Raw genomic sequence first — 57,671 nt, forward strand, 5'->3', positions numbered from 1 at the left:
ACTGCCGGCGTTTTCGTACATGCCATTGAATCGATACGTTAAAGTCTTGCTCTCATTCAGCGGCCCGCCGATGTCTATTTGTGGACGGTAGAGATCGTAATTGCCGAGGATCATTTCGGCTGCATAGTAGGGATCCTTTAACGGCGCCTTGGTGATTTGATGAATCATGCCGCCCGGATCCGATCGGCCATACAAATACGACGGCGGGCTCTTCACCACTTCTATCGATTCGATGTTGATGATGTCCCGCTGTGAGCGCGAGCTGAAGAAACTGTCGTCGCGAAATCCATTCTTAAAGACATTGAATTGCGATGCAAATCCACGAATCATGAAGTTACCACCCTGACCACCCTGACTACTGAATTGCGACACACCGCTCACGTTGAGCAACGCCTCATCAAGGCGAATGATTCGTTGATCTTCGATCACTTGCCTCGTGACGGTCTGGATGGATCGAGGAGTGTCGTGAAGTGGAACGGGGATTCTCAGTGCAGTGGAAGTGTCTTGAGCAGTATACGCAGAGTCCTTTCGCTCTCGTGTCTCTTTCACCATGACTTCAGGGAGCTTGATTGGTTTTTGTGAAACCGTCCCAATCGGCTCCCCTGGGGACTCTGGAAATACCTTCTTCTCTTCCGCCAATATCGGTGGTGCGACAGCCGGCGCAACAGCGCCCGGCACGAGCGTGACCGCTCTGGTCCCCGTCACACGGTAGGTCAGCCCTGTGCCGGCTAACAACGTCTGTAGAGCCTCTTCCGGCGTATGTGACCCGCTGATACCGGAGACACTCATGCCGGAGACAAGCTCCGACGGCACACTAACCTGCCAGCCCGTCACCTCCGCAAAGGAGTTTAACGCTGCCCCAAGTGGCTGGGCTGCGATGTTAAAGGTAGCCGTGGCACGCGGTGGCTCTAAGGTCACGCTGTCCTGGGCAAGGACCGTACTGGCTGCCATCGTGATGCAGGTAAAAATGAAGAGGGTCAAGCTCACAGGCTGCGCGCATGAGTAAGCCCACCGTGCTCTGCGGGCCTTGTCCGGTGCTACATATTTGTTTGTGTGCAGATCTCGTTGTTCCATTGTTCTCTTTCCCGTAGGGCCTCCTGTTTTTCACTTCACGTTCTCTGTAGACGGGAAAGAACACACTCTTCCTCACCTGTTCCTAGGCCAATCGACGATTTCGAGGGTCAAAACACAATGACGAGACGATCAGCCAGGCTGATCGTTGAGAGAGGAACTGTCTGGAGGAGCAACGCAAGCGCACCAACGGGATCATCGACATTATAGGTGCCGGTCACCTTGATATCACCGACCTGTCGATTCAGAAGTAGGATTCTGCCGCCATGATACCGCTGCAGTTCCTCGAGCACCTGGAGAAATGGAACGTTCTGAACCACCAGCCGACCCCGCAACCATGAGGAAGCAGTCGTGACATCGATGGCCTGCGGTCGGCCGAGATGATGTGGCTCCACCTGAATCTGCGATCCGGCAGTCACAGCTACTGGAGAGCCTGTCTTCGCTTTGGATTCAACTTCGACAGTACCTTCGAGGACTATAATGCGATCCCCACCTGGGTCGGTTCGTACGACAAATGCTGTTCCGACTGCTCGAACCGTGGTGCCCGCGCTCTCGACGAGAAACGGACGCTGCGCATCGTGCTGGACATTGAGAAACACTTCGCCCTTGAGCAAACGGATTCGGCGAACCGTTGCATCATACGAGAACGCGATGGCTGTCTGGGCATTCAGTGTGGCAATCGACCGATCGGGCAACTCAACGGTGCGCCGCTCTCCGGGCCCCGTGTGATAGTCGGCCTGCCAGCGGATGGAAATATCAAAATGTTCCGCGAGGAGCACCACGAAGACAAGGCACGCAGCTGTCAGGACGGGCCATCGCAGAGAAAACGCCGGCTTGGATGCAAGCCTGGACGGACTTGCCCCCGCCATGACAGCGGCAGCGGCAGTCAGCTCCGGACTGTCCCATACTCTAGAAACCGTGCGATAGATGAGGGCATGCTTAGGACTCTGCGCCTGCCAGGTCTCAAAGGCTTGACGGTCCTCTTGTGAGAGGCCACTGTTCCGCAAACGAATCACCCAGGCTACAGCCTCTTTCCTGAGCCGGGCTTCCTCTTCAGAGAGCACCATGTCGTCTGAATCATCCGTACGCTGCATAATCCGGTCGTGTCGGCAGGTGCTCGACAGAACCGGGGCCAGTATACAGTGTGACGATTTAACAGACCAAGATCCTCACTGATGGCGGTCGATAGCCTCCAGGGCCTCACAAGTTTGATCCAGCGCTCGCATCAGTAACTTCTCCACCCCGCTCTCCGAAATACCCATCCGTACGGCAATTTCCTGATAGGAGTACCCACACACGCGGCACAGCACGAAGGCTTCACGGCTTCGGGGAGGAAGCTGTTCGATCGCCTGGAGGCACAAACGAAGCCGCTGCTTAGCGAGCAACTCCCGTTCCGGCGACGGCGCCTGACTGGGGACCGCCGTTGCGGCATCCATGTCATCAAAGGCTTGGACGCTATTTTTTTCTCTCCGCAGATGGTCAATCGCCAAATTCGCGGCAATCCGATGGAGCAACGCACGCGGCTGCTCAACCACCTGCGCGTCGCCGAGACGAAGCAACCGCACATAGGTATCCTGTACAAGGTCGGCAGCCGTTTCGTGCGACTTCACCATCCCGACAAGCCGACGCGTCAGTTCCTCACGATACTGTTGAAACAGCGAAGCGATCTGCCCATACGTGAGACGCAGTGCAGACCCAACATTGGAAATGTCTCGGGAAGCCATGAGTTGTGCTTCAGCGAGATGTGTGCTGTGCGTTGTCATTGCCTATCTCCCTTTGCTCCAGCGTGCTCAATAAAAAAGCCCAGAGTGTCCTTCGACACCCTGGGCTCCGGTCTTCACTGACCTCTGGCCTCGTTTAATGGTGACTGTTATTTAAATGAGCTTTGCACCTAAGCCCGAAACTTCTTGATTAAACCGTCTCACCTAGAAGCATTGCGGCATATGGATCTATGATTTCAGATTCATCAGCACCTATTGCTAGTTGATATAGGTTCTCAATATCATTGCCATGGCTCTGCTGTCAACATCTATTTTTAACTACCGCTGCATGAACACGAATAGGAGACTACTGCTGAGGATATTGATTATTCAGATAGCGCTGATACGACGAACTAAAGCACAAACAAGTCCTCGCGGCCCGAGCACAATAAGCCCATTCTGTACGCGTGTTTACATCCACAGTTACGAAATAGGCAGTCCCGCTTTTCCATTGACACTTGTCCATATCCACATGACGACAATCGTCGACAAGAGAATACCGAGCGCCGTCGCCAAACTAATGAATATGGCCACATCATCTCTCGATTGAAGATAACGTTTGCTCATCTTCGCTCCCTCATCAAACGTTCAGTCCCAGTTATACCGGCATGGTTGACCCCGGACCGCAACTGTTCGCTTAGTGACACACCATACTTGGATTCTGTTCTGCGATCCCCAACGACTGCTCCGTAGATGGGCGCGCGACGATCACTGCCAAACGCTGTACGGACTCGGCAAACACAAGAAATTCGTCACGTGTGAGGTGGAGCGTGACTGCACCGCACGTCAGATGCAGTTTCCCACATCCACATAATACCAGCTTCATTGGACCATCCTTACCAAATGCCTTCTTCATGCGAGTCTTCCTTTCCATAGAATGAGAGCGGAGTGATCCTCGGATCTGTTAGCAGCTCGATGTGGACAGGCGCACGACCAGACTTCGGAGTACGACACTCTCCTCGCAATACCAACCGCAGTTGATACACCTCCACCGTTTTTCACGATAATAATCAGAAGCTCCTTCACCAATGATGTACCCGCCACATCGTCGACAGCTAATCTTCATAGTTCCTCCATAGTGGTTGTTGCGCTGACTAGCTTTCTCTCACCCCCTAAGCGACCGGGCTTCCCATTATCGAACCAGGACTTCGACCGAAGACCTGATGCCGCCCTCATGAATACGTTGAACCATGGTTTCTAAATCGGACTCGCAACGCCCACAACAGGAGTCATCCAACCCCATCGCCTGTTTCATCGCCTCCGGGCAAGCTCCGAGTCGTGATGCCAGGCTGGAAAATTCAGACTCCTTAATTCCTCTACACAAACAGATGAACATGCCCATCTCCTTGGCAAGTCAGTGACACCAGGCGCATGGCCTCACAACCATGTCGCAATAAAAAAGCCCAAGGCATCCTTCGATACCCTGGGCTCCGGTCTGCAACGACCTCTGGCCTCATTCCTGCTCGTACATGACAGGAGTGTTGCTTCCAATCACAACTATTTACTTGATACGCTTTCTCAATATCATCCAGAGAAACGGCTGTCAACTTCTTTTTCTGCATTGTGGCTCACTGGTTTCAAGTGTATCTTCCGAGAGAGCCCGAGGAGTGAAGGTCAACGAATCAACAGAGTGTGTCGATTCACAGGCTTGGAGCAAGGATGTGCCTCTGCGCTTGGCCTACGGTTCTGCCGTCGATGCGCCTGCCGCTTGAGCCACCACACGCGCAACGCGGTGACGTACAGCACGAGGGGGATCAATCCAGCGAAGAACACAATCCAGCGGCCGATCATTCCGAACGCCTCGCCGTTATGCAGGGGAAAGAGCCAGGCCACAAAGGTGTGTCCCGCTGTGGACGTCCGCCAATCGCGCACTTTGAGCACGGCCCCGCTGTATTGATCCAGCCAGACCATGCTGTTTCCCGCTGACTCGCGTACATCTCCGGGCCGATACATCATCATCTCGTACGCATCTACTGCCTCATGAGGAATGCCGATGTACGTGATCCGGCCATCCGGAAACAGGTGCTGGGCCAGTTTGACCGCTTGCTCGGCGGAAAGAGGAGGGGTCCCCGAGGCCGGATGGGACTGCACGGCCCCGTCCTCGTCTGATTCGTCGACCGGGGAAAACGCGGACACCAGCGGGATCACATAGCTCGGGAACGCCAAATACACACCCGTGAACGCGAGCACGGTCAGTACGATCGCGCTGTATGCCCCAGTGACTTTGTGCCACTGATATTGTCGACGGATCCGGCTGCCGCCCGTGACGGGGAGAAACGCCTGCCGGACCTTCCCCGAACGAGGCCACCAAAGAAACAGGCCCGTGCCGATCGAGATTAAGAGCAAGATGGCGACACAACCCACAAGAGTCCGACCGAGTTCGTCGATCAATAAGGATTCATGCAACTCATAGATGAACGAGACAAGGTACGTGCCCCATTCGCGATCCCGACCTAAGACGGACCCGGCGTAGGGATCGATCGTGACCAGATACCACCGAAAATGGTCGAGCTTATCGGTCGGTACTTTGTGCCAAGCTCTCACCACCTCACGCTCATGAGCTGGCAACTCAAGGCTGTCCAACCAACCACCGGCAGGAACCGTGGCCTGCGCCGTCGCAACTACTTCGTTCAGGGGCTTGTGAGGGCCGGAGCCGCTCGTTGTGAGCTGGGCTGGATTTAGCCATTCGTCGATGGCTTTGTAGAACACCAGGAAACTGCCCGTGAGACTCATCAGGACGAACAGCGCCCCCCCGAACAGTCCAAGGTACAGATGTGTGCGTAACCAAACCCCTCTGAGAGAGCACCGAAGTATGGTTTGAACTGGAAGCGACACTTTACCCTCGCCCAGTGGAACTATTACCGTTGGAGTGCTCGATGCAGATGGCATGGCGTTATCGCGCTTCCTCATGAACATAAGTCGCATCGCGATGGCAGAACGACAACGCCCACGAATCCAGCAATCACGCAGTCGGCTGTAGGCTAAGTTGGGAGATTGAACAATGCGTAGCTGAACAACTTACTGACGGTCACCAGGATCCAGGCCAGCAGGCGGTATCCCTTGGATGGCTGAGTGATGAATGGCGACGAAGCGTCCGCATCGGGTGCACTTGATAACGAGGTCGTCCCCCTGCCAGCGCGCCACAAGCTTGCCGCACCGACATCGGACATCGACACTGGTCCTTACTGAGGCTCTCCCCCGCATGGCACCTTCCTCGTTCTGACTGCCCTGCCCAGGACTCAACGTCTGATGATAGGTACAAACCCATCGACTGCCCGCCCGGATGAACGCCGCGTCTACTTGAACGTGAGCTTCTTCAGCTCTGATGCTGCGAGTTCCACTTCTCCGAAATCAGATTGCCCCTTAAAGCTGCCTGCAATCGCCAAGACAAAGTCCCCGGTTTTTCCGTCCGCCAGCGTGATAGAGACATTGGGAAGCGAGCCGTTCCCTGATGGCTTGAGATCGATAAGCTTGATACTGTCGAATTTAATTTTAACCGTGGCGGTTCCCCGTTTAACGGGCACTTCTTTGAGTTCATGGGGAACGAATGCCGTCTCACTGATTTTCTCTTCCCAGTAGAAGATGACGTTTTTCAGATCCGTCTCAATACCCTTTGCATCTGTCGCAGAGGCATGAAAGACCTTGTCCGCTCTTCCGTCCGTTTTGTTCTGTGCCCAAGCCGAGCTACTCGGCATCCAGAGTGCTCCGATGACGAGCACGGCTTGAGCCGTATACGTTATTGTTCGTGTGATCGTCCTGCGATTCATCATCGTTCTCCTTAATTCAATCTCCCAGGCTATCCATCCAGTCGATAGCTGATGGGAATGAGGATTGTGATCTGTCGTTGACCGAGGGGGTGTTTAAGCCTCAGAGGTGAGGCCTTTTTCATCACTGCCATAGCCTCCTCATCCAAAACCGCCCGACCAGACGTTTCAGCAATCTGCACCCCCATCACCTCACCATCATCGCGAATGACCGCCGACACCACGACCCTGCCTTCCCAATGATTCACTTTGGCAAGCGTCGGATATCGTTTCAGCTCTTCGATCTTGTTCCACAGCGTTTCTGTGAGCCAGCCGAAATCGGCCCGCGTTTCCCGATGTACCACCTGCCGATGCTCTACCTGCCGATACTCGGTCCGTGAGGCGACTGATTCAATGGGCGTGGGCGCTTCGGTCACGAGTTGCTCTAACGAATCGACCGGTGTCTCTACTACAGATGACGAGGTTACCGGTTCACTCACTGTTGATGCCACGGTGGCATACTCCATGACCGGCTCGGCATTCGTCACCACATCCTTCACCACCTGGGTCGTTTCCAGAGAAGCCGGTATGTCCTGATGCGTCTGCGATATCGGCTGTTCTGTTGCGACTTGCTTGATCTGCCGAAGGGGCGGATTCGGTCTGACAGTGGGGGGAGTTGGTTGCATAATCGGCTCAGCCGGCTGAGCTTCCGTCTGTGCCGGCGATTCCACCATGGCAATGTCCCATTGGAACAATGAGGGGGGAGGCGGTTGCTCGATCGCCCCCATCACAAACAATGACCCCGCGATTCCTAAGCCATGCACAAGCGTAGACACCACCCATCCGCGTGCTCGATCGAATACCGAACCTGTGTTCCTAAGATCGACGGTCGGGGTCGTCATGAGCGGAGCACCTCTAAACTCACCTGGCGAAATCCCAGCCCCCTTACTTCATCGACCACCGCCACAAACCGTTCCAAGACAGTCACACGATCGGCCCGAAGCACCACGGCAGACTCGCGCGGATGCCCATTCAAAGCCGTCGAGAGGCCGTCCTCCCGAATGGCTTGATCATTCACAAACAGTTTCCCATCGGCAGTCAGAGTTATCATCAGTGGAACATCCTTATGATCGGTCACCTCTTTTGCCTTCGCCAATTCAACCGGCACCTGCCCAGTTGAAATGAAGGTCGCCGTGGTTAGAACAATAACTAGGAGGACCAGCATCACATCCACGAGAGGGATGACATTGATCTGGTTCAGCTCACGTTCCATGCTGCACCTTGTACAGGATAAGCAGTTCTGAGACACGGCGTCTGAGGATGTTGTTCAGTACGACACACGGAATCGCCACCAGCAGCCCGATGGCTGTCGCCTTGAGCGCCAGGCTCAACCCGACCATAATCGCACCGACCGCCATCGTTCCCGATGTCCCCATCGTATGAAACGTCAACATGATGCCCAACACGGTGCCAAGTAGCCCAATGTACGGGGCATTGGCAGCAACCGTTCCTATGACGACCAGTCGTTTCGTCAATGCCATTTCCAATAGCTGAATGTTGTCGAACTCATTCGGCGTCACCCGCCGATAGTAGAGCCACCGCTCTACTGCAACGGCGAGCGCCCACAGGCTCAACACCGCTAACAGCCCGATAATCCCGTAGTCCACCAGGTTCTTGAGTGCATCCATCTTGTCATTCCCTATTTATGGATCAGCGAATAATCAGCCGGTCCCCCCCTTTTCAAGGCACATATCGGGAGTCATCAGCACGGTATACATGGGCGCTCTAGCAGACGCCTCCATGCGAGACCGATTGGAGACCAACAGATATGGTTATGTGTGAGACGAATTCGTCTCATTCATCCCTCACCCTTCATCTGGAATCTTTTTACTCTCCCTGAAGGGTCGATTCCGCTAATCCCTGGTAGGCATGCTGAGTGGTTTACGACAATTCGAGATGATAACGGTCCAAGGTCGTAGCTTTCTGCCGCTCTAGGTTGGAGATCGATTTATTGTAATCCACAACGGCCCGTAGCTCGTTCCCCTGCGCCGTCGCGAGATCCCGTTGAAAATCGAGCACAAACCTGGTGGTGCTCAACCCTACGCGTAGCCGTTCCTGCTCGGTTTGCAGTTGTTTCTCAGCCAAAATCCGCGCTGAGCGAGTCGTTTCGATGCGCTTGAAGTCGGTTTGCACCCGCCGCACCGCCTCACGCACCACTAAAATGATTTGATGGCGGACACGTTCCAGGGAGGCTTCGGCATTCTTGGCCTCCAATTGGCGCTTATTGTACGTACTGATGGCGGAGCGGTTGCCGAGCGGATAGCTGAACACCAGCCCTGCCCCGTAGTTATAGAAATCGCCGCTGAAGTTTCTGGCGAACGAATTGCCGAAGTCACTCCCTAATCCGGAAAGTCCAACAGTTCCCTGAACAGAAAGTGTGGGCAGCAATTGGTTGCGGGCGAATTTCCTATTCAACTCGCTGGACTCAATATTTTTTTTAGCCTGTGCAATTTCTGGCCGCTGTTCGATTGCGGTCTCGATGGCTTCTTCGAGACTGAGCGTCTCCATAAAGGTGATAGGCGCGTCCAGTGGCATGAGGCGGACTGTTTGCCGCAGCTCAGCTTCACCGGGATTGAGTAGTGTCCGCAACTGGTCTTCCTCATCCCGGATAGCTTTTTCAGCTACCAATACCTGCTCCACTCGTGATGCAACAGCTGCCTCGGCTTGGAGCACATCAACGACCGACATCACTCCGGCTTTGGCCTTGATGCGGTTTGTGGCCAATAGCTCCTCAGCGGCCTTCAACGCAGCTTGGGCGACTTTCACATTTTCTCTCGCATACACCAGCTCCCAATAGTTCTGCTCGACCGAGGCGATCACGGTCAGGACTTGATCTCGGAAAACGTGCTGCTCGACGACCGCGTTGTTTTGGGCGACCTTGATAAAGGTCTGATTGATCCCGATCCCGGCATTCTTCAGTAACGGCTGAGTGAGACTAAACGAGAGGCCACCGGTCCAGGCGGGATTAAATAGAAAGCCCTCAGCGAGATCTTGGTTCACGCTGTTGCGAGCGGGATTATAGTTCACACCAACATTGCCGCCTGTCACGAGGTTTGTCGAAGCATCCACGATCACAGCATGATTGCGCTGGTCAAACCTCGTGATCTGGTTCAGGAGATTTCCGGTCGCTCCGAAGACAGGTCGCTCAAGAGGATCGACCGTCCGGAGATACCGGCCATTCACGCTCATCGTGGGATCAAACCTCGCTTGTTCGATCACAATGTCGGCCAACCGGCTTTCTTTCGTGTGACGGCTGATACTGATATCAAGATTGTGCTGCAAAGCGCGAACGGCTGCTTCTGCTAGAGAGATCTGTTCATGACGTTCCGAAAGCGTCGGTTTGGTAATATCTAGACTCCAACTCGAGGTTGGAACCAGCAGGACCCACAGACTGGCGATGATGATCGCCCCATACGGACGATGAACGGTCCATTCACGCCCCATCACATTCCCCTCATAGACGAGTGTGAATCACCAGCAAATCAACTTGCCAAACAAGACGACAGAAATGCTTGCTGCCGCGTACTCATCATTCAGCCTTACCCAATTAAGACGGAATAGCCTGGCTTTGTCCCCACACCAGCGAGGAGTGCTATGTCTGTTGAGCATCGCAAATCGAGGGAATGATGGGAGGGACCTCGCAACCACAGGTAAACATGTACTATACGTGCCCATGCCGAAAAGCCTAGGCTCCTGCTCGGGAGACATCAGAATTCTTGCCTCGGCCCGTTAGGATCGCATAGCCTGCCGGCACCAGGAAGAGCGTCACGAGAGTGGATACTACTAACCCGCCGATAATCACGACCCCGATCTGACGACGACCCACTGCTCCCGCGCCAGTAGCCATGGCTAACGGCAAGGCTCCGAGGATCGTTGCACAAGTCGTCATCAGGATCGGGCGAAGGCGTACCACAGCGGCTTCAGTGACCGCCTGACACACGTCGGCTCCCCGTTCACGAAGCTGATTGGCGAATTCCACGATAAGAATCGCGTTCTTTGTGACCAGCCCGATCAGAATCACCAGTCCGATTTGACTATAAATGGTGAGGGTCCCGTCGATCGCGACCAAGGAGAGCACCGCCCCCGATACAGCCGGTGGTACGGCCAACAGAATGATCCATGGATGCCGAAAGCTTTCAAACTGCGCTGCGAGCACCAGGAAGATGACCGCCAACGCCAATGCGAAAGTCAGAGACAAGTTTCGATTGCTTTCCGTGAAAGTCTTGGATTCTCCGGCATAGGCGGTCCGCATCCCGGGCTTGATGATCGCCTTCGATGTTTCATCCAGATAGTTCAAGGCCTGTCCAAGCGTGAACCCATCGGCCAATCCCGCACTAATCGTGACGGCGCGCATGCGATCGACATGGTTCAACGCTTCCGGGGCCGGTATTTCCTTGATCGTCACAATATTGTTGAGCTGGACCAATGCCCCGTCATTCCCCCGCACATAGAGCTGAGCAATGTCCGACGGTTTCTCGCGATGTCGATCGTCGACTTTCACGATCACCTTGTATTGCCGACCATTCTGCAAGAACGTATTCACCGGTCTTCCGCTGAGCAAGGTCTCCAATGTCCGACCGATGGAGGCAACGGACACGCCAAGATCAGCGCTCTTGTCGCGATGCGTTTCCACGGTCAGATGCGGCGTACTTAACGCCACATCCATTCCAGGTGCCACGAACCCTGGGTGTTTCGCCAATCGTGCCACAAGTTCGTCGGCAACCTGCTGCAGTTCTCGATAGTCCAATCCCCCCAGGACGAACTGCACCGGGGACTTCTCCACCCAATCTCCTATGGAGGAAGGATTGAGGAGGTAGGCTCTGACCCCGGTCAGCGTACCGAGTTTGTGGTTCAGATCTGCGACGATCTCCTGCTGACTTTTCGTACGGTCCTTCCAATCATTCAACGTCACCCAACTCTCGGCACGGTTGACCCTTGTCGGACGATCGCCGAGAGCCACCATCGTATACGTGTGGGCAATCTCCGGAACAGCCTGAAGCAGCGTTTCTAACTCTTTCGCGTAGGTGTCGGTATAACGAAGCGTGGCACCCTGCGGCGCGGTGAGAAAGCTAGAAAACCATCCCACGTCTTCCAGCGGCGCCAGTTCGGACTGAAGTCGGGTGAAGAGGACGAGACTCGCCATACTGGCTGTGACAGCTACGATCACGACTACCGTTTTCGCATTGATGGCCCATTCAATCCCCCGCCGGTAGTGTTGGGTCACCGCATCCGCAAGCCCTGCAGCGAATTGGTGGTGAGTGGACCGTCCACTGTCTTGGCAAAGGAGGCGCCCACACATCATCGGCGTGAGGGTCAGGGCCACGAAACCAGACAAGAGCACCGCAGAGGCGATCGCGATGGCCAATTCTGCAAAGAGCTTCCCGATGAGGTCGCTCAGAAAGGCGATGGGGATGAAGACGGTCACCAGTGAAATTGTCGTTGCGATGACGGCGAAGGCGATTTCGTTGGTTCCCTCGACGGCGGCTCGTAAGGGTGGCATGCCGGCGACGATCCGTCGATGAATATTTTCAAGGACAATGACGGCATCATCCACCACCAGACCGACGGCAAGCACAAGTCCCAACAGGGTCAACACGTTCAGCGAACACCTGCTCACCGCCATGATCGTACACGTCCCGATAATTGAGGTTGGGATTGCGACCACCGGTATGCACGTCGCCCGAAAGCTTCCCAGAAAACAAAAGATCACCAATACGACAAGGAACAGCGACAGACCCAGCGCCTCGTACACTTCCTTTAACGACCGTTCGATCGGTGTCGAACTGTCCCACGCCAGCGTCAGATCCATCCCCTTCGGTAACCCTGCCGCAATGGACGGAAGATGCTCTCTGACCGCACGCACGACGGCCAACGTGTCCGCCTTAGACTGACGAGACACGGAAATCCCCAGCGATGACTTGCCGTTGAATCGCACCAACTTGCGAGTATCCTCCGCACCCAGTTCCACATGCGCGATATCTTCCAGGCGAACAGGGTATCCGTCACGGTAGGCCACGATCAGCGATTCGAATTGCTTGGGAGTCTGTAAGGTCCCGTTGAGAGAGACGCTGAACTCCATCTGGTGGCTTTCTATCCTGCCAGCTGGGAGCGATACATTCTGATTGCGGATCGCATCTTCCACATTTTCAACGGTCAGGCGGCGAGCCGCCAGACGATCGGGATCCAGCCAAATCCTCATGGCATAGCGCCGCTCCCCGTCGAGATAGGTCGATGACACGCCAGGAATCATGGCCAACTGCGTTTTGATGAATCGATCGGCGATATCAGAGAGCTCTAGTTCCGAATGGTGGCTGCTGGACACTGCGAGCCATAAGACTTCGGTATTCTCCGCGGCCGCCTTTTCAACATGAGGCTCAAGAATTCCCAACGGCAATACCGGACGAACTTGCGAAACTCGATCACGGACATCGTTGGTTGCACCGTCCAGATCTCTCCCTAGCTCAAATTCCATCGTGATCGAGGAGACTTCTGCCCGGCTGGCAGAGCTGATCGTCCGAAGCCCTTGAATCCCGCTGAGTGCATCCTCAAGCGGTGTGGTCACGTCTGCTTCCAGCACGGAGACACTGGCCCCCGGATAGACGGTTCGGACTGAGACGATCGGCGGCTTGATGTCGGGATACTCACGAACGGGTAATCGTAGGAAATTCAAGATCCCGAACAACACCAGGAGCAGCGTCATCACAATCGCGAATACCGGTCGCTGAATACAGGTCTCGGACAGACGCATGTTTACTCGTGACGAAACAAGGACGGCACACTCACGCCGGAGCAATCGCCCGGCTGTTACTCCGGTGACTTAATTGAGACGAGATCCCCATCATGAAGCTTGTGCGGGCCAGTTCGAACCACGACATCTCCATCATTTAACCCAGCACGCACGTGGACCATCCCACGTTCACGCGCACCCAGTGTCACTTCTTTCAGTCTGACTAGTTGCCCCTCGACCTGAAACACCATGGTCTTCTCCTGCCGGACAAATCCCGCCTCTTCCGGGATCAGCAGCACACGGATATCTTCGCCGAGGCTCAAACGAACCGTGACGAAGAGGCCAGGTCGGAGAGTGCCCTCTGGATTAGGTATCACTGCGCGCACTGCCACGGTTCGATTGACGGCATCGACCCTCGGATCGATTGCCGTCACCCGTCCCTCAAACGTCCTATCTGAGAAAGCGTCGGTCGTCACGATCAATGTCTGATCGACATGCAGCCGGCTCAACCAGACTTCCGCCACCTTGAAATCCACATGTAGGGTGCGCAAGTCTTCCAAATTGACGATGTCCTGCCCCGGCTGGAGGTAATCACCGACCGAGACCCGCCGGAGCCCCAGCGTTCCGCTGAACGGGGCACGGATCATAGTCTTCTTCAGACGAGCCGCGTAGAGGCGACTGTTCGCTGCCGCCGCGTGCCATGCCATCCGGGCTTCATCCATCTGTTGAGCCGGCACAATGGCAGACTGTTCGTCGGTAATCCGCTTCAGCCGCTCATAGGTGACCACCGCCATCTTTTCCTCTGCCGCTGCTTGCGTGACCTGCGACTGGAGTTCTTCCTGGTCGAGTTCCACTAATGGAGCAGCCCGTTCCACTATCTGTCCGTCTTGAAAATGAATCCGTCGAATGACCCCCGCAATCTCCGGTCTCACTGTGATGGAAGCAACGGCTTCCAGCGTACCGACGGCCTGGATGGATTCTGTGATGGACCCGACTGTGACGGGAGCTACGTCGACCAAAATAGCTTTGTCGGACATAGCCGTCGATGACTCACTGGGTGATTGGCTTCCTAACCGAAACGTAATCAGAATCACCACTACACCGATCCCAATCATCACAATCACACTTTTGACATTCATACTCACGATTCGTTGTCGCCTCAGCCTTCGCCCCATCAGAGAAGAGTATGGACATTACACCCCGTCGTATAGAAGACGAGTAATCAAGTGGAAACCTCACCTACCGCACAATGAATCATGAAGAAATCAAATGGATACCAGCAGTCCAGGTGTTTAGAGGCAAAGTTGTGCCCGTTTGAACAGCGTACCCAATCAGAAGAAGGGGTACTGGAATGCATGGCCAGCGATGGATTCTGCTGCGGACTTGACTTGTGAACCAGTTTACCTACCGTGCCAAAAACTAAGGCGGGAACTGAAGAGAATTTATCAGGTGTGGTTTACCGAACAATATCAGTATGACGGTTATTAAAGGCTACCAGGAAACAATGTATACTTCTCAAGCAAGCCGGCCTAGCCTTCAAGCACGATGCTATGTGTGAGAGAATGGCTTTGTAACGATGGAATTGATGACTGCCACGAGCGATTTTCTGACGACCTAACACTTTCTAAATCTGTGTCACCGCATCATCCCCCCTCTCCCCCTAGAAGTGAATAAATCGACTTAAGCAATCGAGCGACAGCGCATCATGGCCTCTTCAGCATGTTGCCTAGTTTTCAGGCGTCCGCTGTGTCAGAAACAGACCTCCACCTATCGGAGGGACACGGGATCTTCCGAATGTATCAACATGCGTCATCTGCTCACAAGAATATCCGTCTGGAAGAGCAACAGGACCCTCGCTGTCGCCTCATAGTGGCCAGCCCTGATCAGCAAAACTATAGACGCGATCATCACCGAGAATGAGATGGTCGAGCAGCCTGATGCCCAGCAAATCACCAGCCTCCCGCAGTCGTGTGGTGAGCGTCCGATCCTCAGGGCTCGGCGTGGGATCGCCGGAGGGGTGATTGTGCACTGCAATAATCGCACACGCGTTGAGAAGGATGGCCGGTTTGTAGACTTCACGAGGGTGCACAAGGCTGAGGGTGAGCGTGCCGATTGAGACGATGTTCACACCGATGCTGACGTTCTTCGCATCAAGACAACAGACGAGGAACTGCTCGCGATCAAGACCATCAAAGCACGGACGGAGTGCGGCTGCCGCAGCAGCGGAATCACGAAGAGCGCCGTATGGAGCAGTATGACCGCCCTCAGAGACGAGCGTGACCCGATAGCGTGGAATGAACTGTGGAACGGTAAGTCGGACGGATTGTTTGGCCATGGTGGCACCTCCTGCATGTTGAACGAACTGGCGCTTTCGCAGAGACCGAAGCGCCAGGGCAGGACAACGGAGGTGACAGGTCGGGGACTGCCGAAACAGCACGGGCGGATGAGCACTCAGCGGCGACCGTGACAGATCTCTGCTGGCGCGGACGCTGCGTCAGACGATCAGTGCGCGGCAGACTACTGGCCTTCCATGGCTAAACAAGTCCAATCGACCGATCGATAACACATGAACGCGCCGTACAGGATCAACTTCGTTGCGGTCTAACTACCCCACTCGATCACACTGTCTTTAGCCGTCCTCTCCAAACATACGTAGTTCCAACAGGCTTGCATCAAAAACTGAACCTCACTACATGTCACCCCCGTTTGGCGATGAGTGCGGGCAGAAGTGTCCGCAAACTTGCCACAGAGGCCACTTCACAGAAAGGAAGGGAAGATGGAAGAGGTGATGATGGGACGGAATGTGACGAAGAAGCGTGGGTCAGGGATAGGGACCTGCAGAGGGGGCAGCCGAGGGAATGGGCGTCTGATTGCTGCCGCTTCCTGGCTACTCGGAGTGGCGGTCCTACTGGAATCGGACCCGGCCTGGGCCCAGATCACCAAGGTGAACACGGTGATGCAGAACGTGCAAACCGTCCTGACGAGTGTGGCGGTGACGCTGTTTACCGTCGCCATCATGTGGGCAGGATTCAAGATGGCCTTCAGCCATGCCCAATGGTCTGACGTGAGTAACGTCGTGATTGGCGGCATCTTGGTGGGCGGCGCCGCAGGGATCGCGGCCTGGTTGATCAACTAACATGGACGGCTTCCGAGATCCCATCTTCACCGGCTGTACGAGGCCCGCGATGTTAGGCGGCGTGCCGATCATGCCGCTGATTCTGATCGGCGGTCTGACGCTGTTGGTATCAGTCTGGCTGTACTACCTCGTGAGCGGCTACGTCTCGCTGGGGATTGTCCTAATCGCGATTCCCATCCTGCTCTGGATGCGCCAGACGACGAAGACGGACGATCAGCGCTTACGTCAAGTGATGATGCGGGCGCGGATGCGACTTCGCCACAGCCCGAGTCGCGCAACGTGGGGCGCTATTTCCTATGGCCCCCTGTGCTGGAAGACCAGACGAACACAGTGGAAAAGTTGAGCGTCAAGAGACCTATGTCGATGAGAACCAGAGCCGCCCTCACGAAAGCCGCGGCCGCCCAGATTCCTGCGAGCGACTATATCCCGCTGGGCACGGCGATCACGCCCACCGTCATCACCTTGACCGGCGGCGAGTACCTTGCCTGTTGGAAACTGGAGGGGATTACATTCGAAACAGCGGATCGTTCAGAAGTCCTACTGCGCAAAGAAGCGCTGCACCAATTTCTCCGATCCTTGGGCGGCGGGTCCTTCGCCCTCTGGTCGCATAAGATTCGACGGGTCGTCACCGAGCGGTTGCACGGCACCTCCCCCAATCCCTTCTGCCAACACCTGAGCGACCGTTACTATCAGTCTTTCACCCAACATCGACAAATGGCGACGGAGTTGTACCTTTCCCTGCTATACCGACCGTTTCCTTCCAAGGTGGCGAGCTTCTTCACTCGCATGGGCACGCGCACCCTGGCCCAACGACGAGAGCACGAAACCGGACAACTGACCATCCTGGACGACATGGGTAAACAGCTCGAAGCAAGTCTGAGTCGCTATGGGCCCAGTCGGTTGGGCACCTATACGAAACGAGACATCGTGTACTCCGACCAGCTGGCCTTTCTGAGCTACCTCATCAATGGCGTCTGGGAGGAAATCCCGCTGCGCCGAGCGCCGCTCGGCTCGTACCTCCCCTCTTCTCGCCTGCACTTCGGCGACCGGACGGGCATGCTGGAAATCTGGCACCCGCGCGAGAAGAAATTCGCCGGGTTCCTCGACATGCAGGAGTATCCGCCGTTCTCCGAGCCAGGCATGAACAACGGCCTGCTCTACAGCGACGCCGAGTACATCGAGACCCAGAGCTTCTCATGCCTCAACAAACGCGCGGCCCTCAAATCGCTCGCCACTCAGAAAGGGCACTTGATTGCGTCGGAAGACGCGGCGACGCGTGAGATCGAACAGATGGACCAGGCTGCGGACGATCTGCAGAGCGGCCTCATCGATCTGGGCCAGTACCATTACAGTCTGGCAATTTTTGGAACATCGATGGAATCGGTGAGCACCGCGCTCGCCGACGCCCGGGCCGTCTTTCAAGATGGGCCGGGGTTCAAGATGGCGCGGGTCGATGTGATCCCCGAATGTGCCTGGTTCGCACAGATCCCGGGCAACTGGAGTCTGCGTCCCCGCGAAGCCGTCATTACCAGCCGGAACTTTGTCTGCCTCAGTCCTTTTCACAACTTCGCCCGTGGCAAACGAGCCGGCAATCCCTGGGGCGAAGCCCTGGCCCTGTTCAAGACCCCAAGTGGGCAACCCTACTATTTCAATTTTCACGTCTCACCCGAGGACCGGGATTCACGCGATGAGAAGTACCCCGGCAACACCTTTATCTGCGGCAGCACCGGCGTGGGCAAGACCGCGTTGGAACTGAGCCTGTTGGCCTTCGCCACCAAGTACCAGGGACTCCGCTGCGTGGTCTTCGATAAAGATCGTGGCGCGGAGATCGGCATCCGGGCAATGGGCGGGACCTATCAATCCCTGAAACGTGGAACGCCGACTGGCTTCAATCCCTTACAGCTCGAACCGAATCCCCAGAATTGGCAATTCTGCGAACAGCTTGTGGCCCAACTCGTGAAGCAGCCTGGTGACGAGATTCCCCTACTCTCTTCAAAGGAACAAACGGAGATCAGCCGTGCCGTGCGGACGGTGATGAGTGAGGCGGTCTCCCCGGACCTCCGCTGCCTCTCCCTCCTCCGCCAGAACCTGCCGGCCACCGGCGACCAGAGTGTGAGGGCACGGTTGAAGCGATGGACCCGCGGTCACGCTCTGGGTTGGGCGTTCGACAATCCACACGATACCCATGAGATCAGCGGCACACGATTATTCGGGTACGACTATACAGACTTTCTGGACGATCCCGAGGTCCGAACCCCGATCATGGCCTATCTGCTCCATCTCACCGAACGGCTGATCACGGGCGAGCCCTTCATCTATGTCATGGAGGAATTCTGGAAGCCGCTTCAAGACCCGCTGTTCGCGGACTTCGCCTTCAACAAGCAAAAGACCATCCGCAAACAATCCGGCCTCGGCGTCTTCGTGACGCAATCGCCCTCGGATGTGCTGCGACACCCGATCGGGAAAACGATGGTGGAACAGAGTGTGACCCAGATCTTCTTGCCCAATCCGCGTGCCGATCATGACGACTATGTCCAGGGGTTCAAAGTCACGGAGGCGGAATTTCACATCATCAAGAATCTCGGCGAAGCGAGCCGCTTATTTCTCGTAAAGCAGGGTCACAGCTCGGCGATTGTGCAATTCGACCTAGGTGGCATGACAGATCTCTTGAATGTCCTCTCCGGCACGACGGACAACGTGACGTTGTTGGACCAGATCAGAGTCGAAGTGGGAGACGATCCCACAGACTGGCTGCCCCTATTCCATGAGCGCATCGCAGCGCGGAAACGTCTCCGGCACGAGAACGGAAAAGGAGTTGTGTAGAGGTACTCCATGGGCATGGCAACCTACATCGAGCAGTCGGTGAACAACGCGTTGGACCACTATGTCGTGACCAGCAGCGATGCCGTTATTTCAGTCCTCACGCCGGTCGCCGTGATGGCGGTGACGCTCTATGTGATGTGGACCGGCTTTCAAGTGATGCGCGGCGACGTGCAGGAACCGGTCACCGGGCTCGTCTGGCGCTGGTTCCGTGTGGCACTCATCACCGGACTGACGTTGAACGGGCCGCAGTATCGAAGCCTCGTGAAAGAAGGATTGGACGGGCTTCAAGAGGCCTTCGCCTCCGCCTTCGGTGGTGTCCTCTCGATGGGAGGGACCATCGACCAGATGGCCGACCCCTTCACGACGCTCATGGAAACCCTCTTCACCGAAGCGAGTTCGGGATTGGTCCCGCAATTCTCCCTCTTCATCGCTGGAGCGATCTGCGCCACGGCGTCGATCGTGATGGCCTTTGTCGCGATGGGGCTCTTTCTCGTCGCGAAAGTGAGCCTCGCCCTGCTGCTCGCAGTCGGGCCCGCTTTCATCTTCTGCGCGATGTTTCCTGTCACGCAGCGCTATGCGGAAAATTGGCTCTCCAGTTCGTTGGTCGCCGTCTTCACGAATGTCCTCATCATGGCGGTGATCACGTTTCTAGCAAGCCTGCTGCGGAATGCCTGTCTGCATGTCCTACAAGCCTATTCAACCACTTCGCTTCTGGCGGATGTCGTCGGCCTGCTGTTTCTCTCCATCACCGCCGCCTACGTCTTGCTCCATGTCGCGTCGCTGGGGGCAAGTTTGGCCGGAGGCCTCTCGTTGGGGAACCCAGGTGGCGATGCTACCAGGAGTGGAATGCTGCTTTTTGACAGCATCACATCCGGCCTGAGTCGGTTGGTCCCGTTGGCTGTGGCTTCCAGCGGCGGATCCTTGAGCGGGCCGCGAACCAGAGCGGCCCACCTGCTGAGCACGCTCTCGGCCGGGAAGCCCCAGCCAGGGAGTGACCTCTATCAACGGGCCTCAATGGAGCGGTTACGCAACAGCGTCTCACGAAAGGAGTAAGACATGTCCCGCATGAAGTGCACAGTGATCGCGATCGGCTTGGCCCTGATGGTCGTGGTTGGTCCGGAGCCGAAATCCCAAGCCGGAGGGATTCCCGTCATCGACACGGCCAATCTGGTGCAATCCATCGTGCAGGCTCTCGCCTGGATCCAACAGTTCCAACAGATGCAGCAACAGATCCTCCAAGCCGACCAGCAAATTCACGCGATCATGGGCTCACGCAACATGGGCAGTCTCATGAACAACCTCACCTTGGCCGGTGTCGTCCCCTCCGACGTGAGCGCCGTGTACCACTCCATCCGGTCCGGTGGGGTCCAGGGGTTGACTGCAGCGGCCCAGATCATCCGCCACAACCGCATGATCTACAACTGCGAGGGCAAAACCGGCGATGCGCTGCGCATCTGTCAGAACATGCTGAACCAGACACCGCAAAGCCAGGCCTACTACGCGAACACCTATCAGATGTTGCTCGGACGGATGCAGCAGATCCGAGCCTTGACCACTCGCATTAACGACACACAGGACGAAAAAGGGATTCTGGAACTCAACGGCCGGATTGCCGCCGAGCAAGCCCAGGTGAGCAACGACACAAACCGGATCCTGACGATGAAATCGATGATCGAGGCGGAAGAAAAAGCGGCGCAACAGGAACAACAGGAACGGGTCCTCAAGATGTTGGCCCCCGGCACATCGCGAACCTTTGACCACATGACACCCTGGACGCCCTAGTCCTGCTGATCAGATCGAGGACAGGAACATGGAAAAGATAACGAAAAAGCAGACGGAGCCTTCACTCGTGAGCGCGGCAGACGAACCGCAATTCTACGATCTAGGCCGCGACTGGGATACCGACTGGCGGTTGCGATTGGAGGCGTCGGAACGAAAGGCCTGGTGGGTCGCTGGCACCGCCTGTGCCCTGGCGCTGATCTTAGGGATCGGCATCGCCTGTCTGGCTCCGTTCAAGACCACCGTGCCCTATGTCTTCGCGATCGATCGCGCCACCGGCAACGTGGAGCTGGTGAGCGCGGCGGATGATCGGACCGTGCTTGGCTATCAGGAATTGCTCGATAAACATTGGACGCAGAAATACGTGATCGCGCGGGAATCCTACTCCTACCGGCTGCTCCAAGCCGACTACGACCAGATCTTGGCCATGAGCACGGATGAGATCGGGCGCGACTACGCGAGCCTCTTTGACGGCGTGCATGCCCGCGACAAGCAGTTGGGGACCGGCATCGAATGGCGCGTGAACGTGTTGAGTGTCACCGTCCACGGCGATGCGATCGGACCGAAGGCCACGGTGCGGTTCGAGAAGCAGGTGAAGCGGACCGACGCGCACAGCCTTGAGCCGCCCCAGTATTTTATCGCGACGGTCTCCTACGAGTACCGCCACACGATGAAGGGGCAGGAAAAGGATCTGATCCAGAACCCGCTGGGCTACAAAGTGACGGGCTATCGGGTGGATGCGGAAATCGGGACGATCACGCAACCGACGTCGGTCCTGTCGATGGTCGAGAAGAAATAGAAAGGACGCATGGTCATGCACGTCATGAAGCAACACAGAGGATCAATCACGGCATGGCTCACCGTCGCCCTCCTCTGTGCAGGAGCCTCATTGCACGCGGCGGAGGTCCCGGCGCCGGGCGACGGAGACCAACGGGTCCGGTACGTGACCTATCAGAAGGACGAAGTGACCAAAGTGACGGTGCGCCGTGGTGTCGTGACTCGCATTGTGCTGGGAGACGACGAACGCATCGTGATCGCCGGCAGCGGCTTTCTCGCGGACTGTGCAAAGCAAGAAGCGGAATGGTGCATCAGGGCCGATGTCGGCACCAATCAGGTGTGGGTGAAGCCCAAGGACCAGGCAACGCACAACAATCTGGAGATCCGCACGGACAAACGCGACTACAGCCTGGAGTTCACCGTCGTGGGAAACGATCGAGTCGGACGCAGGCAGAACACCTGGCAGGGACAACGCGGAAAGGATGAGCCGATGTATCGTGTGATCTTCCGCCATCCGTTGATCCCCCCGACTCAAGCCACCATGACGGCGATGCAAACCTCGGCCCATCGCACCAAGCACGCTCGCGACAAGGCCGACCTTCTCACCGAGCGGCTAGACTCCTTTACGCCCGAACCGCGTAATTGGTCCTATTCGATGGAGGTGCTTCAGGGGGGAGACGATATCGCGCCTTCGCTCGTGTTCGATGACGGCCGCTTCACCTACTTTCAATTCCCTCCCAATCGCGAGATCCCCGCGATCTTCTACTTCTCGCCGTTGGGTGAAGAAACCCGCATCAATTTCAACATGGAGAAAGACCTCGCCGTCGTGCAGCGGATGGGGCGGCGGTTTGTCTTGCGCTTGGGCGAGGCCGTGGTCGGCATCTGGAATGATTCCTACGACAAGACCGGAGTGCCGACCGTCGAGGGGACGACCGTTTCGGGCATCACCAGGACGCTACGCTGAGAAATGACAATGGAACAACCACAAGAGTCGAGCAAACAAACTGAACCGAGACCTCCCATCGTCGATGGGATTGTGTCGGTCAATCACCAGGCCAGTGGCAGGAACGAAACAGCGGCACGCGTGGCGTTTCTGGTCGTCATGGCCATCGTGCTCGTGGTGGGACTCGTCTTCGCGGCGAACACCTATAGTGCGAAGCGAAAGGCGGAGGCCACACAGGAAGAACGGGCTGCGAAGGTAGAGAATAAACCAGCCCAGGTCGGACTAAAGCGAGTCTTCGAGACCGATCCCCCTCCACCCCAGAACACCACCGCACTCGTGCGGTCAACCAGCCAGTCGCCTGTCGCGTCTACTGACCATGCGATGCGATCGTCTCTCGACAGAGAAATCGACGACGGAAGCCGACCCATGGCACTGGCTCCTGACCAGACACGAGGCAACCGATCACTCGGCAGACCAACTTCCAGTCGGTTCGGTGGGGAGGTCCTTGTGACGAACTCCCCTGCTTCGGACAGTCCCCGGACGCAACAAGCGGGAACCGGACCAGACGCAGCCATCTCCTTGGTGCGCGAGCTGCTCAACAGCACCAGACAGCCGGACATGGGGTCTGGAAGCCTATTGGGCGGATCAGCTATGCCGGTCAGCACGGGAGACACAGGAAACTCAATGCCATCATCGGTTGGGTATATGGGCGGACCCAGCGGCCCTTCAATTGGCGTGACGAGCGTCGGGCTCGCGGCGCCTCCTGGTCCTGCTGCCAGCGGAGCCGGTCCCATCGGAGGGCTCCTGACGCCGTCGGACACACCCAAAGTCCAAGCCGGTCTCTTGGGTGATCGTAATCTGATCTTGCCAAAAGGCAGAACGATCGACTGTGCCTTGACCGTGCGAGTGATCAATGAAGTGGCGGGCATGGCCACCTGCATCCTGAACAGCGATGTCTATAGTGACAACGGACGTGTTGTGTTGTTGGAACGAGGATCGGAAGCGGTCGGTGAATATGCGGCGACGATGGCGCAGGGCCAGCGCCGCCTCTTTCTCCTCTGGACCAGGGTCAAGACGCCGATGGGCGTCGTGATCAATCTGAATTCCCCGGCCGCTGATGCCCTCGGCACGTCTGGGTTGGTCGGCTACGTGGATAACCATTGGTGGGATCGGTTGGGTGCGGCCTTTCTCCTCTCCCTCGTGCAGGACGGGATCGGTCTGGCCACCGCGACACAGGCCGGTGGCGGGGGCGCACAGAGTTTGGGCATCTATCAACATTCCGCCACGACGGGGAACCGCATGGCGGAACTCATCCTTCAATCGACGATCAACATCAAACCCACGCTCTACAAGAATCAGGGCGACCGCGGGACGATCTTCGTCGCGCGGGATCTCGACTTCAGCACTGTCTATGAACTGCACCCCCACTGACCTGCTCGCGCACGATACGATGGTGCGCGAGTTGTTACGCCCGTTACTGCAGTACCTCGCACTCCCCGGTGCAACCGAGATCGTCGTCAATCGGCCACAGGAAGTCTACATCGAGGTCGGCGCTGCCTGGCAGCAGCACCGCTCACCGGACCTGACCCTGGATCGACTCACCGCGCTCGCCACGGCCATCGCGACGGCGACCGAGCAAGAGATCGGCCCGCACCATCCGATTCTCTCCGCCATGTTGCCCGATGGAGAACGGGTGCAAATCGTGCTGCCACCGGCAGTGGAACTGGGAACCATCTCCATCTCGATCCGACGGCCCAGCGCCTGGATCAAGACCCTTGCTGAGTATGACTCGGAAGGCGCCTTCAGCCGCTATGTCTGGGCCAAGGCGGCGACGCTGGACGATCGCACCACCGAGCTCGATTCCATCGAACGACAGCTCGTACAGTATCTGACCGATCGTCAGTTGGGTCGGTTCATTCGAGCAGCGGTGCTGGCGAAAAAGAATATTGCCGTCGTGGGGGACACAGGCTCGGGCAAAACCACGCTCATGAAATCGATCTGTCAGACTATCCCGGAGCAGGAACGGCTCATCACGATCGAAGATGTACGTGAGTTGTTGCTCCCCCAGCACGGTAACCGGGTACATCTCTTGTACGCCAAGGGAGGACAGACAGCTGCTACGGTTACGCCGTCTGACTTGATTGCCTCCACGCTCCGCATGAAGCCGGACCGGGTGCTCCTCGCCGAGTTGCGCGGCGGAGAAGCCTTCGACTTTCTCAAACTCCTCACCACCGGCCACAGCGGCTCGATTACCTCTTACCACGCGGAGTCCTGTGCCCTCGCCGCCGAACGCTATGTCTTCATGTGCAAAGAGCATGAACAGGCGGCGACCTACGATGTGCCGACCTTGAAGCGCCTGGTGGCCTTGACCATCGACGTGATCCTCCATGTGGTCGCGCAGAATCAGTGCGACGAGGACGGACAGCCCATCAGAAAAGACCGCTACGTGGCAGAAGTCCATTATGACCCGATCGCGAAACTCGTGGCGCGATTCGGAGAAGCCACCCTGGTGAGAGCGTAGAGAAACCAATGTCACGCAAGCACCTACGGATCGCAGTCGCCCTGTTGCTGTATCTCCCGCTGGGGCTCTGTGGAGCAGATGCCCTCGCCGGTGCCATCTTCACCCTCGCCAACAAACAGATGCCTGAGGACCTCTCGCTGAGCAACTGGCCCAACTCCTGGCAAGCCTATAGGGCTGATCCGGTGCAACGGAAGCGACTGCAGTTCTCCGCCACCGTCGGCGGATTCGTGGGTTTCGGTCTCCCGGCGCTCCTCCTAATGTCCGTAACCAACCAGAAGAAACCGCTCCATGGCGAGGCACGGTTTGCGTCTCAGGATGAGATTCAACAGGCCGGGCTCTATGGAGAGAAAGGCGTGATTGTTGGAAAAGTCGGACGGCAGTACTTGGTCTATGGGGGTCAGGAATTTGTGTTGCTGGCCGCGCCGACCAGATCGGGCAAGGGCGTGAGCATCGTGCTCCCAAACCTGCTCCACTATGACGAGTCGGTGGTCGTACTGGACATCAAGATGGAGAACTTCGCCTACACCTCGAAGTTCCGACAGACGCATGGCCATCTCGTCTTCCTGTTCAATCCCTTCAGCACAGACGGCCAGACCCATCGTTGGAATCCATTGGATGCGGTCGATCGAGACCCAAATCGGCGCGTGGGCGAAATTCAAGCTATCGGGCAGGTGCTCTATCCAACGGAACAGATCAAAGATGCGTTTTGGAACGAATCCGCCCGCAACCTCTTTCTCGGCTTGACCCTCTTTATCATGGAGACTCCGCCCCTACCCTGCAGTCTCGGGGAAGTGCTCCGCCAGGCCTCCGGTAAGGGTCAGCCCATCAGGGACTATCTGCATGACCTCATCAGCACCAGGGCTAAGAGTGACACCCCATTGAGCGACGACTGTACGGCAGCCCTGCACCGGTTCTGCGGCACCAGCGAGAATACGATGGCAAGCATTCTCGCCACCCTGACCGCCCCACTCGCCATCTTCAGTAATCCCATCGTCGATGCGGCGACGAGTGCGACGGACTTCGACCTCAAACAGGTGCGCGCCCAGCGGATGACGATCTATGTCGGCATTCCGGCCAATCGGCTTAGCGATGCCGCGCTGCTCGTTAACCTGTTCTTCTCCCAACTGATTCATTACAACACCGTCGACTTGCCCGCGACGAATCCCCGCTTGAAGCACCAGTGCCTCGTGATTCTGGATGAATTCCCCGCCCTTGGGCGGGTCAACATTCTGGCGAAGGCCGTCGGCTTCATGGCCGGCTACAATCTTCGTCTGCTCCCGATCATCCAGAGCCTCTCACAGCTCGAATCGGTCTATGGTGAAAGGGACGCCCGCACCTTCGTCACGAACCATGCCTGCCAGATCCTGTTTGCCCCTCGCGAACAACGAGACGCTCAGCACTATTCCCAGATGCTCGGCACCTATACGGCCGAGGCGATCTCGACCGGCACGAGCCGACCACTTGGCTGGAGCAACGGCAAACAGGCATCGTCGAGTTCCACTCGCTCGGAACAGGCGCGGCCTCTGTTGCTGCCACAGGAAGTGAAGGAACTGGGAGACCAACGGGCCATCATCAATCTGATGCATACAAAGCCGATCCTCTGTGACAAGGCCCGGTTCTATGCCGATCCGATCTTCACCGATCGGTTGAAGCGCATCAGTCCGTCCCTCGCGTCGGTCGGAAAACGGATGCCGACCCAAGCTGAACTCGAAGACGCGGCGTTCGTGCGCCGAGAGTTGTCCGTGGAGATTCCCCAACTCGACCTGGAACTCCATCGCGCCAAAGTTGAAGGACGGGTGCGTCCAGTTCAACCCGATGAGCCGATGGACCTCTCGAGACTGGCCATGGACCTCACCACCCTGCCACCGGTCCTGCGGCGCGACACACCGACGCCCGAAGAAGTGAACACTTTAGTCGATGCCTTTGTGGCTCAGCTTCAATGGACCGACAAGGTCGATGACGACGTCTCCGGGAAGATGAGTCCTGTGAGCGAAGAAGGAGGAACACAGAGAACAGAGAGGAACGTTGATCGGTCCTTGGTGGATCGAGACAGAGAAGAGAGGGACATATGACGACATCTTTGAAACGACAGGCAGGACTTCAGGCGCTTGTGATCCTCATCGCCTTTGCCGCGACGCTGGCTTGTGCGCAGAAGCCAGTCGTGCCGTCCGGTGCGGCTCGCGTGCCGATCAATAGCGATGAGATGATCCAGCAGTATCGTGAACGGGTGAAGAACGACCAGCGCGAGAAGCAGGAGCGGAGTTTCCTCACCCGACAAATAGAATCGCTGACGCAACAGGTCCAGGAGATGAGTGCCACACTGACACTCATGCAACTCAACCAGCAAGAACTGGCCAAAGGTAAATCTCGGTCCGGTCCGGCTATCACGAAGGCGGCACTCACGATCAACCCTCTGTCACCAGAATCCAAAGGCCCACCAACGAACGCGAGTGTATCACATGACGGCAATACGTCTCCGGCTGGGTCTGATCAGAGCCTATCACGAACGGAGACAATACAGAGTGAAGAGGAGCAATCGACTTCGGTGGGCCCTGCCTGCAGCATCGGACCATCAGCAGCGCCATCCCCCTCCCCACCTTCTCCAATAGAGAAAGGGCAGATCCATTCATGGAGACCAAGGGTTATCGAGTTGAGTGAACGGGAACAGGTCGAACTGCACCGGCACAGTATCATCTTCCGTGTGTCGGAACGGACAGGACGGTCTGAGTTTCGTCCCAGCAAGCCTCTGCAATCCCACCTGAAACAGATCATGAGCCGTGGTCCTTGTCTGCACGTGCGTGGGTACACGGACGGCGACAAGGATCTCTGGATCGAACGTGAGACAGCCAAGCAGCGGGCGTACAAGACCCGCGCCTATCTCATCGCGCAGGGCTATGACCCGAGCCACATCGAAATCACCATCGTCCCTGTCGGGCAACATGTGGCCGACAATGCGACGAAGAAAGGGCGGGCGAAGAACCGACGGGTGGAGATTGAAGTGAAGGAGCAGAATCCGTCGTCCGTCTGGCCACAGTGGTACGGATAGCAAAGAGGAAGGGACACCATGAATGAGATAGGTTTGGACGAAGCGCGAGAGGCGAAGCAGAACGACGAGCCTAGGCCTGCGGAAGGAACTCAGGACGACAAGGCTGAACAACCACGACTCAATCAGCGTCATGATGCCGCCGAATCGTTGCGGAAGCGGTTCATCGAAGCCGGTGAGCAATTCTATTACCGCACAGCACCCGGTGAGCCGACGAAGATCGCGTTTACTGATCACGGGAAGCGCCTGGTCACGGAACATGACGACCCGAGCGTCATTCAGGGAATGGTCCTCCGGGCAAAGGCCAAGGGCTGGACCATCGTGCGGGTGAACGGCACCGCTGAGTTCAAAACGGAAGCCTGGGTGCAAGCGACGATCGCCGGACTCGACGTGGAGGGCTATACCCCGCGTGGGATCGACTTGGCGCGAGCGGAAGACCGCAGGGATCAGCGACCGGTTCATGGCAAGACGGTACAACACCCTGTCGATCGGGAAGTATCACATGATCGGGCGACGGATGAGCATGGCAGAAAACCGGATCAGACCATGAGCTCCGGCCAACAGATCGCAGTGGCCACACTTGAAGCCATTCTGAAGGCGCGGGGGGATTCTCCCACGATGATCGCCGCGGCGGTTGAGGAAGCAAAGGCGCGGCTGCAGGGCGAACGAGTCGTGGTGGGCACCATCGTGGACTACGGCATCGACCATTACAACCACGATATCCAGAACACCAAGAGCTATTTCGTGAAGGTGGCGACAGACCGTGGTGAACGAGAGATCTGGGGCATCGACCTGAGCCGCGCATTTGAACAGGGGAAGGTACAGCGGGGTGATGCAGTTGCGCTGGTGCAACAGGCACAGAAGCGCGTGACGGTGACGGTTCCGCTGCGAGATGAGTCCGGCGCTTCGATCGGCACGGTATCACAACAGGCGACTCGCAACCGCTGGGAGGTGATCAAGCTAGATTCCATCGGAGTCCGTGAACAGCATCACCTGAAGGAGGCGACGCGCGCCAGCACCCAGGAACCGGTGGTACCTCGGTTCGATCACACAGCCGTGCGAACCGATCGCACGCCGAATGTCACCAGGAGCCCGGTCTTGGAGCGGACCAGAGGTGGCCGATAACTCCTGTCGTCGAGAACATGTCACCGAATCGTACGGAGGTGAGCCCATGAATTGGTGGAAGAGACGCAACTGGATCACGGTCCTTGTGGGAGTGAGCCTCCTCATCATGGCCCAGGATGCATCGGCACAAACGGCGTCGAAACCGTCCTTCTTGGAGGGCGACACCAGGCTGGCCTGTGAGTGTCTGCTATGCTTAGCAGCGGGCCCACAGGCACCGAAAGAATGCCAAGCCGCACTCACAAAGTACTACATGATCCAGGCAGGGAGCCCATTCAAAACCATTGTCATGCGAAGAAACTTCCTCCAGCTCTGCCCAAAACAGTAGTCCATTCAACAGGGACCCATAGACAGCACACCGCGCCTCTGGCCACGATGCCGCGGAGTAGCCCTGGCCATCGCCGAGCTTCCTTCCAAGGTGCCCACTTTTGTACGCCAACAGTACTGATGCAGTAAAACCTAATTTACAATATGGCCTTATTTATTCCTCATTAGTACTACACATACAATCTTTCCCCTCTTGCGAATAATTTCTCCTACCTCAAGGGAATAGTCTCAAAAACTGACCTTCTTCATAACAACCACGGCGCCACGCGCCTCCTGCGTCTCCTGTCTGGGTAACCACAAGGCGAAGAGGGGCGCTCGTGTGGCGCGAGGACTTACGAGTTATCCGGTATCGCAGGAAAGAAAGGACGCACCACTATGCGGAAAGATCGATTAGCGACGCTCACGATGGACATTGTTGTCAACCATCCAACTAAGCGCACGGCCCTCGACGCGGCCTATAGTCGGCTCAGTCCCTGGGCACAGTCCGAGTGGGACAGCGCTAGTGATGGCGTGTCCATCACCGAACGAGCAGCGCGCCTTGATCAGTCGATCCGGGAACAGCGTCGCTGCGACGAGAGTCTGATCGAACACATCTTTGCTGCCATCAATGGACGAACGTTCGTAGTCCTAGACGCCACCTATTGCTTCATGACGCAGCGGATGCTGGATCGGAAGACCGGACGCCGCATCCCTCCTGACGCGGTGCGACGCTTTGCCTCTCAGCCCATCGCGAGTCTGCTGCTCAACGCCCGCGCGCACCAGGATCTGAAACACCGTGGAGTTCACACGATCGGCGACCTCCTCCCCCATGCCTATGAATGGTTATCGCCGAAGCGCCTCGCACCAGGCAAACCCGTGATGAACGTCCGGCTTTCGGTCCGACGGTGTCTACGGATTCTCGGTGTCGAGATCGTCTTTCCCGAGATCAGACAGCGGACGATCTATTGCCCCTGTTGTGCCCACACCGAGACGGACGTCATGAAGATCGTCGCCTTGGCTGGAGTATGAGCGAGGGTCTGAAAGACACGCCCATGTTAATGTTTTAGGGGTTCACGGAGAGACGAGATGAGCAGGCCTGCGACCTAGTCGAGAACCGCAGTGAGGGAATGCACGCTCGAAAGATGCACGCCCGATCGCGTGTACCAGTCGAATTTGCCTGCACACCCTTCCGCTGCGTAGGCCCTAACCGCCAGGTGCCACTTATGAACTGGCAGAAACTGTCCAAACAAGCTGAGCCGCCTCAGTTGTCTCTGACCGGTCACGGTGACGAGCGCCTCAAGGTCATTCAGGCCGAACGAGGTGCCCTTGCGCCATTCTCTCGCCTCATCCTGAACGGTCGAGGGAAGGTCGTGGCGAAGAACCACCCCTTCTCGCTGGTGTTCTCCCAGATCGTTGCCTTGATCTTCATACATCGAAGCTGGTTCGCTGGTTTCTTGCTGTTTGTAGCCATCTCGTTACCTCCTTGGCTTGAAATGAAGTTGGCTCTCGCACAGGCAGAGGAGAGCCAAGGGACGTTTCGGGGAAGAAACACGAGACAGAGGCCGTGGCCGGCGTCCCGGAGAGGACCAAGCAGCGGGAGTGACAGTCTTACTGGCGCGATCGATGCACCTCGCAGATGATAGCCGGTCGGCCTAAGTCGGATGAGACCAGAACCATGCGAACACAGTTTGATGCCGGAAAGGTACAGATCGCACCAAAAGCCTCCCGGTACATTTTCACCTTCCCGCAGCAGCAGCCAACCTTACAGCACTTTCTTCATGATTGAAGAGTTCCCGCCTTGTTCAGCGCCGATGCCAAAGGGAAGCTCAGATCCAGCTGTTGACTCCAAATTCAGGGTCGGCAAATTTTCAAAAACCTCATCACATGGCCATTAGACAATCGCAATATATTGATATTATTATAAGGTAGAATTATTGTGACTTAACTAATTGCGTTCAGTGCTATATTGACAAAGTCAATAAGACGTTATATATTGTCACGTGACCTAGGGACGACATGAAAATCCAGTTTCAGGATACCCGGCTAGCCTTGATCCGGACAGACCGGGCTTTCGTGACCAAACTTCCGTTCGCCGTTATCAAGTCATGTCGCGACAAACTTGTAGTTCTGGAAGCCGCACCCGATGAACGAACGCTGAGAAACTGGAGAAGTTTGCGATATGAAAAGCTTAAAGGCGATAGACAGGGCCAGCGGTCAATCCGAATCAATGACCAGTATAGGATGATTTTCACGCTCGACGAATCTCAAGTGCCGCCTATTCTGAATATTTTGGAAGTGTGTGACTATCATGACTAAGACGGAGGGAAATCAGATGATCGACAATATTACTGATGTACCGCCGCCTGGTTACTTCATCCGGGAGGAGTTACTAGCACGCGACTGGAGCCAGCGTGACCTCGCCTATGTTCTTGGGGTGCCTGAGCAGGCAGTCAATTTGATCATTTCCGGGAAGCGTGGCATTACCGCCGACATGGCAAAGGCTCTTGCTGGGGCGTTCGACGTGCCACCTGAGTTTTTTGCAAATCTTCAGAAAGCCTACGATCTGTCTCAAGCTCGGGATCCCGACCCTAATGTCGTGCGGAAGGCGCGTTTGCAGTCGCAATATCCTATTCGCGAGATGATCAAGCGTGGATGGTTAACGGATGCGAATGTGACCCTCCTTGAAGCTCAGGTTGTGAAGTTCTTTGACGCGCCAAGCCTGGATGACGTTCCTCATCTGGCTCATGCTGCGAAAAAGTCCGCATACGATGACGTAACTCCCGCGCAACTTGCATGGCTCTACCGTGCTCGCCAGATTGCGAAGGAAATGCCCCTTAAACATCAGTACTCTGAAAAGGCACTACGCGAGGCGCTGAATAAGTTGCGTGGCCTCATGTTTGATCCAGAAGAGGCACGGCATGTTCCAAGGATTCTGGCTGAGGTCGGCATTCGCTATATAATCGTTGAGACTTTACCAACTGCCAAAATCGACGGTGCCTGCTTTTGGCTAGGGAAAGCGCCGGTGATTGGCATGTCACTTCGTTATGATCGCATTGACAACTATTGGTTCGTGCTTCGGCATGAAATCGAGCATGTCCTGCAATCGCATGGACGAACCAAAGAAATCATTGATACCGAGCTGGAAGGAGAAAAAGCCAGTCCCGATGGGAACATTCCCGTGGAAGAACGGATCGCAAATGCCGCGGCAAGCGAGTTCTGCGTCCCCACGCATGAAATGGATTCTTTTATCAAGCGGAAGAACCCCTTCTTTTCTGATCGCGATGTCTTGGGACTAGCCAAACGGCTTCAAGTTCATCCTGGAATCGTGGCTGGGCAACTTCGAAGGCGCCTAGACAAGTGGTCGATCTTTTCAAAAATGTTAGTTAGGGTTCGGAGCCATGCCCTTTCTGGAGCTGTCGTTGACGGATGGGGGCAAATTGCCCCTGTTACCCTGTAAGGAGGTTGCAATGTCTAAATACCATGAAGATCTGCAACATATCTGGCATCGGTATCAAGCTGAGAACGGTGACATACCAACCTCTTCTCGCGACGCTGTAGCCTGGGGAGTGGCGAGAGGATTATTGGTCATTCCTCAAATCGATCCACTTGATCGACTGGCCGAGGATATGTCTACAGCTCTACGAGAAGAGTATCGCAAGGATAAGTTTGGACGCCGTTACCGAGTGAATCATGCCGTACGAGTGAGCAAACATGGCGTTCAGTACACCTTCTGGGGAGTCATGGATCATTCCGACCGGCCCTTCATGGAGAAGGCTTTTGCACAGAGGAGAAAACAGATCGTCGGTGACTGTCTACAGCTCAAGACCGATGTGGACGTCTATAACGATAAACATGTTGAGCAGGAACCCATTCAGGTTATCCTAGACTTCACCACTGATGTTGAAGAGGTAGAAGGCCTTGGAGGGAAAGCAGCGTAGTTCAGCTATTAGCTCCCCCGCCGCGAGATCAGCCAAGTCGCCCATAGTCCAGTGTAAGCTCCCCGCGATCATAGACAGCCAACAGGAGAACGTTGGTTAGCAAATCGCCGTGATAAATCTTGAACCCGCTGTCCTTCACCCCGTGCAGCAGCATGCTCACGCGCGAACGCCGGCATCAGTCACTTCATTTACTGAGCCGACCATCAAATAGTGCGTGTTCGGTCTCTTGAAAGGCCCATGAATAGAGCCTTTTCTCAGGTTGTACTATGTATTTGTTCATGACCGGATCAGTAACGCCGGCAGTTGTTTCACGATCTTCATGGTTTCCATGCTGACCCGCACGACGCGCGCGACCAAATCGATGATGTACCGCGGCTGCTTGTGTTCTTTACACCACTCGTTGGGGTCATTCTGAATCCCGCTGTCTTTATCGCGCGTGAACTGGTATCGCTCCATCACCCACTCGATCGCCGGCTTGCCGTTCACGACGTACTCGTACGCCTCAAGCGGAATCTTTGAAATCATCACGTGGCTATTATAGATAATGTTTGTCTTGTCCCATTTTGCCCCGGCCGCCTTCTGCTCCGTCGACGGCCGGGCGAAGGTCATCTTCGAAACTTTATAGGTCTCCTCGAACCCCAGATCTAGCTTGTCGTGAATCTCCTCAACCGGCCACGGCGTAACGGTCTCATAATTCAAGTGCCATTGGGCCAACTCCCGGCCGGCCTTACTGAAGGCCAAGAAATCCTTGGTCTCCTTCATCAACGGGATGCGCGGCAACATCTTCTTCAAGTCCGCGGCGAAGCGGGTGCAGTACTCGGGGCTATGCAACACGCCGTAGACGTAATAGAAAATGTCCTCCTTTGTCACGTCCTCCCCAAATGCCCCGCAGAAGGTTTTCAGGATTGCATCCGTAATCGCGTCCCGTCGGCGATAGCCGTCGACGACCTCCGACTTATCGAACTGTAATTCGCCGGTTTCGTCGGCCTTTTCATATAGGTGGAGTGGGAAGCATTGACTCGCACCGCTCTTGTCGGACATGTGAAGGTCGGGCAAGACGTTTGTGATGGTGAGCGAGAACACATCGCGATTGCCCGCAGACGTCGTGCAGATCGCTAAATTCGTATGTTTTGACGTCGGGAACAGCGCATGCTGCTTGTAAACCATGTCGTTGTATGCGCGATCAAAGTACGCCCACTGCTTTGTAAACGGTCTATACACCGCCTGCCGAATCGCTGCCTTATCGAACGGTCTAGCCTTCCCTTTGGCCAGATCGGCAACTAACCCGCGTGACCAACTGATCTTCTTGGCATCCGTGTCGATGAATTCGGACGCAAGTTCCAGCATGTCCTTCTTCTCAGCCGATTCACGCGTGCCTTGGAATGCCTTGAGCTGTTGCCCGTAGAAGTTGGCCATCCTCGACATGTTCGATTCCAATGCCGTCTCGGAGAAGTTGTAGCACCACGAATCGCGACTGGTTGCTAGTCCGCGGGAGTAGAGCGAAAAGATCGCCCCGGACTCGTCTTCTTTATCCCCTATCGGAATAAAATTCTCGAACGCGGGATCGCGTTGGTTGATCCAGTCGTGGTCTTGGTTCGGTGTGAGCACTGTCCACTTTTTAGCCCGTTCGATGCCTGAGACGCTCTCAAAGCCTTTGATGATCTGTAGCTTTTCTTCGCGGCTGAGGTAGTCCCCGATGTCGTGGTAGCTAAGGGCGCAGCCGTTCTTCTTCGCAGGGTTCTTCACCAGCAACGTGATAGCAACGGGCGTGCGTGCACCAGAGCCAAAGATCTTGCCGCCTTCCTGCCTCGACACTTCGCCGCTCGTCCGCTGGTTGCCCCGTAGGTTGAAGACGAAGACGGACTGGAACTCGTGGCACAGACAGGCCCGCAGGCCGTCCATCGCGTTGCCGTCGATGAAATAGCCGTTGGTGACAAAGCCCACGACGCCGCGGTCCTTGATCCGATCGCTAGCCCAGCGGATTGCGCGGATGTAGCTGTCATAGATGCTGTTCTTATTCGTCGCCGTTGATCGCGCGGCGTAGGTGTCGCCGATGCGGGCGTCGAGCGCGGCGTATTTGAGGTTTTGATTGTTGTTGTTCGCATCGCCCTGGTTGGCCGAATAGGGTGGATTGGCGATGACGACGCGGATCGGGCTTTCCTTTTGCCGTTTTACACGTTTGTTGTTTTCGGGGAAGGTGCCTTCAATCTCCATCTGGCCGGATTCGTAGAGCTGGAAGGTGTCGGTCAGACAGATGCCGTCAAAGGGGATGTATTCTTTCTTGCCATTTCCTTCACGAAGGCCGTGAAAGGTCTCTTCGATGTTTATGGCGGCGATGTAGTATGCCAGCAGGACGATCTCATTGGCGTGTAGCTCGTGCTGGTACTTGTGTAGCAATTTGTCGGGAGGGATGAGGCCAGACTGGAGCAGGCGCACTAAAAATGTGCCAGTGCCGGTGAAGGGGTCGATGATGTGAACGTCTTTTTCGGCCAGGCCGCTGGCGAACTCATCCCGCAGCACGTCTTGTACACTGTGGATGATGAAGTCGACGACCTCGGTGGGTGTGTAGACGATGCCGAGCCGCTCGGCCATTCTAGGAAAAGCAGTGCGAAAGAACTCATCGTAGAGCTCGATGACGACCTTCTGGCGGGCTTCGGCGTTGTCTAACCCCTTGGCTCGGTCACGGACAGAGGCGTAGAATCTTTCGAGGTTGGTTGTCTCCTTTTCCAGTGCGTGCTCGTGCAGGATGTCGAGCATCCTCTGCATCGACTGGCTGACAGGGTTCTGGTCTGTAAAAACGTAGTTGGCGAAGAGTGCGTCGAACACCGGCTTGGTGATGAGGTGCTGCGCGAGCATCTCGATCGCGTCTTCCTTTGTGACGGCAGGATTGAGGTTTACTTGCAAACCATTGAGGAACTTATAGAACGCCTTCGACGGCTTAGAAGCGGGGTCAGTGAGGATGGCTTTGATCCGTGTGATATGCGTCTCGGCAATCTTGGCGATGTCGCGCGCCCAGGTTTCCCAGTAAGCGCGCTCGCCGACCTTCATCACCATCTTGGCATAGATGGCATCTTTCCATTCGTCGAGATCGGGGAAAGATAGAACGCCTTGAATCTCGCGCACCCTGGGCTCGGAATCGCCGTCGGTCCTTGCACCATCGTTGTCGCCTGGCTCCCCGCCCACGCCGATGACCTGAATGTTGTCGGGGCGCTTCTTGTTCAGTTCCAGTTGGTTGATAGTGGCGTTGAAGCGGTCATCGTGGGCACGCAGGGCCTGCAGCACCTGCCAGACAACTCTATATTTTTCGTTGTCCTTCAGGGCTTCTTCGGGCGTTTTGTCGGCGGGAATGCCGATAGGCAGGATGATGTAGCCGTAGCGCTTGCCCTCGGCCCGGCGCATCACGCGGCCCACGGATTGCACCACGTCGATAACGCTGTTGCGCGGATTGAGGAACAGCACGGAATCCAACGCGGGCACGTCGACACCCTCCGACAGACATCGCGCGTTGGAGAGAATGCGGCAGGTGTTGGCAGGCGATTCGGCTTTGAGCCACTCCAATAGAGCGCTGCGACGCAATGCATCAAATGTGCCATCGACGTGATCGGCTTCGATCTCCAGAAGCTGGGTGTCCGGATGATCCGCTTTGTATGCAGCGACGATCTGTCCAAACTGCTCGACGAATTTTTTGGAATCCTTGATCGATCGCGAGAATGCGACCGCCCGGCGCATCGGGTTTACGTCGCCCTGAAGATCGACGTTGGACTTGGCCGCTTCAAAGCGCTTCTCTAACCCATTCCAGCAGCCGGTGATTTTTGTGGCGTCCTCCAAATTCAACTCTGTGTCTTTGCTGGCGATCTGCTTTTGGAAGGTTTTGCTGACATACTTCTCGTCCACCGCGAGAACAAGCACCTTGTAATCGGAGAGTAGCGACTTGCCCACGGCTTCGCCAAAGCCGAGGCGATGAAGTTCGTGACCGAACTGGGCGACGTTATCCATCGACGCGATTTCAGCGGAGACTTCCTTTGCCTTGCTCTTGGCGTCGTCGCCGTAAATGCGTGGCGTAGCGGTCATGTAGAGCCGCTTCTTCCCTTTGAGGAACTTCGTATCGTGGACCTTGACGAATGACGATTCGTCTTCGCCTGAAAGCGTGACGCCGGTGGTGCGATGGGCTTCGTCGCAGATTATCAAATCGAATTCGGGCAGCCCCATCTTCTGCGCCTTGCTGACCGCCTCAATAGATTGATAGGTTGAGAACACGACGACGAGGCGACCCTCACCAGTGGACTTCTTCGCGGTATTCGCCAGGGCGCTGTATTGGGCGAGCAATTGCTTGTCACTTGTGGTAGCAGGGTAAGGAAGGTCGTAGATCGTGATCGCAGCGGTGTCATCGCCGTTCTTTTCTCGGCGCTTCCCGATGCTCACATCCGAGCAGACGGCCAAGCTCTGAAGGGGGAGCGCTGCCTGCGCCGTCCACTCGCGAAGCGTTTGCGACATCAACGAGAGCGACGGTACAAGGAATAGGACATGCCCCGGCTTACTTTTGCCAGCGAGTTGGGGCGCCAGCGTCTCTGCGATCTTGAGGGCGGTGAACGTCTTGCCGGTGCCGCAGGCCATGATGAGCTTGCCGCGATCGGCGCTTTTCAGACCCTCCAGCACGTCCTTGAGCGCGGCGCTCTGGTGCGGGCGGATGTCGTTCTTTTTCGTCCGCTTCAAATGGCCGGGCTTGCGGGTGTCGAACTTACTCCAGTCGACCGGACTTTGTTCAAGGTCGTGAAGACTCACCCGAGCTATGTGTTTGGTCTGATTCAGCGCGTCCAGGGCATTCTTGCCCCAGTTGTCGGTGGTGCTGACGATGATGCCCTTCGAGAACTGCGGCTTGCCCAGCGCGGTGAAGAACGAATCGATGTCGCCCTTACTGAGTATGTGCTCTGGCAGGTAGAACTTGCACTGGATGGCGAAGTATTCGCCGGTGGCGCGCTGCTGCGCCACGAGGTCAATTCCAACGTCGCCAACCTGTCCCTTGAGCGGCCATTCGTTCCACATCCACACTTCGGAAAACAGCCCGGCATAGACAGGGTCGATGCGGAAGAACTGCTGCATCATCCGCTCAAAACGGTCGCCGAGGTCGCGATTGTTTAGAGCGTCATCGCGGAACCGTTTAAGGATGTCGCTCAGCGTTGTATCCGTCTTGGAATCCATTTTTAATCCAATTGTTTGTCAGTTGCCGGGAGCGTTTTGTAGTCAACGATCTACTCGACCGTCCGGCCAGGCTTAACACCAAAGCTACTCAGCTCAATCTGACCACCGGTAGGCCGTTGATGATGGCGGTGACGTCGTACTGCCTCCTGTGTGGAGGATCCCGTATCCTTCATCAAAAACTATCGAGGACTGATTCTCTGATGATTTTCGTTTCTTGGGCTTTTGAATCGGCGTGATGAATTCGGCAGGACGACGAGTTTTGAATATTTTCTGGGTCGGCTGCCCCTGCTCATCAGGTTCCCAGTGGCGAGAAGGATATGCATATGGCGAATTAAGAATGGGTTTAAAGAAGAAGTCAGCACTCATTTAAAATCCGCGTTGTCCTATAGGGCGCAGAGAGGGCGCTTGGTGCCGGCGGAAGCTTACCCGTTTCTTTCTGAAAAATCATCGAGGCGACCGATATTTCTATCTTTCTAGAAGACCACACCCTCGCATCTCGGTCCACAATATTCACATTGCATACCTGGCCCAAAATGATTCCATTCGGTAAATGGCGCCTAAGGCTAACCTCACTATCCTTGCGCCTGGCACAACACAACAGCTCAGCCTGCAGACTCCCAAGATCTCAGGTCTGTGACACACCAGATGCAACAATCAATTAAGGATCAAGAAACGGATGGTTCAGTACCTTAAGAAGAACGGTCTCGCTCCGGCGAACGAGTTTTCGGGACCTCCCGCGACCGCTCGCTCAAGTAATGGACCAGGTCTTCGGCCAATTGCCGATCCTCACCACGATTTGACCCGGCTAACGCCCGCATCACCTGCTCATAATTCCGCATAACTTCCTGGGCTCGCCCTTGTCGGCGCGTTGTGCGCTTCAGCCGCTCCAGCGTCTCCCCTTTTTTGCTCGGTTCATGTAGATGCCGTACCGTCGAACGTTCCTGGTTGGTACGGTGGAGGCGACTGGTCGCCGTAGCTTCAATCCCATGCTCTCGTAAGGCCTCCGCAAATCCCTCCCTCCAACGTTGCAAATCAGCCTTTCTCGGATTCAAACGGATGCCATCGAGACCGGCGGCCTTCACCGTGAGATGCACATGTGGATGCGGAGAGGGGTGTGGGTCCGGATCGGTCTCATACGTGTGCAGCACCATGGCGTACTGAAAACCCGAGAACTCCCGCTCGGCGAAGTCCCGAGCCGCTCGTTGGACCGAGAGCGGATCGGTCCTGGTCGGCATGGAGAGGACGAGATGAAAAGCATCGCGCATCGTGGAATCCGCCGCAATCGGCATGCCGCCATCCCGCCATTCGGTCTGCAGATCCGCCACCGCCTCTTTCCCTTTGATCACCTGGCCATCTTGATCCTCGATTTCCAGAAGCCCATCACGAGAAATGTACGTGAGGTTGTTCGAGATGCCCTTCATCCCCTTCGGCGCCCTGACGAGTTTGACGATGACTTGCGGCGCACGGCGAACCATCGCCTGCAGTGTCTGCCGCACATAGGTGGTCCGAGCCTGTGGTGAACTGAGCCGTCCGCTGAAACTTACAGGCTTGGGGGATCCAAGCGGCGTGCGCTTGCTGCGACGCGGCCTTGGGGAGGTGTCTCGTGAGACGTTGAATAGCCGACTCCCCCACTCGTCCAATCGCGCATCCATGCTGACGCGGGGTGAGATCATTGGAGGTGCCAGCGCTCCACCGTGCTGCGCAAGACATCCGAGACCTTGTCAGTATGGGCGCGGATTATACGAGAGAGTTCGGTGATGACCTCCACCCGGAATGCGGTCCGGTTCTCAGGGGACGTATTCAAGACTTTCGCAATCTGGTTGAGGTTCCTTCCCAGAGCGAGGAGTTGTTGGTTCGAGCGGGTCAGTCGTTCCAACTCCGGCTGTCCGACATGCGGTTGCCCGGTTAATTTGGTGCGGATCATGGCCACGACCCATTGCGTCGGTCGATAGCCTTCCTGGGCAGCCAGGGCGTTGAGCCCGGTCAGCTCCGAGGCCGTCAGGTGGAGCTTCATCCGCTGGGCCGCTTTCTCCCTCCGATTCTTGAGCACCCTGCGAGGCGTGACTGACTGGGCAGAGGGGCCGCCGATTGCACGCCCCAGAATCTGGCGCAGGGCCACGCTCGGCGTAACCTGATGGGCCTGACACCAGGCAAGCCAGGGGGCTTTCAGGTCGCCCAGATCGGCACTGATGGTCGTGGTGCGTGATCTCGCCATGAGTCTGCGCGAAGTCAGGACCAGGAAAAAGACCAGACTTCTACGCGCGGGCAGTGTAAACCAACTGTGTATGTAATACAATAAGGGCGTAGAGCCATATCCTGCAACCTCTTAAAATTGGTCTTACATTAACCTCTGCCGACAAACCACAGGTCAACCGTTCGGGCTGGCTCAGGACGCCAGAAATGGGCCGCAGATCGGCCGATCAGTGGCGCCTTCGGCAACCGGAACAGGCTGGCATGAGGAGTCGGCTGGTCCGGTTTTCAGCCATTCGGGAGGCCCGATTTGAGGGGGGATCTCTTCCTGTTATCCTGTGACAGGGAACCTCTCATGCGTTGTTGCGGGGATAACCATGCACATGACCGGGACACACATTCTTCGGTGCCTGCTGGCCCTCGGCCTGATGAGTGGGCTCGTGGCCTGTGGCAGTTTGGCCAATTGCTTTAATAGTGGCTTCGCTCCCGCCGTCTGTGGTGGCGGGTATGGCGAGAGCGACGTGTCTTCTCTGCCCCAACCCACGGCCACCTCGGCTGAAGGTCGCTGGACGGACTCGACTTCTACCGGCCGCGCCATCGCTGGCCTGGTCCTGGAGGACGGCTCCTATTGGCTGTTCTATACGGCAAGAGAGAATCCCACCGTACTGGCTGGACTGATTCAGGGAACTGGCACGTCGCACTCCGGCTCCTTCGGTTCCTCGAACACCAGAGATTTCAATCTGGAAGGCACGGGCTTTCGCGCAGCGACGATGCGTGGCAGCTATGTGCCGAGTAAGAGCTTTGACGGGACTATCGCGTACATCACTGGCGACACAGAGAGCTTCACGAGTAGATACGACGGGAACTCTGTGTCGGCACCAAACCTGACTCTGGTGACCGGGACCTATGTGGGGCTGCGTACCGACAACCACCAGGTCACGGTGACCGTGGAGTCAGCCGGGACGCTGTCCATTCATTTGTCAGATGGATGCACCGTTGCTGGGACCTTGTCTCCTTGGGGAAAGGGAAACGTCTTTCATACCTCGGTGACATTCGGAGGTGACACTTGTCGTCAGGGAACCGAGACGCTCACTGGGGTCGCCTTCTCCGATGTCGCGACACAACGGCTGTACATTGCCGCCCTCAACCATACCCGGACCACCAGCTTTCTCTTTCTCGGCGTGAAGCAGTAAGCCTCAACCGTTCCATGTTCTGTCAGCATTTTCTTTTTGACGGGGGCATGATGTGATCACATCATGCCCCCTGAACGGATCGACGAGATTACGGAGACAGGATCTCTCGCACTGCGGTCGAGGCAAAGAAGCCCTGCTCTCGGAGCGTGACGAACCAGGCCCGGGCAAACTCCTTCAAGTCCTGCTTCAGTGAGGACACGACGTGGGTACGCCTGCCCGTCTCGTCATACAGATACACTTCTTGCGAAAGCCCCAGGTAGTCGTTCCTGAAGGATACCGGTTCGGCTGCTGCGCCATCGGGTACATTGTGAAACAGAAATACGATGTCGGGATCTCGCATGAGGTCGCCGTTCTGTTCGCCGTAATGACATAAGGACACCAGCCGGTATCCGCCTCCAGTGGTTCCAATATCCTCGACAGACAGCGGCAAATAGCCAGGCACAGTGATCCGTACCGCGCGTGCACCGTTGAGCAAGTGATTCAAGTCCGTGGCAAAGGCTTGATACAGTTTCATGATCCAATTCCTTTCTTGACGTGAAGGAAGCCCCCGACCCGAAGGCCGGAGGCTTCCCGTGACGGTCAGTGTTCCGACCGCTCAGTGATCCAGCGTGTCGCCTGTTGGGCGACGACGATCAGCGCATCAAGGTCTGTGACTCCGAAGGAGTCGGAATTCTTCCAGACTCCATCCTGGCCCTTGTACGAGCGGGCCACAGTCACGTTGTAGAACGGACCGTTCATGCCCTCGTTCTTCCAGATGCTCGCCTTGATGCGGCTGCATCGCAGCGTGGTGACCGGCTGGGGTTTCTTGTCTTGAGGTGCCATAGTGTTGTCTCCTTTGGTTAGAGTTGATGTGTTGGCCTCTCACGAGGCAGTGGAGGCCACACAGCGACGACAAAGGAGACAGAGAGGCCGCCGCCACCTGGTGGGCCGGTGGGCGCGAAGCGGAGGAATGCCCGCGGAAAAGGGCGCCCTCAGAGGCGGCGCGCGGGCGTGATCGACGCAGCCCACTGGTGGAAAGCCAGGACGGCGACCGGATGCGCACAGGCACCGAACCGGAAACCATAAGCAGGTCCCCGCTCATCAACAGCACGGCATGACAGAGCAGATTCAACGGACGAGGCGAGAAGGTCCTGTTCAGATAGGCCGAAGCAACCAAGCCCATTCGCCACGGTGGAAGAGAGTCAACGAATCGGCTTCGAGATGATCTTGAGCTTGTGGCGGTTATCAGCCAGCAGGCGACTATGCATATGTCACAGGAGTCGCTGAACGTGGTGGAAGACGGAACGGCCTGCGAGGCCACTGGTGAACATCCTGTGAATGGCGGCGAGAGATGGTGAGATAGGCTGTCCATGTAGCAACTGGGGTGAGATCATCATCACCCGACAGCCCAAGCCAGAGTCGATGACGACTGCCAATGCATCACGGACGAGTGTTTGACAATTATACCTGTTCAGGTATAATTACTCCATGGCGCGTCAGGAACGGCCACTCGAATGGATTGGCAGTAGCTATAAAGATTTGATGGCGTTACCAGTTGCCGTTCGGCGATTCTTCGGGTACGCGTTGTCGCTGGCTCAGGCTGGCGATCAACATGATGATGCGAAGGTGCTCACGGGTTTCGGCAGCGCCGGTGTACTTGAAGTGGTCGAAGACGACAGGAGCGGCACCTATCGAGCGGTGTATACCGTGAAGTTCAAGGAGGCGGTCTTCGTCCTGCATTGTTTTCAAAAAAAGAGTAAGCATGGCATCGCCACGCCGAAAGAGGATCTCGCCATCATACGTGCCAGGCTGAAAGTGGCTGAGGCGCTGGCCAAGGAGCGACGACATGAAAAAACGAGTCATTGAAGGGATCGAAGTCTCTCGTGGGTCTGGCAATGTCTTCGCAGATTTGGATCTGCCAGATGCCGAGACGCTTCAGATCAAGACCGGACTGGTAATCGAGATCCGGAGAGCCATTCGCCAACAAGGGCTGACCCAGCAAGCCGCGGCCACACGAATGGGGCTCACACAACCGAAGGTCTCCAGCATGATGCGCGGGGATTTCTCCAATGTATCCGAACGCAAACTGATGGAGTGCCTGAATCGGCTCGGCTACGATATTGAAATCAAAGTTCGACCAGCCTCTGCTCGCATTGGACACTTGATGCTGGCGCTGCCGTGATTATGAGGCGTTGTCTTGCGAAAGTGATCTCACTCCTGTGAAAGAACCGAACGTTCCCTCTCATTCCTAAGACCAAAAGCGCTCCCCTCCTCTCGTTGCTTCACAAGACTAACAATTCAGCGCATCACAATCCCAGGGGGCAGGACGTCCTGCTAATAGTATCCAGGCTGGCTCCGGCTATAAGGATCACGTTGAGAAGCCGGCGGAGGTTCGTCGTAACGATGCTGTTGGCCCGGCTGCGACGATCCCATATTCACGTTGTCATAGCCAGGCGCGGGTCGTTGCCGAGCCGACAAAGAATCATCGGCACAGCCAGCGATCATGCCACACGCCAGAAGGGCAAAGGGTAGCGCGCAAAGAATACGAATCATACGAACCCTCCTTCGTCATTCGGAATGATTTCTATTCATTTCTCATCCAACCAGTCTGCCTACATACAGGATACCGCTCCCTGACAAGCCCTCTTCACCCTGCGAAGAGTCATGTGATCATGTGAACTCAGCCCACCGGGGAAGTACACTGGTATGCGCCTATTTGTTGCCACGCATCATCTTTTCAATCTTGGCACGTATCCCCTCCACTGCGCAAAGGTAGATGGGCGAACTCATTTTCGAAAAAGATCAAAGGGACGAAAATTGGTCATTCATCACTTCTCACAAGGACGTCGCCGTCAGTATACAACACCGCCATCTTTCTTACGTGGCACGGAGTTGTAACCGACACGTCGCTCGCCGTTCTTCGTCCCTGTAATGGAGTCCCTCACTCCGGTCCTCGATCCCCTCAAAGAGCCGAGCCGACCATGAAGGGACTCAAACGTCGGATAGGCGCACCAACTCCTTTTCAACATATTGTCGCGCCCCTCACCTACATCGGGGCGCAACAGAATCTCCCAGTTTGTGGCAACGCACGGCTGCAAGCGTGACATCGTCCGCGGTGGCACGGTTGCCACAGGCGTGCTACACCCCTTTGATGGGCGACGGCTGTTCTCTCTTGGCACGGTCGGGTCGCATTGAGCGACACGACGGTGCCCGACTTCACCTGGCACGGCGTCTCCCGACGCGGTGCCTAAGATATGTGGCTGCCGAATCCCCTCGCCAGACGACGCCTGCAATGCAATTCCTATAGCTTGGATGGTCAAGCATGCAAAGCAAACTCTTTGCTGGACATTCGGAACTCGAAGAGGAAGGGGGTGGTGAGTGACTACCCATGGGGCACACGAGCTGACCAGGCAGGCGAAAGAGCCCCTGGGCCAGGGAACGGCGAACTGAGCGCTTCCGCCGATCGTAAAGGAAACGTCGAGGATCTAAATAGAAACCCTACGTGTTATTAGAGTGTTAATGCCACAGCAAAATTAGCCTAAATTGCCCTCAATTGGACTGAGCCAAACTGAACCAGAACAATAGCCAAACTCCGCTCCTGGAGCACTATTCCACATTTTCCACAAGGAGATAGGGGGAGGGCTCTGAACCGCTTAGAAGGCTGATGCTCTATCCGACTGAGCTACGGGCGCACTTTATTTTTCAACGAGTTGCAGCTTGGCATGTTCCGGAACCCTCGGCTAGTGTTCCCGGCGTGTTCTCTTGGAGGTATTTGTGAACCTTTTTGGCTGCTTGAGTCAAGTCTCGCTCGGCAATTGAATTGTACCGCTTCCACATCTTCTCTGATTTATGGCCGACGATCTTTATCGCGGTGGCAGTATCCACCCTGGCAGTCGAAGGTTCTTTGCCGCGCAGTGGCCCAAATCATGAAGTCGAAAATCCCTGATTCCGGCATCCTTCATCGTTGAGCAACATGAATCTTTTTGGATACAGGGCGAGTGAATCCATTTCGATTCACCTCGATCTTGTTCTCTCATCCCTGACACCGTAATGGTCTCCGACTCACAGAACTGTAACTACCCATGGAATCTACGTATTTCATTCATTACGTGTAGACAATCACGCCGGTCCTAGACGGTGGCCTGCACTTTGCTAGAGCCATTTGGTCATAGGAGCGGATGAGCGAGGAACGAAAGGTACGATGGATCGATTGCTGAAATGCACCATGCTCGACACAGCCCGCAAGGATAATTCAAAAAACCTCCTCAGCGACGGAGACGCACAGCATCAAAGGCTCTCTCAATCTTATGAACAAGAACGGATAGTGAAAATATTATGCCTTGACTTGAACCGAATGAATCTATACTACAGGGTCAATATAACCATTTAGATCTAAGCATGATTTAGCGTCGCGCGATGCGACAGGAGGAATGCGATAGCAGTATTCAATCAGGTGATGAAGGAGAGAATCACCACTTACAAACGAAATCAGAAATTCTGCAGAGGTTGTTCAAGTATGAAGATGAATATACCTGGAATCCTTGGACTATGCATTGCTTTGTGTCTTGCATTTACTTTTGCATGTGTACGAGTTGAGGTCTCTGTAACATCCCCGAATACCTCCACCCAAAAGCCATCCCCAGATAGCTCCTGGATTTCCTTAGCTGACCTCAAAGAGATCCATAAGAAGCGTCTCTCAGGCAATAAATGTCCACCCAGTCGTTATCGATTGACGGATAGAGAAAAACAAGAAACAGAGGCCTGGTGCTGGGCTGCTTCAACCAGGCTGGTAATGGCCTTTCATAACAAGGAGCAGAGCAAGGAAACAGACCTCCAATGCAACATCGTTACAAAAACTCTTGCCCTATTACAAGACAAATCCAAATGCTGCGCTGGTAACATCCCCGACCAGTGCGTTCAAGGCGGCTGGCCCCACTGGGTCTTCCGCTCCTATCATTTTGATTACAAGACGGTTGGTGGCACGCTGGACGACTGGGATGCGGTAGTCGGGGAAATTTGTTCCACCGGCCCATTTATTTCTGTTATCGATTGGATTGGAGGAGGCTCACACACTCTTGTTGTCACAGGCTATGGCGAAGACGAGAAGGATGCCACGAAGGTTGTCACAACCTATGACCCATTCACAGATGATTTTCAGGATCTCTCCCTTGAGGAGTTTGGGGGTGATTCAGCATATGAATCGGATGGCTTCTACGGATTTTCTCACAACCGACATTATGTGCAGATCACGCCAAAACCTGAGGATCGTCCATGAAAACGCACCACTTTCTTTGCTTCATAGTTTGCATTTCGGTGATGCATCCATCCCAAGCTCTTCCAATAGTCAATAAAACTCCGGAGACGGCAGCACAAGAAAACCCTCAGCACGATCAGTCCGTGTATCCGTTAGCACCAGAGGATGCTGCAGCTAACGGCCTAAAGAGCCTTTTGAAACGCCTAGAACCAAAGACGATCCCAGACTTTGATCAAGAACGAGAGAAGCACGCACAAGAACTCGGATTCACAACAGGAACAGCAGGTGCCAAACTGCGCCAAGACGCATTCCCAATTTATGAGGTGCGCCTGGAAGACATACAGAACTTTACTCCGAACAAAGACGCCAAAAAATTATTAGTCAGAACTCCCCAACTACTTTTTCCAATCGAAGTCCAAAATGAGGTGAGATCCTCAATTACCGTGCGATCTACCATCAATCAACCGAGAGGGATTGAGCAGACGGCAGACCAGGAAACACGTTGGCGCCCTACCCGGTGGGGACTTCCTAAACTTATAGCTCGACTCACAACCGAACGAAAGCGGCTAGACGACAAAATCTCCAGACTGAAAGGCTTTCGGCTTGTCTCGATTCCAGCACTCAATCGTAACTTTCTAGGCTATGAAGACAATGCCGACCTGAAATTAGTTCCGCTAGTTTCTGACCACCTGTTCACGGCAGGAAAACCGTTGTCTACCAGAGAAGTTTTTTTGAGTCTTATCCCTGAGGCTAAAAGTGTGGACGGTAGTCCACGCTAAGACCTTGTTGCAGTAGGAGCAACTTGTTGGCACACATACCAAGGAGACGGGACATGAAAAGAGAGCGTAGATGGTTTCAGATCGGTTCTGGATTGGCACTATCGTTGGTGTGTCTCATGATCCTACCTGCATGTAAACCCTTAATAGAGGTGAAAGTCGATGCTACGTGCGGGCCGGAGAGAGAAACCAATTCTCCACCCACGGGCCCCTCTCGGTCGCAGAGCTGTGACAAGAACCCGGACGGCAGCTGCATGAGTCGTCCCAAGAACTGCGTATGTAACTAATGGTCGCCAAGGATCTGAATTGTCCGATGGGTTACATTACTCTTCAGACTGCTACTAGGACAAGAAATCTTGTCGTGATACTCATCTTAGGATTTCTAGGACCACTCGCCGAAGCACCATTCACTCTCGCTCAAATAACCACGGCCATAACACCGACCACGGGTGAAGGAAATCTCGGCACCGTGGCCACTCCACAGAATACCCATACAATTCAAATCACTGGAGGAACAAGATCTGATCAAGGTGGCGGGACAAATCTCTTCCATAGCTTTAAACAATTTAGCGTGGGGCATGGCGATACGGCGCTGTTTCTGAACACGACGCCAGCACTTCCCACCAACAACATTCTGAGTCAGGTCACTGGTGGAAGTCCTTCAAATATCTTTGGCACCATCGATACTATGAGTTATCCGAAAGCAACTCTCTTTTTGATGAATCCAGCCGGAATTGTCTTTGGGCCTAATGCTGTTTTAAATGTAGGGGGCTCCGTAGCCTTTACAACTGCGAACTACATGCGACTCGCAGAAGCCGATGGGTCGAATGCTGGAATCTTCCATGCAAACTCAACAACCTCACATATTTTGACGAGTGCCCCAGTCGTGGCCTTCGGATTTCTAACTGCCAATCCAGCAGCCATCGCAGTTCAAGGAAGTACGTTGACCGTTCAGGCTGGCCAAGCAATTTCCCTTATTGGGGGAGATATGACCATTGAGTCCGGCAAGCTTCCAAACAATCCTGCTCTAGATCCTCTCCTTCCCTCAGCACCGGGGAAGCAAGTGTATATAGCTAGCGTGGCTTCTCCTGGTGAGATTTTGGCCAGAACACTTACCCCTGCTGTAAATATCGCCAAGCAGTCTTTTGAGGCACTAGGAACAGTGACAATCTTGAAACAGTCAATAATCGATACCAGCGGCCGTGACGGCACAATTCACATTCGAGGAGGTCGTCTGGTCATTGATGATTCGATGCTCTTCACACATACCGGCAATATCTCACTTGATGCCACTTCCCTACAGATCACGAACAACGGTCAAGTCTTAACGGAAACGTTAACAAGGGATCACGCCGGTCATATTACTATAAATGCACAAGGAGATATCAATATAGACTCTAGTGAAAACGTAGGTTCCTTCTCATCACACTCATCCGGGCGTGCTGGCAACGTTACAATTAGTAGCAATCAAGGAAATATAACTCTTACCAAATCCACTGTATTCCAGGATGTTAATGGTAGTGGGGATACGGGCAACATCACATTTCATGCACCGCATGGAGATATTAGTCTTACTAACTCCAGCATAGCGAGTCGAGCGAGTGGTACTGGCACACTTGGAGATATTCAGATCCAAGCATATAATCTGCACCTTCGAGAGGGATCTAAAATTGGGGGTGATAATACCGGAACAAGCACACAGGCCCCTGGGAATATTTCAATCGCCTTGGATGGTCAACTCAGCCTTGCTAGTGGTTCTTTCATCAACACAGAAGCATTTACATCTGCCACCGCAGCAGACTTAATCATCAAATCTCCAGCCGTTTTTATTGCTGGTAAAGACAGTTCCAGCAAAGTCCACAGCGGTCTCTACACTGATACCATCAGTACCGGCAATGGAGGTCACTTGCGTGTCTTTACAGACAATCTACAACTTATGGACGGCGGAATACTTTCGAGCAAGAGCTTTGTCGGTTCCAAGAGAGAAATTCCATCAGGCCATGGTGGAGTTGTCAATGTCGAGGGTTACCGAAATCCAGGTACTTTGATAACTATCAATGGATCGGGAAGCGGCATCTTTACCAGTACTGAAGGGACCGGCACCGCAGGTGATATTGTCATGAAAGGTGCCTCAGTCACCCTCCAGAATGAGGGCAAAATATCGGCAGAAACAACCGGCATCAGTTCGAAAGCATCTGGCGGCTCCATCACCGTAACCGCGACAGATCATGTGACACTGACTAACAACGCCTTAATCACAGCCAGCACCAGTGGTCCAGGCAATGCCGGCAACATATTAGTGAAGACGAATGACATCAGCATCAGTGGAGGTTCAACTATTACAGCCTCTTCAACTGGTTCAGGCAACGCAGGAACCGTCACGGTTCAAGGCTTGCAGGGTCCCGCAAGTTCATTCTTGATCGATGGCAGTAACAGCGGCGTTTTTACAAAAACCACCAATGCGGGTACCGGCGGCAACCTGTCAGTCTCTTCTAACTCAATAGTAATACAAAACAAGGGCAGCATCTCAGGAGAGACCTCCGGTACTGGATCCGGTGGCAACATTGCACTCACTGCTGGTCAATCCGTCACCATTCAGAACGGCGCTTCAATCACCGCTCGTAGCACGGGACCAGCCGACGCAGGCAGTATCTCAATCAATGCAGGCCAGCAACTCGATGTCATAGGGACAGGCACAAGTAGGAGCTCAATCACAACAGAATCCAACCAGGCCCAAGGTGGGGACATAAATATTCAAGCCATAGACCGCGTGCGAGTCGTGGACAGCGAGATCAGCACCTCCGTGCTCGGAGGCGCGGGCAGTGGAGGCAACATCACCATCGACCCGAAGGTTGTCCTGCTTCAGAATAGCGACATTCTCGCACAGGCGAATCGCGGCACGGGCGGAGACATCTCAATCACCACACCAGTCTTCATCGCGGATCAATCAAGCCGCGTCGATGCATCGACACCATTCGGGCTCAATGGACGGGTAACGATTCAATCCCCCACATCGAATCTGAGCGGGACCGTCGGTCAGCTCGTGTCGAAGACGAGTCCACCTCAAGTCCTGTTGCAAAATCGCTGTGTGGCCTTAGCCGGGGGAGAACAGAGCACATTTCTTCTTGCCGGACGAGATGCGCTTCCAGGCGAACCCATCGGATGGCTCAGCAGCCCGGTTTCTATGGAGCATTGGACCGGAGAGGACACAGCGCATGCCTCCCGACTCATGGCACGGAATCAGAATATTGATTCTTCACTAGTCATAGCCGCACACTCGAACAAGTCTCGAGTACTCTCACTACGACGGCTGACCCCGCCTGGATTCCTAGTTCGAACATTTGCGACCGGGGCCACGGGCTGTCCCTCATGAGGATCAGCGCAGTCGGTTCGGTGCGCCACAACCGACGTCGTCATCACATCTCCGTCTTACTGTCAGGGATTCTCTTGACGATGGTCCTGACAACATCGACACCCCTATTGGCTCAAGTACTCCCTCCGGTCTTCGATCCGACACTCCGATCGGGAGAGCCTTCCGGCCCACTCAAGAAGAAATTCATCCCGCCCTCAATTCCTCCGCCGAGCCCGGTCCTTCCATCAGTGCCGACTACTCCGCCGGACGGCGAGACACAGACTCAACTCGGCCAGATCCAAGTTTTGGTCAAATCCATCCAGGTAACAGGCAATACCGTCTTTTCAGATGCGGAGATTGAAACCGTCACGAAACCCTACTACAACCAGGTCCTCAGCACTGAGGACCTGGAACGACTGCGACTGGCACTCACGCTCCTCTATGTGAACAAAGGCTATATCACCTCCGGCGCCGTCATTCCCGATCAAGACGTCGTCGATGGCGTGATTCAGATCCAGATCATTGAGGGTGCCCTGTCCCGGATCGACATCGAAGGAAATAACTGGTTCAGACCGAGAACACTCAGCGATCGCCTGGCACTCGGAGCCGGTCCGCCGCTCCAGATGGAACCGCTTCAAACACGACTGCAATTACTCCAGCAAGACCCCCGAATCGAACGGATCAATGCAGAACTCCGTCCGGGCGACCGACGCGGCGAAAGCATTCTCCACGTCAACGTGAAGGAACAAAGTCCCTGGAAGATGTGGGCGGAATTCAGCAACTATCAGACACCCGCAGTCGGAGCCGAGCGCGGCTTGCTGACGGTCGCCCATCAAAATGTGACCGGACATGGTGATCCGTTAAGCATCACCTACGGCGGTTCACGAGGAGTCCACCCGGTTATCGATGTATCGTACACGATTCCGATCAATCGCTACGATACAACCTTCACGGCGTCCTACCGTCGGAACGACTTTGTGGTCGTTGAGAGCCAGTTCCGCACACTGAACCTCAACTCCACATCGGAAATTATCGGATTCACGCTCCGCCATCCAATTTATCGCACCCTCACCGATGAACTGGCCGTCGCCATTACCGGCGAACGGCTCTATAACAAAGTGACGTCGATCTTCGATGAACCTGGCTTGCCCTCGTCGTTCATCAATGGCTCATCGGACACCGGAGTCAGCGCCGTGAGTGCCCTCCGCTTTGTGCAGGAATATGTGCATCGTACCTCGACGTCGGTGATCGCCGCTCGCTCCCGCTTCTCAGTGGGCCTGGACGTGTTGAATGCCACTACCAATTCCGGTGTCTCAGACCGTGGGCTTCCCCTACCCGACGGACGCTTCTTTTCCTGGCTGGGACAACTCCAGGGGATCAGGCGATTCGACGACTGGTGGGGCATGCAGCTCCTGGGACAGCTCAACCTGCAACTGGCTAATGATCGGCTCTTTCCATTGGAACAAATTCCTCTCGGCGGACGATTCAGCGTCCGCGGCTATCGTGAAAATACGCTGATTCGCGACAATGGCTTTCACTTTTCAATTGAATCTCGATTTCCGTTGCTCCGGTATGCCAGTGGTGAGCCTCTCTTGCAGTTCGCGCAATTCGTCGATGTCGGTCGGACCTGGCAGGCCAAGGGAAAAACCGAGGATCCGCAAACTTTGGCCAGTGTGGGGTTGGGGCTCCGCTGGACGGTGTTACCGAAAGACCGGGCACGGTTTGAACTCTATTGGGGTGTGCCGCTCAATCATGTCCCGCATCCCGCCGGCAACCTTCAGGATCATGGCATCCACCTTCAGGCGGTCGTCCAAGTCTTTTGACAAGAGGCTCCATGTTGACACCCATGCAATCGTTTCTTCCTTCCATTCGACATGCCATGTGTTGCTTGTTCTTGATGGCGATTCCATTGCTCACTGCGACGCAATCAGAATCCCATGAGGTGTCCTCCCCTGCTGGCTCATCGATGAAAGAAGGCGCCCGGGAATTTGAACGAGGCGCTTTTGGTACCGCCTTGTCTCATTGGAAACGGGCAGCAGAACTCTACAAAAGTTCCGGCAATACCCCGGCACAGGTCGAGGCCCTGATTCTCTCATCCCAGGCTTCCTTGGGATTAGGACAATCCAAACAGGCTCTTCAGTCTCTGGAACTTGCATTGGGGCTGGCACAGAAGAGCGGTGACCCCCTTGTGGAAGCCCCCATCCTCGGACACTTGGGACGGACCTACTTAACGATGCGGCAATTACCTCAGGCATCCGAATTTCTCCTGCAAGCGGCAGCCCTCGGGCGCAAGCAGAATTCTTCGCCGCTCCTTGCGGCCACATTGAACGATCTCGGCATCCTCCTGGTCCTCCAGCAGCAGGATCAGAACGCTCTCGATACCTTTCAGGAGAGCGTGACCCATGCACAGAGCGTCGGGCTTCCTCTCCTCGCGGCAACCGCCCGCACGAACGCCGCGCGGGCATGGTTGCGACTGAAGCAGGCGACCAATAGCCGCCTAACCCTCGACGCCGCACTAGAACAATTACAAGAGGTAACGCCGCCATCCAGACAAACCGCCCTCGGCCTGATCGGAGTCGCGGTGACCTACCAGAGATTGCTGCCTCATCTCCCCAAAGAACATGATGCGCTCTTGTTGCGCACGGCTGGCGCACTCCAGGAATCCTCCACCATCGCAGAGCGCCTGGGCGACAAACGGACGCTCTCCTATGCCCTGGGGTACCTTGGGCAGCTGTATGAAACCTCATTTCGTCTGGATGAAGCGCTACAACTCACCAGGCGAGCGGTATTCGCCGCGCAATCGGTGGATGCGCCGGAGTCACTCTATCGCTGGCAATGGCAACTTGGCCGTCAGCTGGCGACGATCGGACAACTTGACCAGGCGATCGCCTCATACCGGCAGGCGACACTGACGCTCCAACCGATTCGCGCGGAGCTGACACAGGCTTCTTCCGATGGTGTCGTTGGTGAGCAGGATACCGTGAAACCTCTGTTTTTTGAGCTGGCCGACTTATTGTTGCAACGTGCCTCGTTGACCGACGACATCACCGCTGTTGATGTCGACCTACGCGCCGCTCGGGACGCAATTGAAGCCTACAAGACCGCGGAGCTGCGGGACTATTTCAAGGATGAGTGTGTCGATGCCGTTCGTTCGCGATTGACGACCTTCGATCGCATATCAGCGGATACGGCCGTCGTCTATCCGATCATGTTCAATTCCCGCCTGGAATTGCTCATGAGCCTACCCTCGGGCTTGAAACGCATCTCGGTCCCGGTATCTGCAGACCAATTGACTCAAGAAATTCGTGCCTTTCGTCGACTGGTGGAAAAGCGTACCACGCGTGAATATCTGCCGCATGCTCAACAGCTCTATGACTGGCTGATCCGGCCCCTCGAGACCGACCTATCGCAACTGAACATCTCGACGCTGGTCATCGTCCCGGACAGCGCCCTGCGGACGATTCCGTTAGCGGCACTGCACGATGGAACCTCATTCCTGGTCAGCAAATTTGCACTCGCGATGACACCTGGTCTGACATTAACCGATCCACGCCCACTCAATCGAGACAAACTCCGCTTTCTCACCGCCGGCCTTACCACTGCGGTACAAGGCTTCCCTGCTCTACCCTATGTGGCGAACGAAGTTGAGTCCATTCAACAGCTTTACAAGAGCGACCAACTCCTGAACAACGCCTTTCAAACATCCAGACTGGAACGGGAATTGCGTGAAGGAAAGTATGGAGGTCTCCATATTGCGACCCACGGCAAGTTCTCGACCGACGTGAACGATTCATATCTTTTGACCTTTGACGGGAAACTGACCATGCAGACACTCGATCAACTAATCGGCCTCTTTCGGTTCAGACAAGAGCCGCTTGAATTGTTGACCCTTAGTGCCTGCCAAACCGGTATCGGCGATGACCGTGCGGCGCTCGGGTTGGCCGGCGTGGCGCTGAAGGCCGGGGCTCGCAGTGCACTTGCCACACTGTGGTTCATCAACGATGAGGCCTCAGCAACCCTGATCTCTGAATTTTATCGACAACTGCGCGATCCCGCTCTCTCCAAAGCCGTCGCGCTCCAGCGTGCCCAACAGAAACTCTTGGACGACAGGATCTATGGCCATCCGGCTTATTGGTCGCCGTTTTTATTGATGAATAACTGGCTCTAATTGAGGATTGTGCGCAATCACTCGACGCGCACTATCGATCGATTGAAGCTGGGAAGGAGCTGTCATGAAACTCCGCTGCCCCTCTACGCTCGTTGGAATTGGCCTGTCCCTGAGCCTGATCAGCTCGGCCACAGGAGTGACAGCTGCGGACCATCCGCCAATGCCAATAACAGGGCCACAAGAAAACCTGCAGCTGCCGATCTATGCCCCACCGAAAAATGTCCTCCCCCGCGCCCGAGTGGGTGGCGCGCTGCGCGGAAAGGACACGGCTGATGCAGAAATCGTGGCGCTGGTACCAGACCATATCGGTCTGACGGTGAAACAAACCCCAACTCTGAATTGGTTTCTGTCGAAACCAACCTCCTATCCGTTGAAATTCACTATTACGGATGATAGAAAAGTCCGCCCTATCTACGAAGGCCCTCTTTCAACGCCACCGGCGGCCGGTGTGCACACCATCGACCTCAAGACCTTAGGCTTGACACTGGAACCGAATGTTCAATACCGCTGGTTTGTGTCGGCCAGCCCAGATTCCGCATCACACGCCTCGGATATCGTCGCCGGGGGGATGATCGAACGATGTGAATTCAGCGAATGCATTGTGACCATCTCGCCCAAGATGACCTGTGACCAGGATAGCGTTCGTACGAATGCCACAATCGGACTCTGGTATGATGCGATGGGCTGTGTATGCTCACTGATCGAGAAGAACCCAACGGACCCTGCACTTCGACGACTCCGTGCTGCGCTTTTGAGACAAGTCGGCCTCAACGGCGTAGCCGATTGGGACCTCAGCTCTATTCAAACAAAGGCAAGATGAGCAACCCTGGCCACAGATCCAGTAGATTTCACCAGTTGAATCCTTTTGGATTCAGCATGAATCTATTATGATACACCACGTAGCGACTTACCCATCATCACAATCCAGGCAACCAATCAAAAATTTGCATGAATATCTGTGCTTCAGTGCCAATCATTTTCTCCTGAACCGACGGCATAACGATTGCTCTACTTCCACACAAGGGGTAATCCCCGCTGCAGCACCAGGCAACGCCGATGAGACAACCAGCAATTGCCTTCAACAGAAGGAGCTCCCCCACGTTGAGAATGATCCGTCGGACAGACTGCAGCACCCTGAACTGTCATGAGCAGTGGACTTAACGTGATCAGTTTTCATGAGTCCAGGTAATTACTTGATCCGTTGTCTACCGCACGCGCTAAGATCCACCGTGGTCACGCCACCATGACGCGTACGGCCGGCCTACACCGAACAGAACTCCCGTTCCCTATCCGATTTGGACTGCGGATGGCGCTCGTGTTTGCGGCTCTACTCTGGCTACCTCAGACAGATCTTGAGGCTGCCGGTCTCGAGATCACCATTCTGAAGTCATCTGACCTCAAGGGGTATAACGATGCAATTGATGGGTTCAAGGCCACGTCACCAGGATCCGCCATATTTGCTGAGTACGATCTTCTTGGCGACCTGGAGCGAGGCAAGCAGCTGGCAAAGCGAATCCGTACGTCGGAGTCCTCGCTAGTCGTGGCCGTTGGATTGAAGGCCGCCTTGGCGGCCAAGCTTGAAATCGATCATATTCCGATTCTCTACATGATGATTCTCGACCCGTTCAAACATCACCTCACTGCCGGCAATATGACGGGTGTGTTGCTGGAAATTCCATCCGATCGCCAGTTGAAGATTATGCGCTCGTTCTTACCGACCCTGCATCGCATCGGCATGCTCTATGACCCCGAGAAAACCTTGCCAAAACTGAAAGAGGCCGAGATGCGGGCACCTGCCCAAGACTTTCAGA

General features: G+C 55.6%; 49 protein-coding genes and 1 pseudogene (2 of these 50 only partly in view). 27 read left to right on the forward strand and 23 right to left on the reverse strand.

The genetic code is table 11. The annotated features are described in order from the left end of the window. The 15 genes from COMA1_RS13920 to COMA1_RS13990 all read right to left on the reverse strand — a co-directional run. A protein-coding gene (locus COMA1_RS13920; protein ID WP_090749529.1) for a TonB-dependent siderophore receptor crosses the window boundary here: on the reverse strand, window positions 1–1,074 show its start. The gene continues 1,542 nt to the left of window position 1, outside the view; only the first 1,074 of its 2,616 coding nucleotides appear in the window; it begins with the start codon at window positions 1,072–1,074; its stop codon lies off the left edge, out of view. 107 nt (window positions 1,075–1,181) lie between these two features. After that, the gene (locus COMA1_RS13925) at window positions 1,182–2,165 is read right to left on the reverse strand and encodes a FecR family protein (protein WP_090749530.1); all 984 of its coding nucleotides are present in this window, start codon (window positions 2,163–2,165) and stop codon (window positions 1,182–1,184) included. A gap of 75 nt (window positions 2,166–2,240) precedes the next feature. Beyond that, on the reverse strand, window positions 2,241–2,834 hold the full coding sequence (locus COMA1_RS13930) for an RNA polymerase sigma factor (protein WP_090749532.1): 594 nt from the start codon (window positions 2,832–2,834) through the stop codon (window positions 2,241–2,243). 420 nt (window positions 2,835–3,254) lie between these two features. Further along, window positions 3,255–3,398 carry a hypothetical protein gene (locus COMA1_RS21130; RefSeq protein ID WP_176698065.1) on the reverse strand — a complete coding sequence of 48 codons (144 nt, stop codon included), beginning with the start codon at window positions 3,396–3,398 and terminating at the stop codon, window positions 3,255–3,257. 70 nt (window positions 3,399–3,468) lie between these two features. Further along, complete coding sequence (locus tag COMA1_RS13935; RefSeq protein WP_090749533.1) at window positions 3,469–3,687, reverse strand: hypothetical protein; 219 nt, start codon at window positions 3,685–3,687, stop codon at window positions 3,469–3,471. Between the two features lie 276 nt (window positions 3,688–3,963). Continuing rightward, complete coding sequence (locus COMA1_RS13940) at window positions 3,964–4,167, reverse strand: hypothetical protein (protein WP_090749535.1); 204 nt, start codon at window positions 4,165–4,167, stop codon at window positions 3,964–3,966. A gap of 278 nt (window positions 4,168–4,445) precedes the next feature. Next, window positions 4,446–5,756 carry a PepSY domain-containing protein gene (locus tag COMA1_RS13945; protein WP_090749537.1) on the reverse strand — a complete coding sequence of 437 codons (1,311 nt, stop codon included), beginning with the start codon at window positions 5,754–5,756 and terminating at the stop codon, window positions 4,446–4,448. A 371-nt stretch (window positions 5,757–6,127) separates the two neighbouring features. Further along, a complete protein-coding gene (locus COMA1_RS13955; RefSeq protein ID WP_090749540.1) occupies window positions 6,128–6,601 on the reverse strand; it encodes a hypothetical protein in 474 nt (157 codons plus the stop codon). Window positions 6,602–6,627: 26 nt separating this feature from the next. Then, a complete protein-coding gene (locus COMA1_RS13960) occupies window positions 6,628–7,476 on the reverse strand; it encodes an energy transducer TonB (protein ID WP_090749542.1) in 849 nt (282 codons plus the stop codon). Then, entirely contained in the window at window positions 7,473–7,847 is a 375-nt protein-coding gene (locus COMA1_RS13965) for an ExbD/TolR family protein (RefSeq protein ID WP_090749544.1), read from the reverse strand. Before COMA1_RS13965 ends, COMA1_RS13960 begins: the two co-directional genes overlap by 4 nt. Continuing rightward, complete coding sequence (gene exbB / locus COMA1_RS13970) at window positions 7,837–8,262, reverse strand: TonB-system energizer ExbB (protein WP_090749546.1); 426 nt, start codon at window positions 8,260–8,262, stop codon at window positions 7,837–7,839. The genes COMA1_RS13965 and exbB overlap by 11 nt, the downstream gene beginning before the upstream one ends. Window positions 8,263–8,515: 253 nt before the next feature. Further along, complete coding sequence (locus COMA1_RS13975) at window positions 8,516–10,078, reverse strand: TolC family protein (protein WP_090749548.1); 1,563 nt, start codon at window positions 10,076–10,078, stop codon at window positions 8,516–8,518. Window positions 10,079–10,319: 241 nt separating this feature from the next. After that, entirely contained in the window at window positions 10,320–13,382 is a 3,063-nt protein-coding gene (locus tag COMA1_RS13980) for an efflux RND transporter permease subunit (protein ID WP_090749550.1), read from the reverse strand. Between the two features lie 56 nt (window positions 13,383–13,438). Then, on the reverse strand, window positions 13,439–14,500 hold the full coding sequence (locus tag COMA1_RS13985) for an efflux RND transporter periplasmic adaptor subunit (RefSeq protein WP_176698067.1): 1,062 nt from the start codon (window positions 14,498–14,500) through the stop codon (window positions 13,439–13,441). 725 nt (window positions 14,501–15,225) lie between these two features. Then, window positions 15,226–15,696 carry a JAB domain-containing protein gene (locus COMA1_RS13990; protein WP_090749554.1) on the reverse strand — a complete coding sequence of 157 codons (471 nt, stop codon included), beginning with the start codon at window positions 15,694–15,696 and terminating at the stop codon, window positions 15,226–15,228. Window positions 15,697–16,137: 441 nt separating this feature from the next. Here COMA1_RS13990 and COMA1_RS13995 point away from each other — a divergent pair, with 441 nt between their 5' ends. The 14 genes from COMA1_RS13995 (at window position 16,138) to COMA1_RS14060 (ending at window position 30,840) form a co-directional block, all read left to right on the forward strand. Continuing rightward, complete coding sequence (locus COMA1_RS13995; RefSeq protein ID WP_218055392.1) at window positions 16,138–16,497, forward strand: TrbC/VirB2 family protein; 360 nt, start codon at window positions 16,138–16,140, stop codon at window positions 16,495–16,497. A 1-nt stretch (window position 16,498) separates the two neighbouring features. Beyond that, window positions 16,499–16,840 carry a VirB3 family type IV secretion system protein gene (locus tag COMA1_RS14000; protein WP_090749555.1) on the forward strand — a complete coding sequence of 114 codons (342 nt, stop codon included), beginning with the start codon at window positions 16,499–16,501 and terminating at the stop codon, window positions 16,838–16,840. A gap of 20 nt (window positions 16,841–16,860) precedes the next feature. Further along, on the forward strand, window positions 16,861–19,320 hold the full coding sequence (locus COMA1_RS14005; protein ID WP_090749799.1) for a VirB4 family type IV secretion/conjugal transfer ATPase: 2,460 nt from the start codon (window positions 16,861–16,863) through the stop codon (window positions 19,318–19,320). A gap of 9 nt (window positions 19,321–19,329) precedes the next feature. Beyond that, a complete protein-coding gene (locus COMA1_RS14010) occupies window positions 19,330–20,373 on the forward strand; it encodes a TrbL/VirB6 family protein (RefSeq protein WP_090749557.1) in 1,044 nt (347 codons plus the stop codon). 3 nt (window positions 20,374–20,376) lie between these two features. Beyond that, window positions 20,377–21,102, forward strand: a complete 726-nt coding sequence (locus COMA1_RS14015; RefSeq protein ID WP_090749559.1) for a TrbJ/VirB5 family protein — start codon at window positions 20,377–20,379, stop codon at window positions 21,100–21,102. A 28-nt stretch (window positions 21,103–21,130) separates the two neighbouring features. Further along, window positions 21,131–21,898 (forward strand): VirB8 family type IV secretion system protein, encoded by a 768-nt coding sequence (locus tag COMA1_RS14020; RefSeq protein ID WP_090749561.1) that lies wholly within the window; start codon window positions 21,131–21,133, stop codon window positions 21,896–21,898. Window positions 21,899–21,913: 15 nt separating this feature from the next. Continuing rightward, window positions 21,914–22,840 (forward strand): TrbG/VirB9 family P-type conjugative transfer protein, encoded by a 927-nt coding sequence (locus COMA1_RS14025; RefSeq protein ID WP_176698068.1) that lies wholly within the window; start codon window positions 21,914–21,916, stop codon window positions 22,838–22,840. Window positions 22,841–22,849: 9 nt separating this feature from the next. Further along, a complete protein-coding gene (virB10, locus tag COMA1_RS14030) occupies window positions 22,850–24,250 on the forward strand; it encodes a type IV secretion system protein VirB10 (protein ID WP_176698069.1) in 1,401 nt (466 codons plus the stop codon). Next, window positions 24,231–25,340: a P-type DNA transfer ATPase VirB11 gene (gene virB11, locus COMA1_RS14035; RefSeq protein WP_090749567.1), complete on the forward strand. Its 1,110-nt coding sequence runs from the start codon at window positions 24,231–24,233 to the stop codon at window positions 25,338–25,340. Before virB10 ends, virB11 begins: the two co-directional genes overlap by 20 nt. Window positions 25,341–25,348: 8 nt before the next feature. Then, complete coding sequence (locus COMA1_RS14040; protein WP_090749569.1) at window positions 25,349–27,412, forward strand: type IV secretory system conjugative DNA transfer family protein; 2,064 nt, start codon at window positions 25,349–25,351, stop codon at window positions 27,410–27,412. Next, on the forward strand, window positions 27,409–28,386 hold the full coding sequence (locus COMA1_RS14045; protein WP_090749571.1) for an OmpA family protein: 978 nt from the start codon (window positions 27,409–27,411) through the stop codon (window positions 28,384–28,386). The genes COMA1_RS14040 and COMA1_RS14045 overlap by 4 nt, the downstream gene beginning before the upstream one ends. Before the next feature lie 18 nt (window positions 28,387–28,404). Next, complete coding sequence (locus COMA1_RS14050; RefSeq protein WP_090749572.1) at window positions 28,405–29,508, forward strand: LPD7 domain-containing protein; 1,104 nt, start codon at window positions 28,405–28,407, stop codon at window positions 29,506–29,508. Between the two features lie 46 nt (window positions 29,509–29,554). Further along, complete coding sequence (locus COMA1_RS14055; protein ID WP_176698070.1) at window positions 29,555–29,833, forward strand: TrbM/KikA/MpfK family conjugal transfer protein; 279 nt, start codon at window positions 29,555–29,557, stop codon at window positions 29,831–29,833. Between the two features lie 374 nt (window positions 29,834–30,207). Further along, window positions 30,208–30,840: a hypothetical protein gene (locus COMA1_RS14060; protein WP_090749577.1), complete on the forward strand. Its 633-nt coding sequence runs from the start codon at window positions 30,208–30,210 to the stop codon at window positions 30,838–30,840. A gap of 74 nt (window positions 30,841–30,914) precedes the next feature. On the opposite strand, the gene COMA1_RS20660 is transcribed toward COMA1_RS14060, so the two are convergent. After that, window positions 30,915–31,244, reverse strand: coding sequence for a hypothetical protein (locus COMA1_RS20660; RefSeq protein ID WP_141654350.1), 330 nt, complete (start codon window positions 31,242–31,244; stop codon window positions 30,915–30,917). 583 nt (window positions 31,245–31,827) lie between these two features. Between COMA1_RS20660 and COMA1_RS14070 the strand changes: the two genes are divergently transcribed. From COMA1_RS14070 to COMA1_RS14080, 3 genes are read left to right on the forward strand one after another with little or no spacing between them, the layout of a single operon-like run. Beyond that, window positions 31,828–32,127, forward strand: coding sequence for a type II toxin-antitoxin system RelE/ParE family toxin (locus tag COMA1_RS14070; protein ID WP_090749581.1), 300 nt, complete (start codon window positions 31,828–31,830; stop codon window positions 32,125–32,127). Beyond that, window positions 32,120–33,268, forward strand: coding sequence for a HigA family addiction module antitoxin (locus COMA1_RS14075; protein ID WP_218055393.1), 1,149 nt, complete (start codon window positions 32,120–32,122; stop codon window positions 33,266–33,268). The genes COMA1_RS14070 and COMA1_RS14075 overlap by 8 nt, the downstream gene beginning before the upstream one ends. A 10-nt stretch (window positions 33,269–33,278) precedes the next feature. Further along, window positions 33,279–33,749, forward strand: coding sequence for a hypothetical protein (locus COMA1_RS14080; RefSeq protein WP_090749585.1), 471 nt, complete (start codon window positions 33,279–33,281; stop codon window positions 33,747–33,749). Window positions 33,750–34,025: 276 nt separating this feature from the next. Here COMA1_RS14080 and COMA1_RS14085 read toward each other — a convergent pair whose 3' ends face one another. The 4 genes and pseudogenes from COMA1_RS14085 to COMA1_RS14100 form a co-directional block, all read right to left on the reverse strand. After that, window positions 34,026–38,948: a DEAD/DEAH box helicase gene (locus tag COMA1_RS14085; protein ID WP_090749588.1), complete on the reverse strand. Its 4,923-nt coding sequence runs from the start codon at window positions 38,946–38,948 to the stop codon at window positions 34,026–34,028. A gap of 109 nt (window positions 38,949–39,057) precedes the next feature. Then, window positions 39,058–39,314: pseudogene (locus tag COMA1_RS22220) on the reverse strand (hypothetical protein); the annotation flags it as partial. A 323-nt stretch (window positions 39,315–39,637) separates the two neighbouring features. Further along, complete coding sequence (locus COMA1_RS14095; protein WP_090749593.1) at window positions 39,638–40,621, reverse strand: relaxase/mobilization nuclease domain-containing protein; 984 nt, start codon at window positions 40,619–40,621, stop codon at window positions 39,638–39,640. Beyond that, a complete protein-coding gene (locus COMA1_RS14100) occupies window positions 40,618–41,163 on the reverse strand; it encodes a plasmid mobilization relaxosome protein MobC (protein ID WP_090749595.1) in 546 nt (181 codons plus the stop codon). The genes COMA1_RS14095 and COMA1_RS14100 overlap by 4 nt, the downstream gene beginning before the upstream one ends. A 358-nt stretch (window positions 41,164–41,521) precedes the next feature. Here COMA1_RS14100 and COMA1_RS14105 point away from each other — a divergent pair, with 358 nt between their 5' ends. Further along, window positions 41,522–42,331 carry a hypothetical protein gene (locus COMA1_RS14105; protein ID WP_090749597.1) on the forward strand — a complete coding sequence of 270 codons (810 nt, stop codon included), beginning with the start codon at window positions 41,522–41,524 and terminating at the stop codon, window positions 42,329–42,331. Window positions 42,332–42,419: 88 nt separating this feature from the next. On the opposite strand, the gene COMA1_RS14110 is transcribed toward COMA1_RS14105, so the two are convergent. Continuing rightward, a complete protein-coding gene (locus tag COMA1_RS14110; protein WP_090749599.1) occupies window positions 42,420–42,845 on the reverse strand; it encodes a DUF6908 domain-containing protein in 426 nt (141 codons plus the stop codon). A gap of 65 nt (window positions 42,846–42,910) precedes the next feature. Further along, window positions 42,911–43,153 carry a hypothetical protein gene (locus tag COMA1_RS14115; RefSeq protein WP_090749601.1) on the reverse strand — a complete coding sequence of 81 codons (243 nt, stop codon included), beginning with the start codon at window positions 43,151–43,153 and terminating at the stop codon, window positions 42,911–42,913. A 645-nt stretch (window positions 43,154–43,798) separates the two neighbouring features. Here COMA1_RS14115 and COMA1_RS14120 point away from each other — a divergent pair. Both COMA1_RS14120 and COMA1_RS14125 read left to right on the forward strand, forming a co-directional pair. After that, window positions 43,799–44,176, forward strand: a complete 378-nt coding sequence (locus COMA1_RS14120; protein WP_090749603.1) for a type II toxin-antitoxin system RelE/ParE family toxin — start codon at window positions 43,799–43,801, stop codon at window positions 44,174–44,176. Then, complete coding sequence (locus tag COMA1_RS14125) at window positions 44,157–44,492, forward strand: helix-turn-helix domain-containing protein (RefSeq protein WP_090749605.1); 336 nt, start codon at window positions 44,157–44,159, stop codon at window positions 44,490–44,492. The genes COMA1_RS14120 and COMA1_RS14125 overlap by 20 nt, the downstream gene beginning before the upstream one ends. A 152-nt stretch (window positions 44,493–44,644) precedes the next feature. Here the strand turns inward: COMA1_RS14125 and COMA1_RS14130 are convergent, their stop codons facing one another. Continuing rightward, window positions 44,645–44,863 carry a hypothetical protein gene (locus COMA1_RS14130; RefSeq protein WP_090749607.1) on the reverse strand — a complete coding sequence of 73 codons (219 nt, stop codon included), beginning with the start codon at window positions 44,861–44,863 and terminating at the stop codon, window positions 44,645–44,647. Window positions 44,864–46,826: 1,963 nt separating this feature from the next. Here COMA1_RS14130 and COMA1_RS14140 point away from each other — a divergent pair. The 7 genes from COMA1_RS14140 to COMA1_RS14175 form a co-directional block, all read left to right on the forward strand. Continuing rightward, a complete protein-coding gene (locus COMA1_RS14140; RefSeq protein WP_176698071.1) occupies window positions 46,827–47,585 on the forward strand; it encodes a C39 family peptidase in 759 nt (252 codons plus the stop codon). Continuing rightward, complete coding sequence (locus COMA1_RS14145) at window positions 47,582–48,343, forward strand: hypothetical protein (RefSeq protein WP_090749613.1); 762 nt, start codon at window positions 47,582–47,584, stop codon at window positions 48,341–48,343. The genes COMA1_RS14140 and COMA1_RS14145 overlap by 4 nt, the downstream gene beginning before the upstream one ends. A gap of 358 nt (window positions 48,344–48,701) precedes the next feature. Beyond that, window positions 48,702–51,713, forward strand: a complete 3,012-nt coding sequence (locus tag COMA1_RS14150; RefSeq protein ID WP_176698072.1) for a two-partner secretion domain-containing protein — start codon at window positions 48,702–48,704, stop codon at window positions 51,711–51,713. After that, window positions 51,710–53,515 carry a ShlB/FhaC/HecB family hemolysin secretion/activation protein gene (locus COMA1_RS14155; protein WP_090749617.1) on the forward strand — a complete coding sequence of 602 codons (1,806 nt, stop codon included), beginning with the start codon at window positions 51,710–51,712 and terminating at the stop codon, window positions 53,513–53,515. The genes COMA1_RS14150 and COMA1_RS14155 overlap by 4 nt, the downstream gene beginning before the upstream one ends. A gap of 11 nt (window positions 53,516–53,526) precedes the next feature. Beyond that, a complete protein-coding gene (locus tag COMA1_RS14160) occupies window positions 53,527–55,860 on the forward strand; it encodes a CHAT domain-containing protein (protein ID WP_090749619.1) in 2,334 nt (777 codons plus the stop codon). A gap of 64 nt (window positions 55,861–55,924) precedes the next feature. Further along, a complete protein-coding gene (locus COMA1_RS14165) occupies window positions 55,925–56,680 on the forward strand; it encodes a DUF928 domain-containing protein (RefSeq protein WP_090749621.1) in 756 nt (251 codons plus the stop codon). 423 nt (window positions 56,681–57,103) lie between these two features. Further along, on the forward strand, window positions 57,104–57,671 hold the 5' portion of the coding sequence (locus tag COMA1_RS14175; RefSeq protein WP_090749624.1) for an ABC transporter substrate-binding protein. Its footprint extends 401 nt past the window's final position; only the first 568 of its 969 coding nucleotides appear in the window; the start codon lies at window positions 57,104–57,106; its stop codon lies off the right edge, out of view.

This window comes from Candidatus Nitrospira nitrosa, from assembly GCF_001458735.1.
GTDB classification, from domain to species: Bacteria; Nitrospirota; Nitrospiria; order Nitrospirales; family Nitrospiraceae; genus Nitrospira_D; species Nitrospira_D nitrosa.

Bases quoted from the DNA above. Each gene is read 5' to 3' on its own strand.
- COMA1_RS13990 (WP_090749554.1), bottom strand. From the start codon at position 15,696: ATGGCCAAACAATCCGTCCGACTTACCGTTCCACAGTTCATTCCACGC.
- COMA1_RS14055 (WP_176698070.1), top strand. From the start codon at position 29,555: ATGAATTGGTGGAAGAGACGCAACTGGATCACGGTCCTTGTGGGAGTG.
- exbB (WP_090749546.1), bottom strand. From the start codon at position 8,262: ATGGATGCACTCAAGAACCTGGTGGACTACGGGATTATCGGGCTGTTA.
- COMA1_RS14010 (WP_090749557.1), top strand. From the start codon at position 19,330: ATGGGCATGGCAACCTACATCGAGCAGTCGGTGAACAACGCGTTGGAC.
- COMA1_RS14130 (WP_090749607.1), bottom strand. From the start codon at position 44,863: ATGATTCGTATTCTTTGCGCGCTACCCTTTGCCCTTCTGGCGTGTGGC.
- COMA1_RS14020 (WP_090749561.1), top strand. From the start codon at position 21,131: ATGGAAAAGATAACGAAAAAGCAGACGGAGCCTTCACTCGTGAGCGCG.
- COMA1_RS13940 (WP_090749535.1), bottom strand. From the start codon at position 4,167: ATGTTCATCTGTTTGTGTAGAGGAATTAAGGAGTCTGAATTTTCCAGC.
- COMA1_RS14085 (WP_090749588.1), bottom strand. From the start codon at position 38,948: ATGGATTCCAAGACGGATACAACGCTGAGCGACATCCTTAAACGGTTC.
- COMA1_RS14005 (WP_090749799.1), top strand. From the start codon at position 16,861: ATGAGAACCAGAGCCGCCCTCACGAAAGCCGCGGCCGCCCAGATTCCT.
- COMA1_RS14140 (WP_176698071.1), top strand. From the start codon at position 46,827: ATGAAGATGAATATACCTGGAATCCTTGGACTATGCATTGCTTTGTGT.
- COMA1_RS14115 (WP_090749601.1), bottom strand. From the start codon at position 43,153: ATGGCACCTCAAGACAAGAAACCCCAGCCGGTCACCACGCTGCGATGC.
- COMA1_RS14050 (WP_090749572.1), top strand. From the start codon at position 28,405: ATGAATGAGATAGGTTTGGACGAAGCGCGAGAGGCGAAGCAGAACGAC.
- COMA1_RS13955 (WP_090749540.1), bottom strand. From the start codon at position 6,601: ATGATGAATCGCAGGACGATCACACGAACAATAACGTATACGGCTCAA.
- COMA1_RS13960 (WP_090749542.1), bottom strand. From the start codon at position 7,476: ATGACGACCCCGACCGTCGATCTTAGGAACACAGGTTCGGTATTCGAT.
- COMA1_RS14070 (WP_090749581.1), top strand. From the start codon at position 31,828: ATGAAAATCCAGTTTCAGGATACCCGGCTAGCCTTGATCCGGACAGAC.
- COMA1_RS14025 (WP_176698068.1), top strand. From the start codon at position 21,914: ATGCACGTCATGAAGCAACACAGAGGATCAATCACGGCATGGCTCACC.
- COMA1_RS14165 (WP_090749621.1), top strand. From the start codon at position 55,925: ATGAAACTCCGCTGCCCCTCTACGCTCGTTGGAATTGGCCTGTCCCTG.
- COMA1_RS13985 (WP_176698067.1), bottom strand. From the start codon at position 14,500: ATGAATGTCAAAAGTGTGATTGTGATGATTGGGATCGGTGTAGTGGTG.
- COMA1_RS14160 (WP_090749619.1), top strand. From the start codon at position 53,527: ATGTTGACACCCATGCAATCGTTTCTTCCTTCCATTCGACATGCCATG.
- COMA1_RS13965 (WP_090749544.1), bottom strand. From the start codon at position 7,847: ATGGAACGTGAGCTGAACCAGATCAATGTCATCCCTCTCGTGGATGTG.
- COMA1_RS14120 (WP_090749603.1), top strand. From the start codon at position 43,799: ATGGCGCGTCAGGAACGGCCACTCGAATGGATTGGCAGTAGCTATAAA.
- COMA1_RS14060 (WP_090749577.1), top strand. From the start codon at position 30,208: ATGCGGAAAGATCGATTAGCGACGCTCACGATGGACATTGTTGTCAAC.
- COMA1_RS14000 (WP_090749555.1), top strand. From the start codon at position 16,499: ATGGACGGCTTCCGAGATCCCATCTTCACCGGCTGTACGAGGCCCGCG.
- virB10 (WP_176698069.1), top strand. From the start codon at position 22,850: ATGGAACAACCACAAGAGTCGAGCAAACAAACTGAACCGAGACCTCCC.
- COMA1_RS13975 (WP_090749548.1), bottom strand. From the start codon at position 10,078: ATGGGGCGTGAATGGACCGTTCATCGTCCGTATGGGGCGATCATCATC.
- COMA1_RS13995 (WP_218055392.1), top strand. From the start codon at position 16,138: ATGGAAGAGGTGATGATGGGACGGAATGTGACGAAGAAGCGTGGGTCA.
- COMA1_RS13925 (WP_090749530.1), bottom strand. From the start codon at position 2,165: ATGCAGCGTACGGATGATTCAGACGACATGGTGCTCTCTGAAGAGGAA.
- COMA1_RS20660 (WP_141654350.1), bottom strand. From the start codon at position 31,244: ATGTATGAAGATCAAGGCAACGATCTGGGAGAACACCAGCGAGAAGGG.
- COMA1_RS14125 (WP_090749605.1), top strand. From the start codon at position 44,157: ATGAAAAAACGAGTCATTGAAGGGATCGAAGTCTCTCGTGGGTCTGGC.
- COMA1_RS13980 (WP_090749550.1), bottom strand. From the start codon at position 13,382: ATGCGTCTGTCCGAGACCTGTATTCAGCGACCGGTATTCGCGATTGTG.
- COMA1_RS13930 (WP_090749532.1), bottom strand. From the start codon at position 2,834: ATGACAACGCACAGCACACATCTCGCTGAAGCACAACTCATGGCTTCC.
- COMA1_RS14105 (WP_090749597.1), top strand. From the start codon at position 41,522: ATGACCGGGACACACATTCTTCGGTGCCTGCTGGCCCTCGGCCTGATG.
- COMA1_RS14100 (WP_090749595.1), bottom strand. From the start codon at position 41,163: ATGGCGAGATCACGCACCACGACCATCAGTGCCGATCTGGGCGACCTG.
- COMA1_RS14155 (WP_090749617.1), top strand. From the start codon at position 51,710: ATGAGGATCAGCGCAGTCGGTTCGGTGCGCCACAACCGACGTCGTCAT.
- COMA1_RS14040 (WP_090749569.1), top strand. From the start codon at position 25,349: ATGTCACGCAAGCACCTACGGATCGCAGTCGCCCTGTTGCTGTATCTC.
- COMA1_RS14080 (WP_090749585.1), top strand. From the start codon at position 33,279: ATGTCTAAATACCATGAAGATCTGCAACATATCTGGCATCGGTATCAA.
- COMA1_RS14095 (WP_090749593.1), bottom strand. From the start codon at position 40,621: ATGATCTCACCCCGCGTCAGCATGGATGCGCGATTGGACGAGTGGGGG.
- COMA1_RS13935 (WP_090749533.1), bottom strand. From the start codon at position 3,687: ATGAAGAAGGCATTTGGTAAGGATGGTCCAATGAAGCTGGTATTATGT.
- COMA1_RS14045 (WP_090749571.1), top strand. From the start codon at position 27,409: ATGACGACATCTTTGAAACGACAGGCAGGACTTCAGGCGCTTGTGATC.
- COMA1_RS14075 (WP_218055393.1), top strand. From the start codon at position 32,120: ATGACTAAGACGGAGGGAAATCAGATGATCGACAATATTACTGATGTA.
- virB11 (WP_090749567.1), top strand. From the start codon at position 24,231: ATGAACTGCACCCCCACTGACCTGCTCGCGCACGATACGATGGTGCGC.
- COMA1_RS14110 (WP_090749599.1), bottom strand. From the start codon at position 42,845: ATGAAACTGTATCAAGCCTTTGCCACGGACTTGAATCACTTGCTCAAC.
- COMA1_RS13945 (WP_090749537.1), bottom strand. From the start codon at position 5,756: ATGCGACTTATGTTCATGAGGAAGCGCGATAACGCCATGCCATCTGCA.
- COMA1_RS14015 (WP_090749559.1), top strand. From the start codon at position 20,377: ATGTCCCGCATGAAGTGCACAGTGATCGCGATCGGCTTGGCCCTGATG.
- COMA1_RS14145 (WP_090749613.1), top strand. From the start codon at position 47,582: ATGAAAACGCACCACTTTCTTTGCTTCATAGTTTGCATTTCGGTGATG.
- COMA1_RS21130 (WP_176698065.1), bottom strand. From the start codon at position 3,398: ATGAGCAAACGTTATCTTCAATCGAGAGATGATGTGGCCATATTCATT.